Below are 57,671 nucleotides of genomic sequence, written 5' to 3' on the forward strand. Positions count from 1 at the left end.
TGCAAACAGGGCGAAATTTATGCCACTTTCATCGATTGTTGCCCCGAGAGGAAAAGGGCTTCCCGGAAATACCTTGATATCTAGATCTTCTGCTGCTCGTACAAGTTCATTCTCTAAATGTTCATTCATGATCAGAGATGGTTAGCCGGTTAAGTTTGAATTATTCATAAGAAACCTGTGCCCGACGTAAATAGTGATAAAAGTGATATTAAGATACTGGAAATGAGGAAAGTTCGCCCATGACAAGTTTTGCCGCCAGATCGACAGTTTGAATCATAATTTCTTCTGCATTTCCATTAAATACTTGATGCGAGGAAATGTGGCGGTCCTGAAAACATATGTGAATAAACATGGTTCCCACAGGTTTTTCCGGTGTTTCGCTGCCTCCCGCAGTCGTTAGTCCGGTAACAGCTACATAAATATCTGCCGTCATTATTTTCTTTAATCCGATCGCAAGTGCTTTGGTAACCGGAGCGGATTCCGGTGTGTATTTGTCAACCAGATCTTTCGATACGCCCAGCAGATCTTCCTTGACACAGGCGTCGTAACAGGTTATTCCGCCGATGAGCACCTTGCCCGAATCGGGTACAAGAGAAAATTCGGAACACAGCCGTCCAGCAGTAGCACTTTCGGCAAATGCTATTGTCAGGTTTTGCTCAGCCATAACCCGGCTGCATGTGATAACAAATTGTGAGGGCATAATTTCTCATAGTAAGTGACATGGCATAATGTGCCAAAAAAGTTTGCCATTGGGTAATCCGCATTAAAAATATTCCCAGTTTTTAGTGGTATGGATTTTGTTTGGGCAAGCGTTGATTTTTGTTCAATTGTAAGCATGCAGTGGCTGAAGCATATTCTGTCCGACATATTTACAAATTGAGTAGAAGAAATTGTAAAATAACCCAGGCTTTATGCAGATCCGTTTTATCGGATTTTTAAAATGAAAAAAGAAGACATTCATCTTTGGGATATCCAGAGAATACTTTTCGGAGAAGCGCCAGTAGAATTTCTAATTGAGATATTCTTCAGAACAATCGTTATTTACCTGATCCTGTTTATTACAGTCCGTTTAATGGGAAAGCGCATGAGCGGCCAGCTGACCATATCAGAAATGTCTGTAATGTTAACGCTGGGAGCAATTGTTTCTCCCGCGATGCAGGTTCCAAATGTAGGCCTGGCTCAGGGTACATTGATTTTATCGCTGGCTTTTATGTTTCAGAGAGGATTCAATTTGCTGGAATTTAAGAATTATAAACTGGAGAAACTGAATCATGGAGAGATTGGAATGCTGGTCAAAGACGGGGTTATGCAGATCGAAGAACTGAATAAAAATAAGCTTTCACGGCAACAGCTGTTTGCAGTTTTACGGGCAGAGGGAATTTTCAATCTGGGTGAAATCGAACGTGTTTACCTTGAACCTTTCGGCATGTTTAGCATTTACAAACGAAAAAAAACAATGGCTGGACTTACAATCTTTCCTCCGGACGATAAAGAAATCAGAAGTTTTGTTAACAAAGACAAAAATCAACTTAGCGTCTGTACAAGTTGTGGCAACTTATCTGATCACTTTCACCCCCAATCCGGACCGTGTTCTGTTTGCTTTTCCTCGGAATGGTTAGAAGCAACGGTTGCTGTTCAAATTTAATATGAAGAAGGAAGATATACACCTGTTCGACTGGCATCGCATTTTTTTCGGCGAAGTCCCTGCCGGCTTTTTTATTGAAGTAACAATCAGGACGGCCATTATTTATGTTGTTCTTATGGTTTCAATGCGGTTAATGGGCAAACGCATGGCTTCTCAGCTGGGAAGAAACGAACTGATCGCCATGACATCGCTGGCTGCGGCTATTGGTGTTCCTATTCAGTCACCCGACAGGGGAATTCTTGCCGCCGTTGTGATTGCGGGTATTGTGGTTTTTATTCAACAGATAATCGCGAAAAAAGCAGCAGAGAACCAAAATTTTGAAGGGTTGACGCAGGATAATATCGGTACCCTTGTCGCTGATGGTAGACTTGATCTTAAGACGATGCTTAATACAAGGCTAACAAGAGAGCGTGTTTTTGGACAATTAAGAAATAAAGGGATCCATCATTTAGGAGAAGTAAAACGCCTTTACCTCGAAGCAAATGGGACATTTACATTAATAAAAAGCGATAATCCCGTCCCCGGACTCTGCATTTTGCCGGATTGGGATGCAGATTTCATCGAAAGTGTTTGCTCTCAGACTGATGAGATGGCATGCAATCACTGTGGCAAACTTAGAACTGAATTCTCTTCCAGATGCAGCAATTGTAGTATAGATAACTGGGTTCAGGCAGTTCGGTAGCTACTCAAGCGACTGCGTTTTGTATTATAAACTGCGATGCTGGCATTTTTGCAATCAACTGATTTTTCAGATTGAAATTGATATCATTAAGTTTTTCAAGATGCTCCGACAAGATTTCGCTCGCGTCATGCGTAAGATTTATGTTGGTAAGCAAACTTTTATAGAGACGAATCGTTTTGTTTTCCTGTTCAAGGATCATATCAGTGATCGAAGACTCATCCTCGGAAGAGAAAATGATGGTATGCAAACCTTGTTTCATTTTGCAGTTTTGTATGTCGCCATCGTCCAAAGTAGATTTCACCTGATCATAGATCCAGAGAATTTCCTTTTTAAACAGTATCGAGATCATATATCCCTGGCTGCATGATCTTCTGAGAGAGCCTAAATTTTCCAATGTCATGGCTTGTTTGTATAAACTTTCCCTATACTGGTGAAGACTCCAAAGTCTGACGATATCTGAAACGAACTGATGTAGATTTTCCATTGCGGCGGATACTATATGTGATTATTTTGCTATTAGTTTTATAAAAAGCATGCCGGAACCAAACAACAAAACCCGCTCAGGCATGAAATCTAAAATTGTACAAAACTTTTAATCAGGTCTGATCAGGATTTCTTCGTCGCCGCTTGGTGCAAGATGCCTGCCGGATAAATGCCTTCTCTTTCGTTTTCTGTATTTGCTCTGAACTTACCCATGTATTTTGTCTGTGGATTAAAATAATTTGGACAGTGGCTAAGGTTCAGCAGGATAAGAAATCTGTAGCCTTTCTTTTCATGCAGATATGCAAACATCTGTTTATTTGAATTAACCGAAGAATAACCTGCCACCCGGAGTGCCGGCTCCTGCCTCATAATCTTGAACACTCTTTGATGAAATGATAGTTTGGAATACGGATCATTTTTTCATTTCAACATCTACCCAAAGAAAATTATCCTGCAATTTCAGCCATGGGCACTGATCAGAAATACCTGTGTAAACGGAGTCGTCTCAATGCATAGGCGTACGCGCATGATCGTGCCTAAGATTTAATTATGGTGTATTAAGTCATTGTTTGTCAATAGTTTGATTGGTTGGTATTGGTTCTTCTTGCAATCTAATCTGATCATGTTAAAATAGCGCTAAAGCATCCCGGAGCAAAAGGTGTAGCTTGGCAGCAAGCTTTGCCTATGATATTCCCATGCGTCTTGAAATCCGGGGTATGTCACGATCTCAAAGTGCTAAGTTGGGTCGCACGTCTTCTGGTATGCACCTTTATATTGCTCCGCCGCTCGTGAGATTTTCAGCCACTGCCATGGTACGGTCAGAAGCTGAAAATTAAATGGAAGATGGACGCTCTTTCTTCATGCCCATAGTATGTAACCAGTGTATCAATTGGTAGATAAATTTCCCCAATCATCAGCTTCTTCTCATATCTTTCCTTAACCTATCGCATCATTCTTGCAAAGTCGTGAACATCCGGATGATCAGTAGAATAAAGCGGAGCATAATGATCAAAAAAAGGTCGTCTTCAATAAATTGTGAATCTGCAAAAACAGGATTATTCCGTAACTGGTAGTTTTTGATCATATTTCACATCAATTCTATCGGGAAACCCCTCAGCGTACTTGTCTGTTTAAAATCGCAATTCGTTCAGCATGGCCTTTTGAACTTCGGGATTTGTAAGTTCAGATCGGGTTATTCTTTAAGAAAAGCGTGAAACAATATTGGCTTGTTTGCTTGTTCCGTTCCCAGACATGACCTCCGAGCCTTAGCTATTGGGAATCTTGTATCGTATCAAAGAGTAGATGGATTCCGCGGAATTCAGAAATATGGTACCCAAAATCTGCCATCAGGTATATAAACACCGGCGATAATCAGACTTAGTCCGTGCGGAGCCCATTGTATGTAGTCAAGTTTTGATACAATACGCGGCAGATCTCCGATGCCGTCGTTACAACACAGGAGCACTAGCATTGGAAAATCTTTAAGTTTCTGGCGGATAAAAAAAGAGCAGGCGATCCAAACGATTTTTCGTTGAAAAGCAAAGTATTCCTTGCTTCCCTAACATGGCACAGTTTTTAACGAAGATAGGCCTTATGATGTATAAAGAGTAGCAATCCAAGGCTGCTCATCTACCAGATCTGGGTATTGGTAAACGGCTGGGAAGAGATTTATTCTCACTGAAAAGGATCTGATTATTTCTACGTTGGTAAAAGCTCCGGAATTGGGTGGGGGGATTTTGACGCACAATAGCTGGATGATTTTCATCATGCTTTATACGTCTTGAAATAATGGTCTGCTTTCTAATATCAGTTCGAACGAGAAAAAGAGTGTGCTGGTTTAAGCGGACAATAAAATGGGATGAACGAAAATTATTGATTCCAATAAAGATGAGAGAATTTCACCGCCATTTTTTAACGGAACTGATCCAAAAAAAATCCCGGCTTTAACAGTCATAGTCTTTGGATCGATAGGGCATTACTACCTAAAAAGAGTTTTCCAATAAAGTGTATAAAAGAATCATCAACTCTGAAAAACTATATTAATGAAAAACTTCGTCTATAAAGCTTCGCTATTTTTTCTATTGATTCCTTATCTGGCCTTTTCACAGGATAAAGTTGCGGAAGTAAAAGTTAAAGAAAATTTCTGGTACAAAAACAGTGTGATCTATAATCTCGAAGTAGGCGTTTTCAAGGATAGTGACGGAGATGGACGGGGTGATTTTGATGGATTAATTGAAAAACTTGACTACATAAAAGCATTAGGAGTTGACGCCATATGGCTCGCACCATTTCAGCCGTCGCCAGGCCAGGACGACGGGTATGATGTTGCAGATTTTTATGGCGTAGACGAAAAGTTGGGTACGAGCGGGGATTTTGCTGAATTTGTGCATCAGGCTGAAAAACGTGGAATTCGGGTTATTATCGACCTGGTGATCAATCATACTTCCGACCAGCATCCCTGGTTCAAAAATTCACGAGAAAACAAAACCTCCAGGTACCGCGACTGGTATATCTGGTCAAAAGATCGCCCAAAAGACGCAGACAAGGGAATGGTATTTCCAGGAGTGCAAAAGGAGGTCTGGACGTTGGATAAAAAAACGAATGAATATTATTATCATAGGTTTTACGATTTTCAGCCAGATTTAAACTTCGCTAATCCCGAAGTTATGCAGGAAAGTCAGCGTATTATCGGCTATTGGCTCAACCAGGGGATTTCGGGATTTCGGCTGGATGCGGTCCCATTTATTATTGAAGTTCCTAAAACCGGCAGTGAGAAACCAAAACTGGATTTTAATTTTTTACGGGACATGCGGCAGTTTGCACAATCCCGAAAAGCAGATGTTGCAATTTTGGGAGAGGCGAATGTCATGCCGGAAGAAAACCAGAATTATTTTGGACAGAATGGAGATGGTATTCACATGATGTTTAATTTCTATGCAAACCAGTATTTATTTTATGCACTGGCTACGGGAGATCTGAAACCGTTTTTAAAAGCAATTCAGGATACAAAAAAAATTCCGGCGGCTTCGCAATGGGCTCATTTTCTGCGAAACCACGATGAAATTGATCTCGGCCGGCTGACAGATAAGCAGCGTAATGAAGTATATGCAAAATTTGGCCCCGACACTTCCATGCAACTATACAAGCGCGGAATCCGCAGACGTCTGGCACCCATGTTAGGCAACAACCGAAAACATATCGAACTTGCATACAGTCTTCTGTTTTCCCTTCCAGGAGCGCCTGTCCTACGGTACGGAGAAGAATTAGGAATGGGGGATGATTTAACTTTAAAGGAAAGGTTGTCCGTACGTACCCCGATGCAGTGGAATGATGAAAAAAATGCTGGTTTCACTACCGCAGAAAAAGCTTTTCGCCCGGTGATTTCAAAGGGGGCATACGGTTTTGAAAACTTGAATGCAGCTAAACAATTTAGGGATCCGAACTCACTTCTACGGTGGACAACCGATATTATTCAATTAAGAAAATCCTGCCCGGAAATCGGTTTAGGTGAGTACACATTGCTGGAATCCGGATCACCTGATATCCTGGCAATTCGTTATGATTATCTTGGGAAATCCATTATTGTGCTACATAATTTCAATGAAAAACAACGCCAAGCTGCAATCAGCTCAGGAACATCAAAAATACTTTATGATCTGCGCGCTCAAAATCTTGATATAAAATCGGAAAATGGGAAATTTTCTGTTTCTCTGGATGGTTATGGCTACAAATGGTACCGTGTTGACCATATTATGCCGTAATTTAACGTTCGATTAAAGTTAAAGGGCTTCCTCAATGGCACAATCCATTTGATAGAGGTCATAACCTGTGTCCCAATAGTCCTTAACTGTTTCGCGTAACACCAGTCCGAACTTTTCATAAAATTTAAAAGCGAGTTGCGAGGTTCTTACAGCTAATGTCTGGACGGTCGCAACTTCTTTTATCTGCCGGATTCTGAATCTTGTCAGCTCAGAGCCAACGCCTTTTCCCTGACTGTCAGGATGAATAATATCCCAAGATAAGCTACCTGTTTTTCTGTCTGCAGACAGATTAAAACCAGCCGCGCCAATTATTTTATCATCATCCTCGGCAACATAATAATGGTCGGCGTGATAGTCAAAATAATAGATCAGATCCTTCTCCTCACTCGGAGAAAAGTATTGCGGCGTATTCAATCTCAATAAATCGATAACATGTTCCCGGTCGGACTTCTGGAATTTTCTTATTTTCATAGATACCTGTATAGATTTAAAAAATGCTAATTACTTAAATTATGATCGTGGAAAAGTTTATCCTTTAAAATAGTTTTTCAACTCCTTTCCTTACAGAGCCTGCGCATCTTCGATACTTTTACAGATCCGTTTCTTAAAAAATGATTGATATCATTTCCATCTGATCCTGAAACGCTGATTTTTTGGCTGATAAAAAATGGAAATTGTTAAATACAGTCATATCATCCTCAAAACGGTTTTGTTCTTAAAGATAAGACGTTACAATGCAACGCAGTTTATACTTGTACTTATATCTAATTTGATCAGTACAATAAAAAACGGCGAGGTAGTAGAACATTTTGAAGTGAAAGTCTTAAAGCTCGAATATTACGAAATGAATCCTCATTCCTCTGAGAGAAGTTCTAAATTGTTTGAAACGGATAACTTCACCCCATGAAAATGCAGATTTTACAACTGTATTGTATATTATTGTAAAACGTATTTATTTTTTACCCCGACGATCTTGCATTTAAAAACTTCTTTTGGTTGTCTTATGCACGATTTTGATTTCATATTTACCTAGGTCCATGTCAAAAAATATAGCTCCGCCAGATAAATCGCGACCCGATGCGAATCCGATACCTGTTGTTGCTATCGGGGCGTCTGCCGGCGGACTTGAGGCGGTTTCCCAGATATTCGAAAATCTTTCGCCGAACACAGGTATGGCTTATGTTTATATACAGCATTTGTCTCCAACTTATGAAAGCCGATTATCTGAGATACTGAGCAGGGTGACGCAGATGCCTGTTTTTGAAGCAGAGCATCTGATGGAATTGAAAGCCAACAGTGTATATATTATTCCTCCGGACAAAGATATGGAGGTTGAGGGCAACAGGCTGGAACTAATTAACAGGCAGCCCAGGCCAATTATGCATATGCCAATAGATAAGTTTTTAATTTCTTTGGCGAAAAGAGAAAAAGAAGGGGCGATAGGAATTATCCTTTCTGGCATGGCGCATGATGGAACGCTGGGACTTAAAGCGATTAAAGTTGCCGGAGGAATAACCATTGCCCAGAACGAAACAGCGAAACATTTGAGTATGCCGCGTTCAGCCATCCAGGAAGGTGTCGTTGATATGGTGCTTTCGCCGATGGACATCGCGAAGGAACTTGAACGTCTGGGTAGTAAATCCGCTGTATTGAATCTAGCTGCTGTGAATGCGGACGAGGAGGATGCCGGGAAGGTAGATGAAGATTTAAAACAGATACTTCTTTTTTTGAAAAGGGCAGTAGGCGTAGATTTCGATCATTATAAAATGTCGACAATTCGCAGACGGATCTCGCGTCGGATGCTGCTTTATAAACTGGATACGCTCAGGGATTATGTGGTATATCTGCAGCAATATCCCTCCGAAGCGGAAAATCTGTATAATGATTTGTTGATCAATGTAACTAACTTTTTCAGGGATTCTGAGGTAATGGAATACCTGAAAAAGAAATTGTTTCCTCAGATTATCAAGACTAAATCTCCGGAAGATACGATCCGTATATGGATACCCGCATGCTCAACCGGGCAGGAAGCTTATTCTCTGGCGATGATCCTGGTTGAATTATTGGGCGAGAATTCCTCAACGACCATACAGATTTTCGCAAGCGATTTGAGCGAATTCGCCATTGCAAAGGCAAGGCAGGGACTGTACACGAAAAGCGAAGTTTCGGACGTGACACCTGTCCGGCTTCAAAGATTTTTCCTGAAAAGGGATGATAAATACGCGATAAAGAAATCAATTCGTGATCTCTGTGTTTTTGCACCGCATAATGTTCTCCGCGATCCGCCCTTTTCCAGGCTAGACATGATCAGCTGCCGTAATCTTCTGATCTATCTGGATACCGTCTTCCAGCAGAAAATTATGGCTACCTTTCATTACGCTCTAAATCCCGAAGGTTTACTTTTGCTCGGGAATTCGGAAGCTGTGGGAAGTTCGGTTTCTCTATTTTCCCAATTGGATAAAAAACAGAAAGTTTTCATGCGGAAAAGCCGGGAAACCGGCAAGGCAACGTTTGATATGAACATTCGCTGGAATGTGGAAACACGTCTGGGGAATGTTAAAAGCTCACCGGTTCAGCGACAAAGCAATCAACTGCCTGCGCCAGCGAGAGATCTGGATAAAGAAGTTGATTCTTTATTATTAAAAAAATATGTACCGGCCTGTATTGTTGTAGATCAGGACCTGGAAATCCTTCAATTTCGGGGATCTACCGGATTGTTTCTGGAACATGCGCCAGGAAAGGCAAGTTTTAATTTGCTCAAAATGGCCCGTCCCTCCCTTGTTTTCGAACTTCGGAATGCAATTCATAAAAGCCGGAAATCCGGCGAAACTGCCAAGAAAAGCGGCTTGGAAATGAAGGTGAATGACAGGCTTCATTATGTCAAAATTGAGGTCGTTCCGTTGAGAAGTTTTGAGGATCAGTTTTTGTTTCTCGTACTTTTCGAAGAAATAGCACACAGCATCTCAGCTGATGAGAACACGCCTAATTTCAGAGACGATCGAATTAAACAACTGGAAATGGAGCTGTCGTCACTTCGTAAAGACATGCATTCAATCATAGAGGAGCAGGAAACAAGTAATGAAGAGTTACAATCCGCTAATGAAGAAATTGTCAGCAGCAATGAGGAGTTGCAGAGTATTAACGAAGAATTAGAAACAAGTAAAGAAGAGATTGAGTCTACCAATGAAGAACTTTTGACAATCAATCAAGAGCTCCAGATAAGGAATGATCAATTAACTGAGGCCTATGGCTACTCAGAAGCCATATTCAGCACAATTGGAGAGGCAACTTTATTGCTTGATAGACAGTTGCAAGTAAAAAGTGCAAATAAGGCGTTTTACAAAATTTTCCATGTGCAGCAGGAGGATATCGAGGGTAAAATGTTTTACGAACTGCATAAAGGGCAATGGGATATAGCTCAGCTGCGCCAGTTGCTGGAAGAGGTAATTACCAACAATGTTCATATAAAAGCATATGAAGTTTGTTTGAATTTTGCCGGAATCGGCGAAAAGACGATGCTTCTTCATGCGCGGAAAGTTGTTCAGCATGAGCGCAAGGAGGTAATCCTTTTGGTCATCGAGGATGTTACCGAGCAAAGGCGTGTGCAGCATATGCTGGAAGAAAGACAGGCATGGTTCCATGATATGATCGACCATGCGCCCGCGTTGATCTGGGTTACCGGACCGGAAGGCAGAATCAATTTTTTGAATAAAGCATTTCTGGAATTTTCCGGACTTGAAAATCAGGACAACCCAGACCTGAGTTTTGCGGATTTAATTCATCCCGAAGACCGCTCGCATTACGACCGTACGTTCGCACGAAATTTTGAAGGTCAGAATATATTTAGTATTGAATATCGCTTACAGCGTAGAGACGGTGAGTACCGGTGGGTTCTGGAAACGGCAAAGCCTATGTTTTCTCCTGAAAAGAAATTTACGGGATACATTGGAAATGGTACGGATATTCATCTTCAAAAAACACTTTCCCAGCAGCTGAATTCTCATGTCAAAGAACGGACACAGCAGCTTAAAGAAACGAACGAAGAGCTGGAAATTTCTAACAGGGAGTTAAGAAAAACAGCAGACCGCCTTCAGAGTGTATTAAATGGCGTTCCTGCTGCAATTACTTTGATGGAAGCCTTAAAGCCAGATGGGGCAGAAACTGTTTCCGATTTTATCACCTCTGTTTATAACGAAAAAGCGCTGGAATTCAACGGACAAAGTTCTGATGATATCATTGGGAGGTCATGGATGGAATCTCATCCGGATCTGAAAGACACCGAGCTGTTCGATCTTTATCTTCATGTTTTAGAAACAGGCGAACCGGTTTACAAAGAGATTTCTGATCTGACGTCAGGCGGTGATAAGCATTATGCATTTTTTATAACCCGACAAATTGACGAGAATGGTGTTGTAGTTACAATTCTGGATATTTCTGAACGGAAAACTGCCGAAGTAAAATTGATCAGAATGATGGAGAATCTCCAGGCGGTATTAGATTGTTCACCAGGTTCGATCAGCTATCTCAAACCGATTTATGATCAGGCGGGTGATGTAAAAGATTTCCGGCTGGAAGTTTATAACCAGAATTTCGCGAAGGAATACAACAAGCCTTTAAGCGCACTTGCAGACAAAAGAGCGACTGAGTTGTTTTCAGAAGAAGATGTTAAAAAAATGAAGCGGGTGCTCAGCACTGGCGAACGGTCATATGAAGAAATTTATCAGGAGCAAGATGATAAATGGATAGGGATCTCTGTGGTCAGACACAAGAGTGGTGTCGTTATTGCGGGTCTAAATATCACATCTCTCAAAGAAGCGGAACGCCAGCAGAGTAAGTGGGTTCAACAACTTGAAGAATCTAATGAGATGATCCAGTCTCTTGAACAGATGCGGCAATATATCAGCCACCGAGGGGAATTCCTAAGGGCAACTTCTCATGATTTACGTGGTACTTTCGGGATAATCATGGGGGCAACCGCACTATTGAACCTTATGGATACCGAGGAGGATCGCAACAAATCTCTTGACATGCTGCAACGTAATCTGCGCCAGGTAACTTCTATGTTAAACCAGCTCCTGGATTATTCGCGACTGGAAGCGGGTAAAGAAAAGATTGAAGTGACATCTTTCGATCTATCTGAACTGCTGTCCGGGCTGTGCGAAAGTATGATTCAGATTTCGAGAGACAAAGGTCTGGAACTTAATGTCAGCGAGCATACTGCTTTGATAGTTCGGAATGATGCTGTCAAAATTAGAAGGATTGCACAAAACCTTATTCTAAATGCCTTAAAATATACTGATGATGGGTCTGTCTCTGTCAGATGGGGTTCAGTCAACACTGTCATGAATGAGATTAAATCAGACAAATGGTTTATCGAAATCGAAGATACGGGAAATGGACTCTCTCAAAACCTTGTCACAAAATTAACGCATCAGAATTGGGATAAAGATCAATTGACACCTTTTCAGAATGTGGGCTCGTCGACAGGGGAAGGTATCGGTTTGTTTATCGTGAAAAGATTATGTGAATTGCTGGCCGGTGAACTGACCATTGAAAGTAAAACTGGCGAAGGGACGTTGTTTCGGATTGTCTTTCCGCTGGAATATCAAGAGTCATCTAATAATAAAATTTAAAAGATAAACATTAATTTATGAATACTCGGGAGTTGATTATTGTAGACGACAATGCAGATCACCGTTATTTGATGCGTCAGATCATGAAAAATTACTTACCTCAATATAATGTAAATATATTGGATGGAGGGGAGCAGCTGTTCAAGGTTCTCGAGGAAAAAGTACGGTTGGATGCTAATGGAGATTTATCTGCCGCAATCATATTGGATTTTCATATGCCATTTTACGATGGCCTATCGATCTTAAAGATTTTAAAGAAGAATCCTGATCGCAATAAGGTGATTGCTAATATCCCGGTAATCATGATGTCGAACGGTGGAACAGAAAAGCAGGTTGCTGATTGTTATGAGGCTGGAGCGAGCGCTTTCATTAAAAAACCGATAGACTTTATCACGTTAAAGGACTTAATGGTTGTGACTTGTGACTTCTGGATTGGGGCCAATAGAATTCCAAAATCAGCACTGGCCGATTAAGGTGCATGGTAAATAGGACATAAATTTTGAGTTGGTTATTGAAAATTTTGCGCTTTAAATAGCTGAATTTTAAAGTTTATCCATAAGAAAGCATCGGGTGTTTCCCGCGGGACAGGATATTTAATTTTTCGGAAAGGTACTCGTTTTCAGCTTATTGTGTGATTCTTAGAAATTCTGATTTAAATGCTTGTCCCAAAAGTCAGTTATTCCATACTGCATCGGGATGAATAAGTCTGCGTAACTTACTTAATTGCCAGGAGCGAGGCTGCCGGAGACTTGTGGTTGGCCGCTATGAACCATGAGGGTTCATGCGCTCCAAAAATAAAGCGCGGCCTCTGACTTTTATTCCAAAAACGATATGTTCCAAATAAAATGCAGCTCCGGGCGGGTTTTCATGTTTTAAAATAAATTCAAAAGTTCTATAAGTGATCATTTTTGTACATCGCTTTGTGGGATAATTACATTGCCGATCCTCATCATCGGAAGTAGTTTTGTCTGACTAAATTATCAGTCGGTCTGTCACATAATAAGCAAAGAAATGGCAAATATCATTCTTACAGGGACAAGCAGCGGTTTTGGTTTACTGACTGCCAAAATTTTAGCAAAAAAAGGTCATAACGTTTTTGCAACGATGCGAAACGTGCAGACGAAAAATTCCGCAGCTGCGCAATCATTAAAAGATTGGGCAATCACAGAAGGCGTGAAAATTCAAATTATTGAAGCGGACGTCACTGATGACCATTCCGTAAAAGCTGCTTTGGAAAATATTACGTCGCAAACGTCTGATATTATTGATGTTCTGATCAATAATGCCGGAACGGGTTATATTGGTCTGAATGAAACACTTAGCGCGAAACAAGTTGATCAGATATTTCAAATCAATGTCATTGCCGCAGATCGGATGATCAAGGCAGTTTTGCCTTTTATGCACCGAAATAAAAGTGGCTTAATCATAAACATTTCAAGTGTTACTTCCAGGCAAAACATTCCCGTTATGGGCGTTTATTCTGCCAGCAAGGCTGCTATCGATGCATTGTCCGTGAGCTATTATTATGAGTTGAAATCTTCGGGTATTGACATTGCCATTATTCAGCCTGGGGCCTACCAGTCGACAGATATTGTCAGCAAGCAAATGATCCCGGATAATCCTGATGCGATAAAACAGTATGGAGAGGACATGATCAATTACACAAATGCAGTTTTCCAATATTTTGAACCCACTTCTTCTAGTCCGGATCCGGGCGAGGTGGCTCATTTAATCGCTGACATTATTGAAACTCCGAGTGAAAAAAGAGCCCTGACAAATGTAATTGGCGCTGGGCCACTTGGTGAAGTGATCACCAGTATTAACGACAGTATTCAAAATTTGGTTGAAACAATCCTTAATGCCCGAGGCGTTAAGGCGTAAATGTTCGCTGTTTATAACTGTTTTAAGGTGATGTGAGGACGTTATCAAATGTTTTGTATCTGGATCTTCACTGATGAATCAGGAAATTGGTGTGAAATCTACAAATCCGGGTCGCTGAATTTACTTCTGCTTAAAAAGATATGATCGGTATGTACCCAAAAAATAAAAGTTTGGTGCCTACCGATCATTATAACAATTCTCCCTTGCTGACTCAGAGTAAGAAAATGAGTTTTCGATAAATATCTTAAAGGATTTTGAAATTTTAAGGCTCAGATTCAAGATTACTCATATTCTGAGATCTGATAACTGAGATGACCCATAAAATCAAAATGCCTACTAACAGATAAAATACTTCTTCTTCTCTTTCAATGCGGAGTGTAGATGTGTTCATAATCGTTACTATTTAAGATTGACAATGCTTTAAACAGAAATCATTACAATACTTATTGACCAATACGCTTGCAGAAAATGACTTTAAAATTGATTTTTAATATTTAACGTACACCTTCAATTTACTTTGTTTCAGTTTTTTAACCAAATAGTAATTACCAAACGGTTGAAAAATCGGCACTCATATTCTGGCCCGTACTTTTGAAAAAATATACAGAATTAAAACCGCAATCAGTACAATAAAAACCCCTTCTTCACGGTCTGCACGTAACATGGATGGATGCATAAAAATTTTTGTTGCTATGTAAATGATATAGTCTTGGACGATGAGAATAGTGGAAAGTCACTATTACGAAAGAGCTCCTGATGATTAGGGAATCAGCACGATCTAAAATGCGTCATTTTGCCTGACTTTTATTAACCCTTACCATTGTCCGAATTAAAGTCGCCAGCTAAGTTCGCCATTTAGCCAGATATGCTCATGAGCTTCGTCGTTTTCTTCTGTTGATATTTGATCTGTGATAGCGAAGCTTTTTGATCGTGAAGAATCCGGAATTAAAGATTGGCTTTCTACCGGAATATTAAAGTCATACATAGACATAATTAGTCCAACAGGGAGAGATGTTTCAAAGTTATAGTTCATGGCTTATGATATAATATAGACTGATCTTCAATTAGTTGAAATCTGCTTAAAGCAGATAACCGGACAAAACTAAAGCAAAATGCAATCGCGTTCGTTACCGTTTACATAAAATGGTACCGTTTAAAAATCTCAGTTATCAAAAGGCAGGTGCCGGTTGTAGTTCCTTCAACGAATCCATCGAAATCTCCACTTTTAAGCTTTTCTCTGCGGGGGGATTTTTGTGGAAAATGTTTGTATAAGACTCCTGTTTTAATATCGAATTTTTTTAAAGAAATTTGGGAAGACAATAGTTAATATGCGAACTACCGGTTTACTGAAATCTTCTCTATTAGTTATTTTGCTTAGTGTAAACTTTGGGCAGGCTCGCGCGCAAAGACATGAGGGCAGGATCATGGTCAATCCAAACATCATTTTTGGCATTTTGAACCGGCAAACTCAACAGGCAATTTTAGGAAGAGGTCAAAGAAATAGTGAAAGAGAAGAAACAGTGCGACCCAATATCATTTTTATCCTTACGGATGATCATCGTTGGGACGCCTTAGGTATCATGGGCAATAAAATCATTAAGACACCAAATCTTGATGCGCTTGCCAGAAAAGGAACGCTATTTAAAAAAGCGTATGTAACTACATCGATTTGCTGTGTCAGCAGAGCCAGTATTTTGACAGGGCAATATGCTTCGCGGCATAAAATCAATAATTTTTCTACTTGCTTTGATAAGAAAGCTTTGGGTAAGACTTATCCTGCGTTACTCAAAAATGCCGGATACAAGCTCGGATTTATTGGCAAATTCGGTATCGATGAAAAACGACAGCCGGATTCACTTTTTGACTATTGGGCGAGTGCCAAAGAAGAGCAGCCAGTTTACGAAATGGTTGATAAAAGTGGAAAAATCATCCACCACACGGATAGCGTAGGCAAAGATATTAAACAGTTTTTAAGCGAGTTCGCAGATCAGGGGCCTTTTTGTTTGTCAGTTAGTTTCAAAGCCCCACACGAACTGGATGGCCGTCCACCCACATTTCCTGTACAGGAACGTTATAAAGGATACTACCAAAATGTAGTGATGCCGGAACCCGTTACTGCTGATCCCAGGTATTGGAATAGTTTTCCTGAATGGTTCAAATCTGACAAAAACATTGCCCGTGAACGGTGGAAGCCACTTTTGTCTACCCCGGAGCTTAGACAGGAAACTACCAGGAATTATTATCGTTTGATCAGTGGAGTTGATGAGGTCGTCGGAGACATGATGGTACAATTGAAACAGCTTAAACTTGAAAAAAATACCGTCATTATCTTTATGGGTGACAACGGATTTTCTTTGGGTGAGCATGGTTTAGAGGGAAAATGGTTTGGTTATGAGGAATCTATCCGGGTGCCGTTGATTATTTCCGGAGGTCCATTGCCGCGTAAGATGAAACGGGAGAAAACTAATCGAATTGCTTTAAATATCGACATCGCACCCACAATATTATCACTTGCAGGTATCCCGATTCCGGGTACAATCCAGGGAAAAGACCTCATTGGCGTTATGACAAATAAGGTTGGGACCCGAAAGGATTTTTTCTACGAACATACTTATTTGGGAAGTCCCTGGATACCAAAAGTCGAAGGAGTTGTTTCCGAAAACATGAAGTATATGAAATTTATTGAACACAATTACGAAGAATTCTACAATACTAAAAAAGACCCCCGGGAAACTGCGAATTTAATTAAAGTAAAAAAGAACAAGATGGACGTGGATAAGATGCGGAATCGGTATGCTGCATTACGAAAAGCTGCCAGGTGAACTTCCTGAATCAATTTAAACGCTATTTCAATCAGCCGGATGATCTCTTTCATCCGGCTGATTTGATATTTGTCATAGCTGCTTTGATTTTTGTTACCTCCATCGAGGTTGCTCACACGACCTTTGCATTGTTCATTAGATGAGCGAAAGGCTTATGCCGAAATTCTCATTTATTCTTTTGTAACATGTTTGGTATTTTTAAATACGTGAAATAGATTATGACTTTAATCAAAACAAAATTTGGCTTTCACTCCACTGCCGATGAGGTGGCCGGGGATATAGACCTGACAGGGAAACGAGTGATAATAACGGGTGCTTCTTCGGGCATTGGTATCGAAACTGCCAGAAGTCTGGCGCGATCAGGTGCAGATGTTACACTTGCAGTCAGAAATGCGGAAGCAGGAAAAATAGCCGCTCAGGATGTTATTTCGACAACTGGGAACGAAAATATTCATGTCGCACAACTGGATCTGGAAGATCTTGGTTCCATTAATGCATTCGTTTCAAGCTGGGATGGTAAGCTGGACATTTTAATAAACAACGCCGGAGTTATGGCCGGACCTGATTTTCAAAAAACGGACGCCGGGATTGAATTGCAATTTGCAACCAACCATCTTGGCCCTTTCGCGTTGACTATCGGCCTTTACCCGGCACTAAGAAGTGCGCATTCCGCAAGGGTGATCAACGTAAGTTCAAGTGCAAATTTATTCTCTCCGATCGTTTTCGACGACATAAATTACAATTTCCGACCTTATGATCCTTACACATCTTACGGCCAATCAAAAACTGCCGGAATATTGTTTTCAGTAGGAATCACGGAGCAATGGAGGAAAGATGGGATTACTTCCAATGCCTTGAACCCCGGCGCTATTTTGACCAATCTCCAAAGGAACGTTGGCGGCAAACTGGCCTCCGCGCCGGAACTTCACAAGAATGCCCAACAAGGCGCATCAACAACGGTATTGCTGGCAACTTCTCCGTTGCTGGATGGTATTGGTGGAAAATATTTTGAGAATTGTAATGAAGCGGCAACCCTTAAAGAACGTCCAAAAAACTATGAAGGCGTAGCGGCATATGCCCTTGACAAAGAAAATGCTGAACGGTTATGGCAGGTTTCACTCGGCTTGATTTCTAATCACCGATGAAGACCGTTATCGGCTGATTACGTTCAAGATTCTAATGATTTAAACAACTTTTATACGAAATTAATATGTAGGTGAACGGCTTATTTCTAAGTAGTGTTATCCCGGAAATAATCCGGGATAAGATTTTTGGCCCGGTATCGCTGCCGGGCCGAAATACTACGTAAAAACGAAATGGAAGAAATTGATAATTTGGTTGCGCTTTCAAAGTATATTGGGCTTCCCATCCCACCAGATGAAGATTTTGTCGTAAAACGCATCGAAGATTACTACAACAATTTCGACGAAAAACCTGTTGAGCCATTCCGTCATAAATTATATTCTGTCAGTCTTTACGAGCAGCTCAATATTGACGTAAAAGTAGGTTTCTGGAAGATGAATCCCAAAGCTCCGTTCCTGATGTTTAAATCTCCTTATCAGATTATGGCGTGGACGGTCCATCCGGGAGATTTGAAAGGGGTATCTATTATTTTTTCGGAAAAGTTTCTTTACAAATACAAGCAACTGGCCAATATTATTCAGGAATTTCCCTTTTTGCAGCTCGATAAGTCGATCCCTTTTGAGATAGATAAATCGGAAAGGGTATGGCTGGAAATGACGTATCAGAAAATTTTAGAAGAATATGATGCCGATAATCCGGATCGATTTGAGCTGATCGCTTCCTATCTTCAGACATTGCTTTTACAAGTGAAACGTCTGTACAACCGTCAGGTACTTTCCGAATATCCGCTCGCAGAAGCTACCCGACAAAATGATCTTGAATTGATTCGTAAATACAAAACTTTGATTGCGAAAAGCCTGGCAGACGTAAACGCAGATGAAAGCCGCTCGGTTGGATTTTATGCCGAGCAGTTGGCTGTGCATCCTAATCATTTGAATGCACTCGCGAAACGAGTGACCGGAAGTAATGCTTTGCATATTATTCATGAGCAAATAATTAACACAGCCAAAACTTTGCTATTGCAGAGTCATCTGACTGTCAAGGAGCTTTCGTATCAATTGGCTTTTAAGGAACCGACGCATTTTGCTTCATTTTTTAAAAAATATACGGGAATGACTCCAATGCAATTTCGCGAAGGATAGCGAGTACGCACTTCATGAATATATTGAGGGTGCCAATAATTTTAATAAATGGTTGAATACGAATATTCTAAATTCGATTAGATATGTTCGGCAAGAATCGGATAAAAAGTGGCCGCTCAAAAGTCAAAAGTGATACTGATCTCCCGCGTCAAATTTGGCATCTGACATCGTGCGGGGCGATTGTTATGAGCGTTTAATTAAGTTCAAGGACACTGGAGAAAATATTCCAAATTCAATATGCCTTTGTTGAAATTACAGCCATATCTTTAGTAAATTCCTTCAAAGATTCACTGACAATTCATCAGAATATAAACACAAGTTTTCTTTATGAGTTGTCAGGTTTTTGAATTGGACTTAGCGATTGATTCGATCAGACCCCGCATATATCCGATTGCAAACAGAGCGCCGATGTTGCTATAACCTGCGTGTTCGTTGCTATCCCCGGACATTGTTGGAACATGATCTGGCCGCATAGGGCCGCGAAATCCAGTATCATAATATGATTTCATTGCCTTGTACATATCCGTTTTTCCGTCATCATGAAATGTTTCCTCGAAATGGTTTTTATCACCGCGTACGTCACGGAAATGGACAAAATGAATTTTTTTACGTTTCCCAAAATAATTAATTATAGAGGGGATATCTTCACCCATAGTGGCAAAAGTTCCCTGGCACAATGTAATGCCATTGCTTTGGCTGGGTATAATTTCAATTAATCTCTTAAACGCGTCGGCAGATGTCATTATACGTGAAATTCCCCGGATTTCGTCAACCGGCGGATCGTCTGGGTGAAGCGCAAGTTTCATGCCGACTTTTTCAGCCTCAGGTATAACGGCTCGAAGGAAATACTCCAGATTTTTCCACATGTCTTCCTTTGAGAACCGCCCGTATTCAGTAATGGATTGATCCTGTATTTTGTCCATATCAAAAGCGCTGACCAGCGCACCTCCACGACTTTGCCTGTCGAGCTGCGTACGAGCCCAGCTGATAACCGGCATCCAGTTATAACATATTGTATCAATCCCTGCAATTGAAAGATTTTTCATCAATGTGATGAAGTGATCGATTTCTTCATCTCTTCCTGCCAGTGCCAGTTTCGTTTTTTCAGATAAAGTTGGCGGCCCCTCAAGTACACGCAGTGTCAAACCTTCTTTTTTCCATGCGGCCAGTACAGCGAGAACAGCTTCTTTCTCCCAGGGTTTAATGTTTTTAAGCCCCACAGCTCCCGGGTTTATCCCACCGACAGCGCCGAGAACCCGCATTTGTTTTGAAAGCTCTATGCGCTGTTTGTTCATGCCAAAAAAATGCGCAAGGCAAAATTTCAACCCTCCGTCTTGAATGTAATCGGGTCTACTTTTCAAATTTACCGTTACAGGCAATTGATCTACTAATGAAAGCGATGCGAGAGATGCCGTATTTCTGATAAAAGCGCGACGCGAGTTTCGCATAGTTAATTGTTCTGGTGAGTACTTATTAAGGACAAAACAAAATCTTTCTATCTGTTTTAGTTGATCTTTTTTGAAGCGATTTGTAGAGTTTTTAATTTTCTCAGCACCTTGATCAACTTAAAATTTGACGAATATCATAGAACAGTGGCATGCAGATCAGTTTTAAAGGAGCGATTACCGTGGGAAATATTTCCTGATTTAAAAGATCAATAAAAAAGCCCGCCCCGAAAAGGGCGGACAGGCAAGCAATTAACGGTCTGAGGTAGTCTAATTATGGAACCAGTTTATATAACGCACCTTTATTGCTGTCCAGCAGAACGGTAAGGACATAAAGCTCCCCGGAAAGATCTTCTCCAAAACTGTATACATGCCAATAGCCTGCATCTTTTCCGATCGACAATTTTTCCCGTGTCCACTTATCATTTGCGCCGGGAGTCAGTGACCAGATTGGTCCCATCATATCTCCGAAAATGTATTTTCCTGCCAATGACGGAATTGCTTTTCCCCGATATACAAATCCTCCGGTTATGCTTAAACCTTCCGGATGCGGGTATTCTGCAATTGTCGCAATCGGGTTAACGGGTTTTGGATCATCCGATCTGAAATCATGCAGCCCTTCGATCGGTCTCCATCCGTAATTTCCTCCCTTCGTTATTACGTCAACTTCCTCATATTTGTTTTGTCCAACGTCGCCGGCGAAAAGCTGCTTCGTATTGCGGTCAAAACTAAACCGCCATGGATTACGCAACCCATAAGCATAAATTTCTCCTTTTGCGTCCTGCGTTTTTACGAAAGGATTGTCAGCAGGAATAGAGTATGGCGTATTATTTACATCGATGCGTAATATTTTTCCTAAAAGATTTGACAGATTCTGGGCGTTTCCATATTGGCCATGTTTGTCATCCGCACCGCCACCGTCGCCTGCGGAAATGTACAAAAAGCCGTCAGTTCCAAATTTCAAATCGCCTCCGTTGTGGTTAGATTCCGGCTGATCAAAAACCAGAACTTTGCGCATGGAGCTTTTGTTCGCAGTCAGCGGATTGCCCTTATCAACAATATATTCACGAACCTCACTCCGATGATTTACACCTTTTTCATCCGGCACTGCCGCCACGCTCATATAAACGTAAAACTTCCCGTTCGTTGCATAATCAGGATGAAAGGCAAGCCCTAAAAGACCGCGCTCATCGTATCCGTCTTTTTTCAGTACTTCTTTGGTAATATCCAGAAACGGAGTTGCTGCTAACTTGCCGTTTTGAATAATGCGGATTTTTCCTTCCTGTTCACACACAAAAAGCAGCTCCGGAGATTTCGTCGTGACAGCAAAGGCGGTCGGATGGGAGAGCTGATCGGTTACGAGCTGCAATTTTACTTTGCTGGTTGAGGTGGCTATTTGTCCAAAGGCGGCGGATGAGAACAGTGCCGTGTAAAATATCGGAACTATTAATTTTTTAAACATGCGTTGAATTTAAGATAAATGAATGTCAGGATAAGATACCTGATTACAAATTAACGTAATCGTTTACGGAAAATGATACAAAATGTAAAAGTTAATAATCAAATATTATAACTGGTTGATTATTAGTAATTAAATTGTATTTTAATCATTTACTTGAAGATGCCCCCGCGCATAGTAGATTCCCGAAAAACAGGCTTCGGCTCAATAACCTGCCGCACCGAATTTGCCTTATCCGATATGCCGTTTTTTACCATATCAAATAGTAATTTGAAAGCTTCCTGCCCCATTAAAACGGTTTGCTGATCCATTGTTGATAGGGAAGGGGTGGTATGTTCGCTGAACATGTCGTTACAAAAACCGAAAACACCGAACTGCTGCGGCACTTGAATCTTACTCGACTTCAACTCTTTCAAGGCTCCAAGTGCAGTGAAATCCTCTGCAGCAAAAATTGCATCTGGCGGATTTTGAAGTTGTAAAAGATGCCGCGTTCCTTCCATACCCGAATCAATTGAAATATTTCCGGTATAGATAATTTCAGCGTCTGTCTGAATATGGTTAGCCCTCAGAGCCGCAAGGTATCCTTGATAGCGGTCGTTGAACGTTTTGATGTAAGTAGGACCGGAAATATGTGCAATTCGCTTGTAGCCCTGGTCAATCAAATGCTGCGTTGCAAGAAATGCTCCGTTATAACCATCAATAACAACCGAAGGAATATCTATTTCATCCGGTACGCGGTCAAAAAACACAAGTGGAATATTCCTGCGCTTGACTTCCAGAAAGTGTTCATAATTCAAAGTGTTTCTGGAAAGCGAGACGATGATACCGTCAACCCTGGCTCCGATAAAAGTCTGAATTCCTTTGACTTCGAGCTCATAAAGTTCGTCGCACTCGTGGATCAGGACAGAGTAACCATTTTTGCTGGCCAGATTGGTTATGCCATGAATAACCGATCCGAAAAATGCGTTTTCGGCTGTCGGGATCAAAACGCCGATGACGTTGGTTTTACCTGAACGAAGTGAGGAGGCTATTCTGTTCGAGTTATAATTAAGCTTCTGTGCAGCCTCCTGAACAATTTTTTTCGTTTTTTGACTTATTTCGGGATGGTCACTTAAGGCACGCGACACCGTTGCCGCGGTCATTTTAAGTTCCCTTGCGATATCATTCAGTGTGACGCTTTTTTTCAATTTGACTCTTTTTTGTAAATGTAAGAAAGATTTGAAGTCAGGCAAAAATTTGAATTTTTGAGCGTAAGTCAATGAATCGAATAGGAAAGGCTTTCAGGAACTGATTTCTTTTAGTATAATTGATTGTACTAAACACATAACAAATGAAATTATTCCTTCTGCTTACGATACTTCTCATACCTGGTTTTAAGAGCTTCGCCCAGGAAAAGGTTCCGGTGGTCCGGACGAAAATGAATAGTTTGATCATGTATATTGATAAGGAGCGCGGTAATTTTAATAATATAAACGATATTCCCAATCCCTTCACTTATGATCTGGGACTGGAAAACGAAAACTCAACCCTTGGCATAGTTTCGGAAAAAGATTCCATTTCCATGCCATTGCGTTATGGGGAAAAATCCACTTTCATGATCATCCGGGAACAGAAGGGCGATACATTAATGGCAACTTTTACGTCGCACAGGCAGATTAAGGCTGCCTTATTCAATGACGGGTATAAAAAACGTTTTAACGGAAAAGTGATAACGGAGATTCCGGAGGTTTATGAATTGATAAATATCGTTTTCGCATTGACCGACTATGGAAAAACCGAGGCAATATATAAGGGGACTGATTACTACAAATCAGTTAACATGCACTTTCAGCCGTTCTCTGACGATTCAGTAGTCAAAACAATCGATTCTGTATTGAAAGTATCCTCCGATATGTACGCTCCGTTAAAAATGGATAGTTATGCATATCAATTCGATAATGGCAGGATTGTAAAACATGCTGTTTTCGACAGGGCGAGCTGGGGCGAAGTAAACGAATTAACGCCTTATATCCCCGCGCTGGAACGTTTCGCTAAAAAGTCTGGATTCAGAAGTTTCTATAAGGAAAATGTCAATTATTATGCAGGTTTGATAGCGGATTTTGAAAAAAATGTGGACGTCGGAATGATGAAAAGCTGGCTGGAAAAACAGTTCCCAAAAACGAAATACTCTGCGATCCGTGTGATTTTTTCTCCTCTGGTTGGCTGGAACCAGTCGGCAAACAATTTTGAGGATAATGGCTTTAAAGAAGCGCATGCGCACATTAACTTCCCGTTTGTCCTGAAAAATAACAGCGTAACAAAAGAGGATCCGGATTTTAGGAAAGGACAGCGGATGATGATTGCTTTTACCGAAATTAACCACAGTTATCTCAATCCGGAAGCCGAAATTTATGTTAAGGAGATTTCAAAATCATTTGGTGATTTAACGCGCTGGATCACACCCGGCAAACCGTCCGGCGGTTATAATAACGTTCTTTCGTGTTTTGAAGAATATATGAATTACGGTCTTGTGACTCTCTTGTATTCAGATGTTTTTGACCAGGCTACATTTTCTGAATTGAAGGCAGGTATGGAAAATAATATGGTCAATGGGCGGGGATTTCTAAGGTTTAAGGAGTTTAACGAAGAATTGCTGAGGCTTTATCAATCAAAAAAGACAGGTGAGACTGTTGCTGATTTGTACCCGGCAGTTATAAAGTGGGCGGGGCAGTAATTGCTGAGATAAAATTTACGTGTATCTTGGTGAAAAATTACCTCCCTTAATCAGTGTTTTATATTTAATGTACGCTCACGTTGAACCTCATCTCTAAATTAGTCAAAAAACTTTACCTGTTATTTTCATTCACTACAATAGTTTGCTTTGAAGTTTTGGCCGCTTCGGTCGGCGTGTCACCTGCTCCATCCTGGGTTGTGCCGGTTATTCCAGCGGGAAAGTCGCCTTCTGTCAAGGATTTTGCAGACGGTTATTATTTCTCTTTTTCGGATATGCAGGTTAATCTGGAAAAGAAGACAACGTATTACAGATCCATTAAAAATATTGTCACGGAAAGCGGTATTCAAAACGGGTCCGAAATCTCGGTCATTTTTGATCCTTCTTATGAAAAAGTAAATTTTCATACCATCACGATCTGGCGGGAGGGAAAGTCAGTTAACCAGCTGAAAATTTCGGATTTCAAAGTAATGCCCCAGGAGACTGACAGGCAACGTTTCATTTATAATGGAAATTATTCAGCGTCGCTGGTCCTGAAAGATATCCGTAAAGGAGACCGGATAGAATTTTCTTACTCGGTATCCGGATGGAATTCAGTGTTCCAGAATAAGTACTCCGGAATATTTAGTTTCAGCACGTATGATTACATATCACATGTCCATTACGCTATTATTTCAGAAAATGGCAGATTTCTGAATTTTAAAGATTTCAACAAACCGCCCGTAAAAACGCTCAAAAAATCAGCAAAGAGCTCCATCTATGAGTGGGATATAAAAAATCTGAAAAATATACCCTTCGAAGAACATACCCCCTCCTGGTTTTACAATTATCCCTATGTTCAGGTAACCGAGTTTCGGAGCTGGAAAGAGGTCGTGGATTGGGGGCTGCAACTCTACCAGATACCGGAAATATCGGGCGAATTAAAAGCAAAAGTAGATCTTTGAAAAAAAACATCCGGGGAGAGTGATTACGAATTTATTGAAAAAGCAGTTCGCTTTGTTCAGGATGAAATTCGATATCTGGGTGTGGAAACAGGCGAGAATTCCCATCGTCCGCATAAACCTGAAGATGTTTTCAAACAGCGTTATGGTGATTGTAAGGATAAGGTCTCGCTTCTATGTGCACTGTTGCGCGCCAATAAAATCGAATGTGATCCTGTGCTGGTGGATACTTATTATCGGTCTCATGTGCTGGACTACCTTCCAACTCCCTCAGATTTTAATCATGTGGTCGCTCGTTTTGCAGTGGGAGACAAGCAAAAAACGTTTCATTTCGTGGATGCAACTTCTGTGCTTCAAGGAGGCGCGGCGACTCAGATTTCTTTTCCTGATTATGGTGCCGGACTTCCCCTGAGACCCGGCCAAAAAGATCTTATCCCCATTGCAGGTGCAATTAGCGGAAGCGTTTCAGTGACGGAGGATATCCGGATTCCAGACAAATTTGACTCGTCAGGTGTCGGATCGTTATTTGTGAAAACAGTTTACTTTGACCAGGAAGCGAACAATATCCGGTCCATTCTTCAAGGAGGAAGTTTTTCTGAAACTGAAAAAATTATCTGAATTATTATCGTGACACGTATAAACATGCCGAATTTGAAATATTGGATTCTTTAGAGTTTTATGATCAGAGGCAGGCCAACAACATTTCGCTGGTCGAGCGGTATAGTATGAAAAATGGCTGGCAGTATGACAGCACCAGGCATAAATATACTTTTTTAATTCTGGGAAAAATCCTTTACGACCAACTTATCAATTTGCCAAATCGTCCTCGAAAAAATCCGGTATCTCTGCGTTATCCTTACCGTTTGGATTACAGGATCCGACTGGCTCTGCCCACGTCACAAAGTGTTATTCAGGATCAATGGGAAATAAAACGGGAAGCTTATGAAATTAAGTTTTCTTCAAAATTCATTTCTGCTGAAAATATCTGGGAGCTTCATTACGATTATGCGGTGTTAAAAGATCATATTCTCCCGGAACAGGTTTCGCAGTTCAGGAAAGATATGGACAAACTCTATGACTACCTGGAATACGAATTAAATGATTCTGACGGACCGGCTGCAAATGGAGAAAACCTGAATATCGGAATGGTTTTGTTCGGAATTTTAGTTTTTGGGGGCAGCTTATGGGTTTGCTTGAAGTTATATAAATATTCTCCTGGAACTGTCCCGGCAGATATTTCGGGATTAAAAATAGACGGCTGGTTAATCTTATTGGCGATTGGATTGCTTATGCGGTTGCTCCTGATTTTATCTACAACTTTGACAGGGTCTTTTGGAGTCTATTTTACGAATTCAGGATGGGATTCTGTTTTGGGGCAATCCGGTCTGAAGTTATTTACATTTCATTTTATGTTTCTGGTGGAATTGGCGGTCATCCTTTTCGGAGCTTGTTTCACAGGCCTACTTCTGGTTTTATTTTTTAAAAAACGAGACTCATTTCCAGTACTTTATTCTGTTTTTATGGCAGGAACACTCGCGTATCTGATTGTCGATGCTGCTGTGATAAATCTGTTTTTTAATCTGAGTGTGAGCGGCGAATCCGTTAGTCAGATCATCAGACAAATCATCGCAGTGGCAATATGGATTCCGTATCTAAATATGTCGGAGCGGGTTAGGGAAACTTTTGTAAATAAATACGGAAAAAGAACACTGGTCGATGTAGATTCTGATTTAGCCTGATTATTAGGTTCTTCAATACAAAAAATGGCCATCGAACGATGGCCATTTTTTGTATTGAAATATGTGATTATCAGGCGGGAACTTTGCTTTTTAATTCCCTTTCCCAGAAGCGATGCTGCGCCACCGCATTTATGAATTCTTTCTCTTTATTGCCGCCTTCGCCATCGCGGAAGATCAAAATAATTCCTTCCGCAGTTTGCTGGTCCATTTCCAGTGGTGTTACTGCGAAATCTTTTCCCAGATATGAGGCTTTTAATACGTCGATACCTTCGCCTTCTGCACCGATCGCCTTGCAATGTCTGTATGCTTCATTAATAAAATGAATCGCATCGGGTTCATTGATCAGAGCCTTTGCACTTTCCGGCCCGCTTGGTACATAAACCGCATCGAATACAACCGAAGTCGCAGTCAAAAATGCCATATCCACTTTGATCTTCGCTCCCTTTGTCCCTTTAATATAGCCTAGTTTTGGCGAAATAATCTTTGCAACAGCACCTTCTGCCAGCAACGCTTTTGTCATTTCATTAAGTGCTGCCTCTTCAACGCCGTCTGCTGCAAGAATAGCAATCTGTCTTGACTTGATCGTGTTTTTAACCGTATTGGCCATGCTTAGAGCGGTGGATTTTTCAAGTTTCTGATCCACTTTCGTAGGCTGATAGTCTTCCGGATTTGCGTCAGCAGGTACCGAATGATTCATTGGCTTTTCTGGTTCAGCCGGTACTTCAATTCCAAGATTATCTGCAACTTTTGCTGCCAGCGTACTATCTACCTGCGTTAGTATACCAACCATACGCACCCGGATTTCTTCCCGGTCAACTTTACCCAATTCAAAGGATAGCGCGTCGACAATGTGATTTTTTTCCGCTTCAGACTGACTATTAAAAAACAAGGTTGCCTGACTAAAATGATCTGTAAAACTCTTGCTTCTTGCTCTGACTTTTCTAGCATCTATGCGCTCGGCATAAGTAGAAAAGCCTCCTTCCGCAACGGTAGCCTGTTTTGGGAAATTTCCGCCAATACTGTTAGGCTCATAACTGGTTTGGTTTGTATTAATCAGCTGGCGCATATGTCCATCACGCTGATTATTGTGAACCGTTGGAATTGATCTGTTGATCGGAATCTCATGGAAGTTAGGGCTTCCTAGCCTCGATAACTGTGTATCGGTGTATGAAAATAATCTTCCCTGAAGCAAAGGATCGTTGGTGAAATCAATTCCGGGAACAAGATGGCCTGGGTGAAACGCCACCTGTTCTGTTTCAGCAAAAAAGTTTGCAGGATTCTGATGCAGTGTCAGTTTTCCAACACGCTGGACAGGCACAAGCTCCTCAGGTATTATCTTAGTCGGGTCTAACAGATCGAACGGGAAGTTGTGTTCATCTTTTTCCTCAACAACCTGTATCCCTAGTTCCCACTCTGGATAGGCTCCCGATTCGATAGCTTCCCACAGATCCCGGCGGTGAAAATCAGGATCCTTACCTGAAATTTTAGTTGCTTCGTCCCAGGCAACTGAGTGCACGCCCAGGATAGGTTTCCAATGAAATTTCACAAAGACAGCTTCTCCGCTTTCGTTTATGAGACGGAATGTATGAACGCCGAATCCTTCCATCATTCTTAAACTGCGGGGCAGCGCGCGGTCACTCATCGCCCACATGATCATGTGGGTACTTTCCGGCATCAGTGAAATGAAATCCCAGAAGGTATCATGTGCGGAAGCAGCTTGCGGAATCTCGTTGTGCGGTTCCGGCTTGACTGCATGGATAAGATCAGGAAATTTAATTGCATCCTGAATAAAAAACACCGGCATGTTATTTCCCACAAGATCATAATTCCCTTCCTGGGTATAAAATTTCACTGAGAATCCTCGAACATCGCGTGCCAGGTCACTTGATCCGCGAGATCCTGCAACAGTTGAAAATCTAACGAAAACCGGGGTTTTGATAGAAGGATCGTTCAGGAATTTTGCCTTTGTGTACTTTGAGAGCGATTCGTAAACCTGAAAATATCCGTGAGCTCCCGTACCTCTCGCGTGTACAATACGTTCTGGAATACGCTCATGGTCGAAATGAGTTATTTTTTCTCTTAAAATAAAATCTTCGAGTAGGGTCGCGCCACGTTCTCCAGCCTTCAAAGAATTCTGGTTATCATTGACTTTCAGTCCCTGATTTGTCGTCAAAAATTCGTTTGTGCCGTTTTCCTTGAAAGCATCCAAATCTTCCAGTTTTTGATTTGAACCTTTCGGTTCGTCATTTTGAGCCATTTTAAAAAGTTTTAGAATGTTATGGTGAAGTATAACCGATCATTTGCTTGCCGTGTGTCTAACAAGAATTATACCAACGCAGACAGTTCAAGCACATCGTTACAAAGCAGACTTTGTTTAACCACCAATTCTTTCTCTGGCATATTTTTTTAACAGCGGCGGTCAAATCAACTCATCAACAACATGGAATTTAGCATAGATACCAAAGGACAGACGCAAAAGAAGCAACCCGGAATTGAGGGAATCATGAATCCGGAACCGGTTGTTATTCGTGAAAATTATCGGGGAAGCGGAAAGCTCGACGGCAAAGTTGCATTGATCACTGGCGGGGATAGTGGTATTGGGAGGTCAGTTGCCGTTCATTTTGCACGGGAAGGTGCCGATGTTGCCATTGTTTATTTGTGCGAAGATCAGGATGCAGCTGAAACCCGGCGAATGGTTGAGGCTGAGGGCAAGCGATGTTTGTTGATCCCGGGAGATGTCAGGCAGCAGGAATTTTGCCAGGAAGCCGTAGGTACAGTCATACGCGAATTTGGAAAACTTAATATTCTGGTCAACAATGCAGCAGAACAACATCCGAAAGAAAATATTGAAGAAATTTCTTCTGCTCAGCTAACAAATACATTTAGTACCAATATTTTTTCGTTTTTCTATTTTACGCAGGCCGCGCTTTCGCATTTGCAGGAAGGTGACTCTATCATCAATTCCACATCTATCACGGCATATCATGGAAGTCCTGGATTGCTGGATTATTCGTCCACAAAGGGAGCTATCACTTCGTTCACCCGTTCGCTATCTGTCAATCTTGTCGATAAGGGAATCCGGGTCAACGCCGTAGCGCCCGGCCCGATCTGGACGCCGCTGATTCCGGCGACTTTTGACGAAGAGCACGTTGCTGAATTTGGAAAAGATACGCCGTTTAAAAGACCCGGTCAACCCTGTGAAGTGGCTCCGTGTTATGTATTTCTGGCAAGCGAGGATTCGTCGTATATCAGCGGACAGGTATTACATCCGAATGGTGGGCAGGTTGTGAATGGATAGTTTAAAAAACTGCCTTAAAAAAAAAGCGGTGATCAGGATTTCCTGATCACCGCTTTTAGTATCATTTCTAATTATAATCCAAAACCTAACGCAAGTCCTTTAACAGATCCTGGATAAGTAAACTTCATAGAAACTGCACCTGTAGCAAGATCCACAGAATAGAAATTGGTAACCCCTCCAACTGTGAATATTCCATAACCAACTCCTGAGGCATTTCCGATATCGAATCCGATATTAGAATCAACGTCAAGGTTAAGGTTTTTAGGTTGAGCCAGAGACCCGTCATTTGGCGGTGCCTGGGTATACAACAGATTCGACTGGCTATCTATATCAAATAACGTGGTAGCCGAAGCGCCTGGATAACTGTTCGTATAAGCTCCCGCTGTCACAAATGGCGATAGGGCGGAGCCAGTAATATTCAATTGACCGTCAACGACTGTAACGCCATTCATTTCCCCCGGTGCAACGTTGATACGTAAATTTTGTCCTGTTTCACTTACTACACGAAGTCTGTCGGCAACTGGATTAAAGTCTACACCGAAGATCGTTCCGTTAAGCATCACCGGGGTTCCATTTGCTAATTTCAAAGTTGCAGCTTCTGATGCCATTCCTGAACCTAGGTCGATGCTATATATTTTGCTGTTCATTCCCAAGGCATATAAGCGTCCGTTTACTGGTCTGATATCAATACCAGCTAATAAAACGCCCGTTGGAATTCCCATAATAGCCTTGCTGCCATAACTTGCGCCCGTAGTTGGGTTGAAAATGCGCAAGCCATTTACACCGTCCAAAGCATAAGCAACTGGTAACGAAGGAATCGCAATTCCTATCACGTTTACACCAGCCGGGAAATCTCCAAGTTTTTGAAGTTTACCTGTTGTAAGATTCACATGATCCAATTCCCATTTACCCTGATATTTTACAGAGGCAATTGGATAAACATCAGATGCGTTTACGTCTGGGGAAATATCAAAACCACCAACGTCTTCTATGTCAATATCAAAGCGACTGCCGACAGCAACAAGCCCTCCGTCGTTTGGAGGTGTCTGAAGGTATAGCTGATCCGTTGTCGGGTCAATATCATACAGCGCAGTACCAACGCCCGGAGCAGCAGTTACGCCTGCGCGGCTGTTCGTGTAAGCAACTGCGCCAATTTGTGGATTTGAATATCCTTTTAAAACTAAATCGGTAGCAACGATCACGCCCGTTTCCGGATGAACGCGTAGATTTTGTGTGCTGCTAGTCGTTACGCGAATTTTATCAACCGTAGGGTTGAAGTCAAATCCGATGTTAGCGCCTGATAATGCAGTTGCCAGTGGAGCGTCGCCAATGCGGGTAGCTCTTCCTTCGGTTGCGCCAGCTATAAGGCTTATTTGATAAAGATTACCTTGTTTACTGATAGCGTAAAGCTGTCCGGTTGCCGGGCGGAAATCGATTCCTGCCAACATATCCCCGGCTACAAGACCCGTTACCGTAAGTGATTTTAGAGGTGTAGTAGTGTTTTTAACATTGATTTGGTGAATTTTATTGTCATCTGACAATGCCCAGAACATTCTGTCGGGAAGTGATTGCTCCGTTGGAGACATGCGGTGATCTTCGCACGATACCAGAACCATCGATGAGGTGAGCGCGGTTGCGAATAACGCTTGTTTGGCCAGACTGCTAAAAAATTTCATAAGCATCTTAAGTGAAGTGAGATAATGTTTACAAATCACATACGATCAGGGATGCTCTTCAGATTAAAAATTTAGCATTAAATTTTAATTTACTTTTAATTGTATTTTAATTCAGGCCATAATGGTGCCTGGAATCTAAAATATTATTCACTTAATACGCTCACAATCAAGGATATATTTTTGCTAGCTTCACTCGTTGGCTTTTGTCACCATATTTTGTCTTACGGGCTAATCTGCGATATATGACAACCGGATATTGCGATATTCAGGCTTTTGTAACTGAATTTTTAACATTCTGAATGTTTCCAGTGGCCCTTGTGAGGCGACCAGGTTTACGAGCCAGGCAGGAATAGATCCAGCCGGATCGACCGCCAGCGAGTACTCAATTTTGACCTGTCTTTTCGGCATCGGGGTGATGATCCATTTGCCTGTCGACTGAACAATTCTGACGATTCCTGGTTTTTCCGCTACAAATCCCGGAACGCAGGGAGCGTCGATTGTAACTACTTTGGTAGATGGATTTTGAGAAACCATTATGTGTGCTACGAAATCCCTGTTTTGTGCCGGCCATGGAAGTACAACTTCGGAATAATAATACAGATCAGACGGGGAGACTTTTTTTACGACGACACAAGACTTCGTATTATAGACCCATTCTTTTTCCCTGTCGATATCCAGCAAAACATTAACTAACTCAGAGGCTGTGGCATTTAAAAAAGTCTCGATTTTGAGTGCCTTGACTTTTGATGTTAAAATGGATTTTGTGAACACTTTAACGCCCTCTTTTTCGGTATGTAACTTCCATGTTTCCTGAGAATAAGCGCACAGGCAGGAACCAAGTAAGAGAATTAGGAAGGCTGATTTTTTCAACATTGTAAATAAAACTTAACCGGCAGCGCATTATTACGTCACCTTTCACTTGGTTCCTAACAGCATTTTGCAAAAAATAATTACCAGTGAAAAATTGATAATGGTTCAAGCCGGATTTTCCCGTTTTCATTTACAGTATTAAAATGATTTGTCATTCATGTTTAAAATTTCACCGGCATAGGAGAAAAAGGACTGATTTTTTGAAGTTGACGTACTTAAATCTGTATGATAAATTAAAAAAATAAAGAACCCGGGAAGTCCTGAGTCCTTTACAAAATATCGTAACCTTTAATTGATATAGATTATACATCAACTACTTACAATATTAATAAATAAACAGTTTAGCTGAAAGTTTGCACAAGGCAAAATTTGCGATCCGGCTGATGTTCTTGGTATTATAGAAATTTTTTTAGATTTCTTCTTATGCATGCGCTTCTGAATGTTGGCTTTAAATCCTGAGTATGAGCTTTGTTTTAATAAGCTGAGCTTTACTTTATTAGAATAATTAGAAAGAATTTAAACTTTTAAAGAAGTTATCAAACGGGGGTACCCGGTTTTTTGATTTTTTTGTCTTATGGGTAATCGTGCAAATTTTATATTGACTTTTTGTATAAGTTCAAAATAAATAATTGCCTATGTATTGTTATATGAAATCCAATACGGGGCGATATGCAACGAGTTTAGGTAATGGCAGTCCGAATAATTATTAACCCATAATGATAACGATCATGAATAAACTCCTACCCAAGAAAGCCGTCGCGCTCTGGATTATTCTGCTAACAGGCAGCATAGGTTATCCGGCCAGATCTGGCGAAAAAATCATTATTAATGAGTTTTCTCATTCCGATGCTGTGATTAAGGTAAAGGGAAAAGTTACCTCGGAGGAAGATGGATCAGGTGTTCCCGGTGTGAACGTAATCATCAAAGGGACCATGAATGGAACCTCAACGGACGCCGAGGGAAACTACACGATTGACGTTCCGGGAGAAAGCGATGTGCTGGTTTTCTCCTTTCTGGGCTTTTTATCTAAGGAAGTACCAGTAGGAAGCTCTTCAACAATTAATGTCTCGCTTGCTACGGATTCAAAACAGTTGAGCGAAGTGGTTGTTACGGCCCTGGGTTTTCGTGAAAACAAAGACAGAATGGGTTCTACATCTTCTACGATCAAGGCAGATGATATTCGCCGTTCTGGTGAAACAGGTGTTATAAATGGTCTGGCGGGTAAAGCGGCCGGCGTACAGATTTCCCGCTCCTCAGGCGATCCCGGCGCAGGTTCAAATATTCAGATACGTGGACAAAATACGATCACGGGCTCTAACCAGCCTTTGGTGATTATTGATGGTATTCCGATGAGCAACAGCACAACTGGTGACGCGAGAGGCGGCGTAGCGCAGCAGTCTCGCTTAAACGATATCAATCCCGAAGACATCGCCAGCATGCAAGTACTCAAAGGAGCTTCTGCTGCCGGTCTCTGGGGATCGCGCGCTGCTAACGGTGTAATTGTTATAACTACGAAAAGAGGTGCGGATGATAAAAAAATGAATATCAGCTATACATCTACTGCGTCATTTGATAAAGTAAATGTATTGCATCCGTTGCAGTCTGCTTTCGGTCAAGGAACGGCTGGGGCCTACAACCCGACCACTCAGTATTCCTGGGGAGATAAAATATCGACAAGATCAGGAGGCGCCGACGAGGTTAATATGAACGGAGCCAGATTTGAGTCATATAACGGCCCCACTTTCTATCCGATCATAAAAAAGAATTCGCAGGAAGTGTATAACCAGGCGAGAGAAGATGCTGTTTTCCGTACCGGAACCTATTTTGACAATAACCTGGCCATCAGTGGTGGGAATGATAAAGGGAACTTCTATTTAAGTCTTGGTAATTTATCTCAAAAAGGTATTTTTGCGGGACAAAGCGATTACAAAAGAAGCTCCGTTCGTTTCAACAGCACGCGCCAATTTAATGATATTGTCCGTGTCTCCACAAATGCGACCTATGTAAAAACGACTTCCAACAGAATCCAGAAAGGAGATAATACCAGCGGTTTATATTTAGGTATGCTTCGCTCCGCACCGGATTTTGACAGCCGTTACTGGAAAGGTTCGTATTATTCTTCTCCAACGGCTTCTCCGGTTTTGAACCGCCAGCGTTCCTACCGCAATTATCTTGGTGCATCGTCCAATCCAAGTTATAACGATCCTTTGTGGACGATCAATGAACTTACCAACTTATCCGAAGTCGACAGGTTTATCATGAGCACCGAAGCGGTAATCAGTCCGACGAACTGGTTCAATATTACTGCAAGAGGAGGACTCGATACGTATACCGACAGACGTGTGACAAACGATCCGGTTAATTCCGTTGTCAACTCTGGTGCCGGCCGTTATGAGCAGCAGATGATCAAAGAGACCGAATTGAACATGGATATCATCGGCCGCGCTACACATAACATTACCAAAGATATTACCGGGACATTGATTGTTGGTTTTAATGTGAACGACCGAAAATACAACAGCCTGGGCGGGATCATGAATAATTTTATTCTGGAAGACGCCCCTTCAAACTTCACAAACTCTACGTTTGCTAATAATAATCCTTATAACAGCGAAACGCATCGACGTATGGCGCGTTTATATTCCACCGTTAACCTTGGGTTTTATGATCAGGTCTATCTGAATGTTTCCGCAGCTGGTGAGGCAGGGTCTACCTTTGGAAGTCAATCGAAGTCGACTTTTTATTATCCTTCTTCTGATATAGCATGGCAGTTTACACAACTTCCTGCACTGGCGAATAATGAAATATTATCTTTCGGTAAAGTTCGCGCTTCTTACGGTATCGTAGGTATTCAGCCTGAGGCATACAAGAATACCACATCTTACGTCAATGCTGCATTCGGTAGCTGGGCGACAGATTTGAGCGGCGCTGGTTACGGTGGAGCTTATGTTCAAAGTTACACACAAGGCGATCCTGAATTGAAACCTGAACGTAAAACGGAATGGGAACTGGGAACGGATCTGCGTTTCTTTAAAAACAAGCTTTCTGCTGGTTTCACCTATTACCAAAATGAGATCAAAGATCTTCTTTTACAGGTTTCTGCTGCTGGTTCAACTGGTTTTACCCAGAAATATACGAACGCCGGGAAAATGGAAAACAAAGGTCTGGAACTTGATTTAAGCTATAATTTACTTCAAAAGACAGACTGGAACGTTAATGTTTTCGCGAATTGGAGCAAGAATAATAATAAAGTTACTGACCTTGGAGGTACAGAAATAATTACGTTTACCGGCGGAGCACTGAGCACGGTAGCGAGTGTCGGACATGCGCTGTCATCATTTTACGGTGGAGTTTACCGACGCAAAGAAGACGGCTCAATGGATTTGACAGCGAATGGTTTCCCTCAATTAGGAACGACATTGGGTATTATTGGGAATCCAAATCCGAAATGGAGAGGTGGATTCGGTACCAATGTTTCCTACAAAAATTTCTCTATGAATGTTTTATTTGAAACATCTCAGGGTTCCGATTTTTATGAAGGTACAAAAGCTGTATTGGTAAATTTTGGTACTTACGCAGACGTAGGGCATGAGGTTACCCTGGCCCAGGATACCTACAATTATGCAGGCAAAATGACGCCTGCGGGAACAACCGTGAGAGGAAATATCGCAAATTACGGTGGCGGTCCTGTGCTGCTTGATCAGTCGTTCTATACTTCAATCGGTGGTCACTCCGGACAACTTGCAGAGCAGTTTGTAAGAGATGGAAGCTGGACTCGTATTCGTGAAATATCACTGGGCTACAGCTTGAAATCCCAGGCCTTCCGCAAGAAGACGAAACTACAATCGATTGATTTTACTGTGACGGGACGAAATCCGGTTTTGTGGACAAAAATCGTCGGAGTCGATCCTGAGACGAACGTATCAGGAGTTGGAAATGCCCGTGGCGTGGATTACTTCAACAATCCAAACACGAAATCACTTGTTTTCAGCTTAAAAGTCAATTATTAATTTCCAAAATTGATAACTCATGAAAAGGATATATAAATCTGTTTTTGCCCTGATGATCGGCCTCGGTTTCACTTCATGCGAGTCCATCGTTGACGATTTGAATAAAGATCCCAATAATGCTACGGATGCACCGGCAAGATATGTGTTTACAGGAACACAGATTGCTAACATGGCTGCTCAGGAAGGGCTTGCAAGCCGACTGGGAATTGTTTGGTCGGGTTATGGAAAGGGGACTTTCCAGCAATTAGGTACCTGGTATTTATATCAGATCACAGCGAACAACTTTGACGACGACTGGAATCTATTCTTCTCAGGTGTCAACAAAAATGCGCTGATTGCTATTGAAAAAGCGGAGACGTTAGGAAACCGGAAGATGGCCGGAATAACCAAAATTATTCAGGTAAATGGCATGGCGACGGCGACTGAACTTTGGGGTGATATTCCGTTCACTGAATCAGGAAATACGGAGCTTTATCCCAATCCGAAATTTGAAACACAGGCAGAGTTATATCCAAAACTGATTGCGCGTCTGGATGAAGCGATTGCCGATCTGGAATCAGGAATTGGAACGGTTAGTGCGGAAGATATTCATCTGTCAGGCGATGCGACGAAATGGAAACAAATTGCATATAGCTTAAAAGCGCGCTTACTGGTGGATACAAAACAATATGAAGCAGCTCTTACGGCCGCCACGTCTGGCGTAAGTGCCTATGCAAATTCTTTATATTCTTTACACGGAACAACAGCCAGCGTTAACGAGAATGCTAATTATAGTTTTCTAACAAATATTCGGGCAGGCAGTATCACAGGTGAAGATTCATATCTGACATTTTTGTTAAATCCTGCCAACGCAAAATACCGGGGAAATGCAAAAACAAACGAAACTGCCAGATTTAAGTTTTATTATCTCGAAGCGGGTGTGAATGCGCCGGGAGTTATTGAGCCCAATACATTAACAACAACAGCAGCGCGTGGCTTCTTTGCAAGAGATGCTAGTTTTCCATTAATCACCTATCAGGAAAATATCTTGACGCTTGCAGAATCTGCTTTGCGCTCGGGAAAAGGTTTCGACGTTGCGCTGGGTCATTTAAATGCTTACCGGGCATTCCTGAATTCGGGTGGATATCTGCACGCGACTTATAAAGTTGCTGGAACTTACAAGTACGAACCTTATGTTGCGGCAGACTTCGCCGCTGGCGGAATGGAGAACAAGGATAACATCACAGCAGACAACGCGCTGCTGCGTGAAATTCTGGAAGAAAGATATGTGACTTTCTACGGAACACATCTGGGCTGGAACGACGAACGTCGTACACGTACAGAATCCGTAGGAATTAAGCTTACTCCTAATAACGGAGCTCAGCTTCCGGGAAGGTTCATTTATTCTCAAAATGAGTTGAACTCAAATTCCAACAGCCCGAAACCAGCGCCAGGTTTGTTTGATCTTGTTCCCATTTACAAATAGATACCATGAAAAGACGAATCATTCTGCTGGGGTTGCTTTGTTATTTGTCCGGGCACGTAATGGGTCAGAAAAAATCGGAGAAGGAGCAAATTGCTTCTTCTCTCGATAAATTAACACCCGATTATGCTGCGGATGCAAAAAAAATCTGGGAGTATGCAGAGCCCGGTTATCAGGAAGAAAAAAGCTCCGCATTACTTCAGCAACGGTTGAAATCTGCAGGATTTGAAGTGACCGCAGGCGTTGCAGGAATTCCTACGGCATTCGTTGCAACCTATGGAACTGATGGGCCCAATATCGGGATCCTTGCCGAATTTGACGCGCTACCCGGATTGTCACAGACTGACGAGCCGGTCCAAAAAGAAATAAAAGAAGGTGCAGCAGGCCATGGTTGTGGCCACAATCTTTTCGGGGTCGGTTCTGTTGCTGCCGGAATCGCAGTAAAGGACTGGCTGAAAAGCAGTGGTACAAAGGGGACGATCACGGTTTTTGGAACACCTGCGGAAGAAGGCGGCTCAGGAAAGGTGTTCATGGTGAGGGAAGGTTTGTTCAAAAATATTGACGCCGTTTTACATTGGCATCCAGGCGACAGAAATCTGGCAAACGCCACCTCTTCACTGGCCAATATGTCTGCAAAATTCCGTTTTCGTGGCATTTCTGCTCATGCTGCCGCTGCTCCTGACCGGGGCCGTTCGGCATTAGATGGTGTTGAGGCGATGAATGATATGGTCAATATGATGCGCGAACATATCCCTTCGGAAACACGTATCCATTACGTGATTACCAAAGGCGGGGAAGCTCCAAATGTTGTTCCTGATTTTGCCGAAGTATACTATTACGTCCGGCATCCTGAAATGCAGGTCGTAAAGGATATTTTTGCCCGTGTTGTAAAAGCGGCGCAGGGATCTGCTTTGGGTACGGAGACCAAAATGGAGTATGAAGTCATCGGCGGAGTCTATAATTTGCTTCCCAATGAAACGCTGGCGAAGATTATGTATGAAAATCTGAACACGACCGGCGGGGTTAAGTATACCGACGAGGAGAAGGCTTTTGCAGAGAAGATTCAGACCTCTTTTATTGGTAAGGCTCCTTCACTGGATGTAGCCAATGTCATTCAGCCATATAAACTTGAAAAGATCCGCGAGGGCGGAGCAGGTTCTACTGATGTGGGAGACGTAAGCTGGGCAGTTCCTACGGCTGGTGTTCGCATAGCAACTTTTGTGCCCGGAACGCCTGGTCACAGTTGGCAGGCAGTTGCTTGTGGCGGGACTTCAATAGGGACGAAAGGCATGATGGTTGCCGCAAAGTCCATGGCACTTTCGGCTTATGATATTTTTAAAGATCCTACGGTATTGAAATCTGCCAAGGCTGAGCTGGATGAAAGAAGAGGATCGGAATTCAGGTATGAAGCGCTGCTGGGCGAAAGGAAACCGGCGCTTGATTACAGAAAGTAAAGAAGACAACTTGCTAATGCAGATTTCATGAATTCGAAAATAATTTTACTTACGATTATTTCCGCAGTGAATTTTTTACCCGAAGTTTCGTTCGGGCAAAAACTGACGAAGCAGGAAACTGCTATTTTGAAGAATGTAGAAATGAATCATGCAGAAGCGGTGAAGTTTCTCGAAACTACGGTAAACATAAACAGCGGTACCAATAACACGGGCGGTGTAAAAAAAGTCGGAGCGATTTACCGAAAAATGCTTGATGATATGGGGTTCACCACAACCTGGGTTGATATGCCTGCCTCTATGAAAAGAGGTGGGCATCTGGTTGCTGAAATCAAAGGAGACAAAGGCAAAAAATTGCTTCTTAATTCTCACATGGACACGGTTTTTGATCTGAATAGTCCATTTCAGAAATGGTCGGTGAGAGATTCAATTGCTTCAGGACCTGGTGCCAATGATACCAAGGGAGGTATTATGATTATGCTGTATGCGTTGAAAGCCTTGCACGAGACGGGTCAGCTGAAAGACAGGCAGATCGTCATTGTGATTCATGGCGACGAAGAAAGTGCTGGTTCACCGATTGAAATCAGTCGGAAAGACCTTGTAGATGCGGCAAAACGAAGTGATTATGCACTTTGTTTTGAATCGGGAAAAGAGTTTAATTCGGCTTCGATTGCCAGACGTGGTGGCAGCGGCTGGACTTTAAAAGTTACAGCCAGACAGTCGCATTCCGGTCAGATTTTTTCTGAAAAAGCGGGCCCCGGGGCGATTTACGAAACTGCCCGGATTTTGAGCCGCTTTAAAGAAGAATTACAAGAAAAATACCTGACATTCAGTCCAGGTATTATGGTTGCCGGGGCAGAGGCTGATCTTGATTCTACGGGACTGCGGGGGACTGCATTCGGTAAGTCAAACATCGTAGCGACAACCAGTATTGTCAAGGGCGATCTTCGGTATATTTCCATCGGACAAATGGAAAAAGCACGAGCCAAAATGCAGGCTATCGTGAATGAAGGATTCATGCATACCGAGGCTGAAATTACATTCACAGGTGGCTCTGGTGCTATGCCTCCGACGCCGGGAAATGAAAAATTATTAAACATTTTAAGTCAGGTGAGCCAGGATCTTGGTCAGGGAAAAGTGACCGCTTTTGATCCTGCCCTGCGTGGCGGCGGCGATATGACGCAGATCGCTCAATATATTGATGTGATCGACGGCCTGGGAACGGTAGGAGGGAATGCCCATGCGCCGGATGAATATATTAATCTGAACTATGTGGAGGGAATTATTAAGCGGATGGCGATATTCATACACCGCCTTTCGACTAATTAACCCTCTTTTTTATTATCCTTAATTATTTAGATATGAATTATAAATTTTATACCGCCTGTGTTGTTGGGTTGATGGGATCATTCCAATCTGCAACTTTTGCGCAGAAATTATCCAAAGAAGAAATTCTTGTTAGCAGGAATGTGGAGAAAAACCACAAGGAATCCATTCAGTTTCTGGAGCAGACTGTCAACATCAACAGCGGTTCGCAAAATCCTGCCGGAGTAAAAAAAGTCGGCGCATTATATAAAAAATTGCTTGAAGATATAGGGTTCACAACGACCTGGATTGATATGCCCGAATCGATGAATCGCGGGGGTCATTTGATTGCAGAGATTAAAGGTACAAAAGGGAAAAAGCTCATGCTGATCGGGCATATGGATACGGTTTTCGAAGCCGATAGTCCTTTCCAGAAATGGGAACAAAAAGATTCTATTGCTGTCGGGCCTGGAACTTGTGATATGAAAGGTGGAAATATGGTGATGATTTATGCATTGAGAGCGATGAAGGAAGCAAATCTGTTGAAAGACAGACAAATTGTTGTAGTTATTCATGGTGATGAGGAAAGCGCCGGATCACCGATCGAGATAAGCCGGAAGGATATTATTGACATTGCCAAAAGAAGCGATATCGCTCTGGGTTTTGAAAATGGAACTGGTTTTAATTATGCAACGGTGGCGCGTCGCGGTGCCAGTGGCTGGTCGTTGAAAGTTTCAGGAAAGCAAGCTCATTCATCCGGGATTTTTTCGCAGGGCGCCGGTGCGGGGGCAGTCTACGAAACGGCCAGAATTTTAAATTCTTTCTATGAACAATTGCAGGAACCAAATCTGACATTCAATCCCGGACTGATCATGGGTGGAACGGCAACGGATATGACGGCGACTTCCATAGAGGGAACCGCGTCGGGAAAGACCAATCTGATTGCTAATACAACGGTGGTTAATGGAGACCTGCGTTTTCTTACCAATGAACAACTGCAAAATGCCCGTGCGAAAATGAAAACAATTGTTGAAAAGAATTTACCTCTGACGAAAGCTGAAATCACTTTTAAAGATGGCTATCCTTCAATGCCGCCAACGGAGGGGAATATGTCTGTTTTGAATGTTTTGAACAAAGTGAGCCTGGATTTGGGGCAGGGCGAAGTGAAAGCTTTTGATCCGGGAAAACGCGGCGCGGGGGATATTTCTTTTGTGGCTGAATATGTGGACGGTCTTGATGGTCTCGGTGTGCAGGGTGGAAATGCGCATGCGCCGGGTGAATATGTAAATCTGAATTCGATTGAAGCCATCGTGAAGCGGACAGCAATCCTGATGATGCGCCTGACTGATAAATAAATAGTAAAAGCAATAAATTTTAAAGGCATTCAAATGAAAAAAATATCAATTCTCGCGTTTTTGGCTCTGTCATTTGGCGCTCAGGCTCAGTTTTCTCCGAAGGAAATTAAGGCGCTGAAAAAGGAAGGAAAAGCAATAACCATCACAAAAGATATCTACGGAGTGCCGCACGTATATGCTAAAACGGATGGACAAGCCGTCTTTGGTATGAGTTATGTGCAATGCGAAGAATTTTTTGATAAACTGGAAGGATCTCTTATAAGCAGGCTCGGCAGGCAGTCAGAAGTTGACGGCGAATCGGCAGTTTATAAGGATCTCTGGTCGCGCATTTACACGGACTCAACCAGAGCAAAGGCGCTTTATAAAGAATCTCCAAAGTGGCTTCAAAAGCTTTGCGACGGTTTTGCAGGCGGTGTTAACTTATATTTGATTACACACCCTCAGGTTAAACCAAAACTTATCAAACGCGTCGAACCGTGGATGTGCCTGATGAACAATATCCCGGCGCTTGGCGGAAGCAATCTTGATGAGGCTGATTTTGTGGCGCTTTATTCAAAAAAGGCGCCAAGGTTTACGTCTTATGCTCCAATGGATGAGGCCAGAGAATTTCAGGAACCTGCCGGATCGAACGGCTGGGCGATTGCTCCATCGAGAACGAAAAATAAAAACGCAATGCTTTTGATAAATCCGCATTCCGAATTTTACGGCAGGATCGAAATTCAGGTTGTGAGTGAGGAAGGTTTGAACTCTTATGGAGCGCCATTTATCGGACAATTTAGTTTGTTTCAGGGTTTCAATGAATATCTTGGCTGGATGCACCCGGTCTCGTTGTCGGACGGGAAAGATCTTTACGCAGAAACAGTTGAACAAAAAGACGGTAAATATTTCTATAAGTATAACGGTGAATCACGGGCTGTGGACAGCACCGAAATTACAGTTCCTTACAAACAGGGAGATAAATTGTTAACCAAAAAGTTTACGGTATACCGTACGCATCACGGGCCGGTTGTTTCAATTCTGAATAAAAAATGGGTTACGCTTAAAACGGTCGACGGAAGTATTGACTTGCTTGCCATGCACTGGGAAAAAATGAAGGCGAAAAATTTCGATCAATTCAAGGCTTCTATGGATAAACGCGTGATGACAGGAAGCAACGTAGTTTATGCTGATCGTGATGGAAATATTGCTTACTGGCATGGCAACTTTGTGCCCAAAAAAGATCCCGCGCTAAACTGGAAACGTCCGGTTGACGGGAGTACGGATGCAACTGAGTGGAAGGGTATTTATTCTCTTGATGAGATTCCTAATTACAAAAATCCGGCAAACGGCTGGCTTCAAAACTGTAATTCTACGGTCTTATATGCCACCGGCCCTTTTGATTCTCTGATGAGCCAAAAACCCTCTTACATGTTTCCGGATGGGCAAACGCCCCGTGCAATGAACGCTGTCCGTGTTCTTGAAAAAATTAAAGATGCGACGATTGACGACATTGTTGCAGCCGCGCATGATACATATCTCCCCAACGCAGCGCGTTTCATTCCAAACCTTGTTTGCGCATATGAAGGTATGGAAACACGTTCGCCTGAACTCGCTGGCCCGATTGAGGCGCTCAAATCATGGAACTTTCATACAGATACGAGTTCAATAGCAACCACGCTTGCTGTGATGTGGATTGAAAAAGTAATCGAACTGGACGTAGCCAAACTAGAGAAACCTTATACGAATGAAGAAAGATATTCTGTTACCAATGGCGCTGCTGTTTCTACGGAAAATCTTACGGCGCGACAGTTGGTTGACGCCTTTAAAACTGTCGTAATTGACCTGACTAAAGATTTTGGTACCTGGAAAGTATCGTGGGGATCCATCAACCGTTATCAGCGAAATGGAGAAAATGAATTGGCAAGCGACAGTAAAAAGAGCTGGGCAGTTCCTGCTACGCCGGGATATTTAGGATCATTAAATGCCTACGTCAGTAGGAAAGGACCTAAAACGAAAAATCGTTATGGCGCGACCGGAAACACGTTTGTCGCAGTAGTAGAGTTCGGCAAAGAGCTTAAAGCCAAAACAATTCTAACCGGAGGTTCTAGCTCTGACCCTAAGTCGCCTCATTTTACTGACCAGGTTGACGGATACATAAATAACAAATACAAGGATATTTACTTCTACAAAAAAGATGTCCTTGCAAATGCCGAGAAGACCTATCATCCCGGAGAATAATTTTAGTGTCCGCCTGTCGAAAGCAGGCGGATTTTCTGGGTGAAAACCTATCGGTCTATTACCCTTAACAGTTAAAAATAATTCATTTTAGAAAACGCGGTTTCTTATGAATAGAAGAAAATTTGTTCAATTATCCGGCATGGGAGCTGCTTTGTTTTCATCGGGATTGGTTCAGGGGAAAATCATTTCGGCCGAAGATTTACTGGCGCCGGGTATGGATGTAGCGGTGAAAAAAAAGCTTGCGGATGTGGCCTTGAATGCCGCAAAGAGTAAGGGCGCAACGTATGCAGATGTACGGATCGGGCGGTATTTACGTCAGTATTTTTTCACAAAGGAAATGCGGGTCGAAAATATTGTTAATTCCGAGTCTTATGGTTTAGGCATTCGCGTAATATCGAATGGTACCTGGGGTTTTTGCGCAACAAACGATCTCTCGGTCGATAGTATCGCCAAATGCGCAGCAACGGCAGTTGCCATTGCAAAAGCTAATTCCGAAATGCAGGAGGAGCCGGTTATTCTTGCGCCGCAAAAAGGAGTCGGGATTCAAAGTTGGAAAACGCCTATCACGAAAAATGCCTTTACAATTCCGGTTAAAGAAAAGATTGATCTGCTTATGAAGGTAAATGGCGAGGCGATCAAAAATGGCGCCACATTCGTCAACTCTAATCTGTTTTTTATTAATGAACAAAAATATTTTGCATCGACCGACGGCTCTTACATTGATCAGGATGTGCACCGTATGTGGCCAACATTTACTGTTACGGCGGTCGATAAAAAAGCCGGGAAATTCAAAACCCGTGACGCACTAAGTGCGCCGATCGGTATGGGTTATGAGTATCTTGACGGACTGTCTTCGGAGAAAAAATCGATTTTAGGAAAGCCGACGGTTTACAGGTTTTCTTATGATATGGTGGAAGACGCTATTCTGGCAGCACAACAGGCTCAGGAAAAATTGTCTGCCAAATCAGTCGTTGCCGGAAAGTATGATATGATCCTGGATCCTTCAAATCTCGGACTGACGATTCATGAGTCTGTCGGACATCCGTTGGAACTTGACCGGGTTCTTGGCTACGAAGCTAACCTGGCCGGAACAAGCTTTGCGACAATGGAAAAATGGGAATCTAAAAATTTTCAGTACGGCAGCAAGATTGTCAATTTTATCGCGGATAAAACACAGCCCAACAGTATGGCGGCAGTCGGTTATGACGACGAAGGTGTTCCCTGCAAAAACTGGAACTTGATTAAAGACGGTATTCTTGTAAATTATCAGGCTACGCGTGATCAGGTGCATATTCTGGGTGAAAAAGAATCTCAGGGCTGCAGCTTCGCTGACAGCTGGGATTCAATCCAGTTTCAGCGTATGCCAAATGTTTCGCTTCAATCCGGGACTGAAAAATACAGTGTTGCAGATATGATCAAAGATACAGAAAAAGGTATTTATATATTGGGAAGAGGCTCTTCATCGATCGATCAGCAGCGTTACAACTTTCAGTTCAGCGGGCAGTTATTTTACGAGGTAAAAAACGGAGAAATCGTCGGAATGCTGGACAATGCCGCATATCAGTCCAACTCTCAGGAATTCTGGAACTCGTGCACCAAGATTTGCGATAAGGACGATTATCGTCTGTTCGGAACTTTGTTTGATGGAAAAGGACAGCCCGGACAGTCGAGTGCTGTTTCCCATGGCTGCTCAACTTCACGATTCAATGGTGTGAACGTGATTAATACAGGCCGTAAGATTTGATTTATCGGAAAAGACACAGTTTTTGAAAAGTGCTTTTTGAACATATTAAATGGATAATCCCATATGGAGATTTTAACCAAAGAAGAAGCAAAAAAAATAATTGATAAGGTTTTGGGCTATTCCAAAGCTGACGAAATGAGTGTTGAGCTGACGGGAAAACGTACTGGAAATATTCGGTTTGCGGGTAATTCTGTATCGACAAGTGGAGAAACTTATAATCTTTCATTGTCAATTACCTCTGTTTATGGTAAAAAACTTGGAACCTCGACGGTGAACGAGTTTGATGACGCTTCTCTCGAAAAAGCCGTGAGAAGATCGGAAGAAGTCGCAAAACTCGCACCGGAAAATGAAGAATATCTTCCGATGCCCGGTCCGCAAAAATATCTGGAAAGTAAAGGATTTCTAGATACTACTGCTAAACTTGACCCCGTCCAAAGAGCCAAATTTGCGAAAGACAGCATTTTGCCCTGCCGCGAGAATAAGCTGACCGGAGCTGGTTTTATGGAAGATTCCGCTGGTTTTGAGGCACTTGGAAACAGTAAAGGTCTATTTGCATATAACAAAAGTACATCTGTAGATTTTTCTATAACAGTTCGGACAGCGGATGGGATGGGCTCCGGTTATGGATCTGGTGATTTTAACGACAGTTCCTTACTTGACACAAAGATTTCGACCAACATTGCCATTCAAAAAGCCATTTCATCACGCGGCGCCAAAGCTTTTGAACCGGGGAAATACACCGTTATTCTGGAACCCACCGCTGCCGGGGAGCTGATCTCATTCATGATCCGGGCAATGGACGCGCGGACTGCCGATGAAGGTAGAAGTTTCCTGAGCAAAAAGGGCGGCGGAACCAGAATAGGAGAGAAGCTGCTTGATGAGCGCGTCACGATTTACTCCGATCCTTCTGATAAAGACATTCCCGCCAAACCGTTTTCAGTAGAAGGGTTGCCTCTGGAAAAGGTGGTTTGGTTTGACAAAGGCGTGGTGAAAAATATGTCCTATTCCCGGTATTGGGCGCAAAGCAAAGGTGTTGCGCCGATCCTCCAGCCAGATGGATTTATTATGGAAGGCGGCTCAGAATCGGTTGCTGATCTTATTAAAGAAACGGAGAAAGGAATTTTGGTAACACGTTTCTGGTATACCCGCTGGCTTGATCCTCAGACTTTACTTTACACAGGATTAACGAGAGATGGTACTTTCTATATTGAAAACGGTCAGATAAAACATCCCGTAAAAAACTTCCGGTTTAATGAAAGCCCCGTGATTATGCTGAACAATCTCGAAGCGATCGGGAAGCCGGTACGAAGCCGCGGAAATATGGTACCGCCTTTGAAAATCAGGGATTTTACTTTTTCAAGTTTGTCCGATGCAGTTTGATTTTTTTGTCAAATATCTTTGTTAAAACATTCCTAATCAGCTTAAATCGTAACATTAACATGATGAATATAAAGAAAAAAGCGCTTATTTTTCTTTGTTCCCTGATCAGTCAAACCAGTTTTTCGCAGGAGAAATCGAAAGCTTCACTGGAAGATCAGGTAAGTAGGATGGCCAGACAAATCGAGGCAATGCAGCATGATTTTGATCAGGTGACAAAAGGGATAGACGACCTGAGCTGGTATAACAAATTGTCGGATGTAGCTTTTGTAGATAAAGTAATTATTACCGGCCCGCCACCGGCGGTGATCAAAAATCCCACGGGTCAGGGCGCGAAAAATCCTGTTCGTTTTTCTGCCTATGTTTTTATTCCATCCAATATTGACGTTAACAAGAAATATCCGTTGCTGGTACTTCCGCATGGTGGTGTTCATAGCAATTTCACCAGCACCTATGCGCATATTATCCGCGAACTTATTGCTCAGGAATACGTTGTCGTTGCGGCAGATTATCGTGGTAGTACGGGTTATGGTGCCGGTTTTTACAGACAGATAGATTATGGCGGACTGGAAGTTGAGGATGTAAACAGCAGCCGGGATTATATGATAAAAAATTACGATTTTCTTGATAAAAACCGCGTGGGGATTTTAGGATGGAGCCACGGCGGCATGATCACTTTGCTGAATATTTTTGAACATCCGTCCGACTATGCCGTGGCTTATGCGGGCGTGCCTGTAAGTGATTTAGTAGCAAGAATGGGTTATAAATCTCAGAGTTACCGCGACGCTTATTCTGCCGACTATCACCTTGGAAAATCAGCAGACGAAAATGTTGCGGAGTATCGTAAAAGATCTCCCGCCTGGAACACTGAAAAATTAAAAACGCCGCTTCTTGTGCATACCAATACCAACGACGAGGACGTGAATGTGCTTGAAGTTGAACACTTGATCAAGTCCTTGAAAGCGGATGGGAAAAAATTTGAATATGAAGTTTATAAGGATATTCCGGGTGGGCATACCTTTGACCGTATTGACAACTACGGTGCTAAAGAAATCCGTTTCAAGGTTTACAATTTTCTTGCAGGTTATCTGAAACCAAATAAGAAATTCAAGGATGTGAAAGAACTTATTCAGTCGAGTTATTTTCCTAAAAAAGGTTGAGCGTTTGGCTATTTTTTATACAGTATTTGTCGATATGAAGTATTTGAGAAAAACGATTTACGCGTTTGCAATTTCCTTGCTGACCGTCAGTGCGCCGGTTCTTACCTATGCACAGCCAGCGAGATTTGGCCAGGAAGTTTCCGAGAACAAATATATTCTTAATTATCTTCAGCGTGTGGCTGACGAAAGTGGAGCTCCCGGAGTTTCAGCAACTGTTTCCGTAAATGGGAGAATAGTTTTTTCGGGCGGTGTGGGCTTCTCCGATCTGGATAACAGGGTGCCGCAAACTGGAAAGACTGTTCATAATATTGGTTCTGTTTCAAAGGCTGTCGCGGTGATTGCAATCATGCAGCTCGAGGAGAGAGGCTTGCTCAGTTTAGATGACGAGATTCAAAAATATCTTCCGTATTTCCCGAAAAAACAAAAGCCGGTTACAATCAAACATATCCTTACGCATACTTCCGGAATTAGGCATTATGCGGCGAAGGATAACGATAATTTCGGTCTGAAACGGATGCGCCACTACGACGATTTTGAGGAAGCAACCCGAATTTTTCGTGACGATTCGCTTCTTTTCGATCCCGGGACCCACTTTTCATATTCTTCCTATGCCAGTAATCTGATGCATGGGATCGTTGAAAAAGTGACCGGTCTGAATTTTGAAGAGTATATGAAGCGGAATATCTGGCAGCCTGCCGGCATGCTGGCGACCTGGTTCGATGTACCTTCGAGAGTTATTCCAAATCGTGGAAAGGGCTACGTTCGTGATAAAAACGGAATTATCATAAATCCGGATTATGAAGATACAAGTTACAAATATGCCGGAGGAGGAATTATAGCCAGTTCGGAAGATATGGTGAAACTTGCGCTGGCACTAAACGACGGGCTTCTCTTGAAACCGGAAACGATTGCAAAAATGTATACTCCTTATTTTGAGAAAAACGAAAAGTCAGTACGCCCGGTTAAATCTGCCACAGTTATTCCGCAATGGCAAGGTCTGATTTGGTTTGTCGGAAAAGACGGAGCTGGAAGAAACTGGTATGGCCATAGCGGTACAGTGAAAGGTACGCGTTGTTTTATTATGAATTATCCGAAGGAAAATCTGATCATAGCCATACAGGCCAATATCGGGTCTATTAAAATTGATGAATATGCACAATTACTGGCTCAGATGTACCTGAGCGAAGACAAGTCGGCAAAAAAGAAATAATTATGTTTTAGGTTTATTAAGTTTTAAAGAAGCCGGCAATTTAAAGCCGGCTTCTTTTTTGTAACCGTATAAAATAACTCAGGAACACCTTATGTGAAATAACGATCACGAAGTTGAAAGTTTTTAATATTCTTTGCAATTACTGTATTCCATTTGTAAATTGTTTTGTAAAAATACTTAGTGGCAATATTATAGTTTGCTATAATAGATATATTGATTATAATATTTTTCAGATTGATAGTTTTTGTTATCCAGTTCCAATAACCCAGATCTTCTTAATGTCTTATCTGAACGAGTCAAAAATTTTGCAGCAAATTTCGGAAGGAGATGAAAAAGCATTTTCCGAACTATATTTCAAATTCAAACCTGACCTCTATCGTCTTGTAAACAGCATCCTGAAATCTCAGGATCTTACAAATGATACCTGTCAGGAGGTATTTATCAAAATATGGGAAGACAGGCACAGGCTCTGTGAAATTCATTCTTTCAAAAGCTATTTACTTGCAACCGGCAAAAATCATAGTCTGAATATTCTGCGAAAGATATCGTTCGATGAACGGCGCATGTCAGTATTTGTAAGTAACTATAATGAGTCTTGTAACGGAATTGAAGAAAGGATGCAGACGGATGAGTATTACAAATTTTTGCAATCCGTTTTATCTACACTGACACCTCAAACCAGGCGTGTTTTCCAGCTCTGCCGTCAGCAGGGAATGTCCTATGACGAGGCAGGGGAGGCGATGGGGGTTTCTAAAAGCCTGATCAAAAAACATATGATAAGGTCCATGAAAATTTTGCGCTCGGCGGTAGAACGAGATCTTGGCATCGCGCTCAGCATACTCATGTCATCGCTGACGGATGTTTAAAGAATCTGGTTTGGAAGTCTCAGTAAAATATGTCTTTCTTTTATGAACGTTTACTGGTGCAGGTAATAATAAAAACAGCCTTCATCTTTTTTGAACCCAAACTTTTCGTAAAGTGCCTGTGCCTTCACATTTTCAGTCCCTGTTTTTAAATTGACCCATTGCGCATCTGTTTCAGCTCCGAAGGCTTTCACGGTTTCAAGCAGACGTGTAGCCACACCGAACTTACGATACTTGTCAGTAATATACATATCATTCAATGTCCAGGTTGATTTGAGTTTAAGTGAAGAATACATAGGGTACAGCAAAGTGAAACCCATAATATCTGTGGAATCTTCATCAATCGCTGCGAAAACAACAGCCTGATTATTTCCGATTCTCTCTTTCAAAAAATTCGTCGATGCTTCCAGGTTGGATTCTTGTTCAAAATGGACGCGGTATTCGTCAAATACAAGGGATAGTTTCGATATGTGTTCTAAACTGCAATGTTCAATAAGCATATAAAAGACGCGTTTTTTGTTCCTTTCAATATAATAAACAAAGGTAGCACCGACGGGCGTTTAGTTGTATAAAAGATGCTAATTTTGATGGTTTCAACGTAAAAAAAACCTGCCGAAAACTCGACAGGTTTTAACTAATCTCAACCGGGATTTATGAATATCAATATTTTGGCTTTAAACTTCAAAATCTGACTAAGATGTATTTAAAGACAAAATGAAATATTTTATAATAAGGTAACGCGATGAAACTGAAATGAATATCCGGCAAGTAATGATTTAACCGAATTTTAATTTGCAGATTTCTTTTTCTGGTTCTAAATCTTTTTTTGGTTAGCACACAAGCTCAGGACGCATTAAATATCGTTGGCCAGAAATCCATATAATTTTGATGCAGGGGTAAACTAATCAAGGGGAGGAATCGCTCAGTAAATGCTTTATTTGATTGTATTATTTAGGTTGTAAGTGGCTGTAATATAATAATCAACGAATTTTTGTATACTCAGGAACTTTCTAAAAACATATCTTTGTTTCGCTAGGGATCAGTAACTTTTTGTGCGTAATTTTCTATAATAATTAGTCGAAACAGATTATAACTGAAATTACAAAGTTTTCGCGTTGAAGCTCGCTCAACTGAACTGATCTTCAATATGATTTTGTACCTTTTAGCAATAACAGAGCGTAAGAGAAGAATTTCCATAAGTGCTATATGATAAACCGTTATCTTGGATTTGTTGCATGTTCCCTGACATTGCTCAACAGTTATTGCTTCGCGCAGGACTTACAACCGGGCTTACCGGGAATGGGGCCGTCAAAATGGATCACGATCGAACACACGCAGGCGCCGGGTGCGAGATATCGTTCAGCAAATTCTGAAACACAGCGGTATACTCAGGAGGACATTTATGTGCGAGCGTGGGTCCCCGTTCTTCACAAGCCAAAGTATGCGGTTATTTTAGGCCCGCATTACAGAACGGAGCAGCTGGAAATCAATTCCAGCGGAGAAAATCCGATGCATCAGATGTCTAACTGGAAGCTTCGCTCGATGGGTGTTGACATGAAATCTTTTTTTACGCTTAATCCAAGTTCTTTCCTTATTCTGGCTTCCCGGCTTAACAAAAGTGGGAGCCTGGCCAATATACCACTCCGGGATGTTCCTTTGAATTATAGCTTTACAGCAGTCTATTTAAAGAAAAAATCAATCGACAAGGAAATAGGTTTTGGTTTGATGGCAAGCAAAAATCAAAATTTTAATGTTTTGCCGGTATTTGTTTTCAATTATAATTTTTCTCCGAAAGCCGGGATTGAGATCAGCCTGCCCCGAAGAATTTCTTATCGTTACAACCTTTCGTCAAAGGACATTTTATCGTTCCGAAGTGAGGCTGTCAGCAGAAGTTATTATATCGCCGAAAACAATAACGAAACAGGTCAGTTCCGAAAAATTGATATGGATACCGGCGTGATGTACAACCGCCAGATCAATAAACTTATTGGTGTTGAATTGTTTGCAGGATATCGTACCAATATCAGTAATACCCTTCCCGCAGGTGTAGTTCCAATTAAAACGTCCGGTTTTACGGCCTCAGTGGAGCTATATATCCGTCCTCCGTTTGGACTTTCAAAAAAATCCAAGTAAGAAACATTTTGACCAGCTATGTTTGCCCATTGCGAATAATGGCAGTGATTAAAGGCCTGTCTACCTGAAAATTTATTATTTAAAGATGACACAAAGAAAAAAGCCTCGGTATAACCAAGGCTCTTTTGTTCATTATTTAACCCAGCACTCTACATTATTAGGTAACTGATGTAAAAGTAGAACGAATTATTTGCATAAACAATAACTTTGTAGAATATATTATTTCATTTTTAGTAATTGTTATATAAAATACTGTGTAAATGTAGAAATTATTCTATTTACTCTGTCGCAAAGCTTCATAAAGAAAGAATCCCGGCAACTGTCGGGATTCTTTACTAAATATTTCTCACCTCAAGATGAGCGAACTCACCTCGATTATTACGTATATAGCAAATATCGTGCTAGCTTTACGGTTTAAATCAATACGTAAAATAGTAAGTATTTGATAATCAATATTTACACTGGAAAACATCTTTAAATAATTACATTACACTACATTATTATATTATTATATTTTTTGGGATTAATCCCTGAAAGGCATTTGTGTGGAAATTGGAACCGGATTAATCAATAAGTACCGGACCATTATGCGTTGAATGCCAGAGGTGAAGATTGGTGAATATTTTCAAGGTATGGTACTGAAACAATAATTCCAGGGCCGCCTACAAACAAAAAAATCCCGGCATATGCCAAGATCATTTGTGCACTACAACACACACTATAGGCCACTTGCGTGGCGCTGTACAAAATTATAGATTTCTTTCTATAAATGAAATATATAATTTCGACAATTTTGAGATAAAAGATAAATTATCACTTAAATCTCTCTTCCTGGAACAAAAATTGCGGTAAATTGAAGAAAGTGGACATAAATACTCAGTCTCATGTCCTATATTTAAACAAATGCATCTGAAAGTAACATGCATTGAAACATATGAAGAATTTAAAAAATAAAGAAAAATCAGGAAGATTAATCATTGTTGCCTATCGACTACCTTTCAAGATTATCAGCGAAAATGACCAGGTCCAGCTCTTTCAAAATTCTGGTGGATTAGTGTCAGCAGTACTTTCTCTCGTGCATGAGCAAGAAGGTTCTCCGTTCAACTCGGAAGAAAAAATCCAGTGGGTTGGTTTCAGTGAAAATACACCTGAGGAACTTGAAGGTCAGTCTCTTGCTAACGACAGCTTCCAGGCTCACCCGGTTTTCATACCGACAGAGGTGAATGAAAATTATTATGAGGGTTTTTGCAACAACCTAATTTGGCCATTATGTCACTACTTTCCTTCGCTAGCCAAGTTTGATGATGCTTATTTTGAAAGCTATCAGATTGCCAATAAATTGTTTTTCGATAAAGTTGCCGAGATCATTCAACCTGACGATGTGGTCTGGGTTCAGGATTATCAGCTGATGCTTTTACCGGATATGATCCGGCAGCAATTTCCCCAAAACAAAATAGGGTTCTTTTTCCACATCCCTTTCCCGTCATTCGAATTGTTCAGAATGTTGCCGGTAAAATGGCGTAAGGCAATAATTGATGGAATTTTGGGTGCTGACGTGGTTGGGTTTCATACCAATGACTATGTGGAATATTTCCTAAAAGCGGCGCGAATGGTATCGGGCTACGGCAATAAGCTTCATTATATAAACATGAGTAACCGGATCGTGAAAGTAGATTCTTTTCCGATCAGTATAGATTATAAGAAATTCAACTCTGCCTTTGATGAGCCGGCGGTCAAGAAAGAGCGGGAGCAGGTAAGAGCGTCGTTGAAAGAAAAAATAATTTTTTCAGTAGACCGGCTTGATTATTCCAAAGGTATACTGCACCGCTTGCATGGTTTTCAAAGATTTCTGGAGGTGTATCCGGATTGGCATGAGAAAGTTTCATTCGTCATGGTCGTCGTTCCTTCAAGAGACAGTATCGAACAGTATCAGCAAATGAAGTCTGATATTGATCAGACCGTTGGAAGAATTAACGCCAACTTCGGCAATATAAACTGGCAGCCGATCATTTATCAATATCGGTCGATGCCCTACGATGAACTTCTTGGAATGTATACCGCCAGCGATGTCGCACTGATTACGCCGGTAAGGGATGGAATGAATCTCGTTTGCAAAGAGTATGTAGCGAGTCGCAAAGATAAAAAAGGTGTATTGATTCTTAGTGAAATGGCTGGTGCAGCTGCCGAACTGGGAGAGGCTCTGATCATTAATCCGCTTGATGATCAGGATATTGCGGATGCAATAAAACGAGCTTTTGAAATGCCGGAAGAAGAACAGACCAAACGCATGAATGCCATGCAGACCAGGATCAGAGAATATGATGTCTTTGCCTGGACAAATGACTTTTTTACCCAAATGATTATGCTTGAACAAGAACATGAAAGACTGCGTCAGGTTTTTCTCACAAATAAAGGAATTGACGATATTCGGAAAGCCTATGCCGCATCGTCCAATAGAATTTTATTCTTCGACTACGATGGAACGTTAGCACCTATTGTGCCGGATCCTGCCAAGGCAATCGTCTCTGTTGATACAAAAAAACTGATTATGGACCTGGCAAAACGCGATACGGTCATCATCATCAGCGGCCGCGACAGGTATTTTCTTCATGAACTTTTTAAAGACCTTCCCGTTCATATCATTGCCGAGCATGGCGCTTTGATCAAGACAAAGGACAGCGACGAGTGGACTTTAAATGACAGCTATGAGGAAAACTGGAAGGAAAGTATCAGGCCAATTCTGGATATTTATGCAAAACGTTGCCCGGGTGCGTTTGTTGAAGAAAAAGAAACATCGCTTGCCTGGCATTACCGTACTGCAGAAGATCAGGAATATGCTGTACGCAGGGCTCAGGAGTTGATTTGGCAATTGAAAAGTTTTGTTCAGCCGGAACTCAATCTTCAGATTATCGACGGCAACAAAGTGGTTGAAGTCAAAAAAACAGCATTTAATAAAGGAACGGCCGCCAGGACATTTGTTGAAAATGGAGATTATGATTTCGTTCTGGCCATGGGAGACGATACTACGGACGAAGATATGTTCGAGGCATTACCGTCAACTTCATATACAATTAAAATTGGCGATGACCTTTCTGCTGCAAGAAATCATATCCGTAACCAGCAGGAAGTTTTCCACTTCCTAAAATTTATGATCTCTTCACCGGAAGAATAACATATCCTCAAACAAAAAAACAGCAAGCCGATTTCGACTTGCTGTTTTTTTATTGCTAAAAGGCTAAGCCGCCAACATTTCGTCTGAGCCTTTCATGTTTTCCATTTTTATAAAATCACATTTGAAACCTGCCGAACGAAGCTCCGACTGAATTTTTCTGAAATCTTCAAGTTCTGATCTTAGACTTAGTAGAAATTCTTTAAAATCGTATGCCCAATGTTTGACATTCAGCTTTTTAAGACAGTCGTGCAACTTCTGGAAAGATAAAACGTCAGGTAATTTGGTACGAAAAGATATTTGATATATTGGCTTCATTGCTGATAGATTAATAATTGCTGAAAGTGATTTGCTAAATTTTTAATTCGGTCGCACTTGTAAAATCCGTCACACGCTACATAGCAAAGATCGATATAATTTATAATTATTCCAAATAAGAATTGCTATTCTTTATTTGTTCAAATATAGCATTGTAAATATAAAATATTAAAGATAATTTGTGATGAAATTGTTAAATATTAATGAAAATCTAATCAAACAACTAAGGAAATAGTTATTCTTGCTTATCAATTTGTAACTGTGATGGAACAGGATAGATGTGAAAGTATTTCGAGTGAAGCTATTTGTCGCCGGAGATTATGTAACCGCGACCTTTGACCGTCTTTATTAATTTAGAAGCAGCGTCGTTATCAATTTTATTTCGCAGATACGAGATATAAACATCCACAACATTTGTGAATGTGTCCAGATTTGTATTCCAAACTGCGCTTAGAATTTGCGAACGGGTAACAGTTTTGTTTTTGTTTTCAAGAAGGAACACAAGAAGTTTAAATTCTTTTGCCGATAACTGGATTTGTTTGTTGCCACGTTTTACTGCGTGAGTATCAAGATTGACTGACAGATCGTCGCATTGAAGTGTCTGATCTTTGGAGTAGTGCAGTTCAT

42 protein-coding genes and 1 pseudogene (2 of these 43 cut by a window edge) are annotated in these 57,671 nt (G+C 41.6%); 28 read left to right on the forward strand and 15 right to left on the reverse strand.

From position 1 onward, the window contains the following. Together glgX and BMY70_RS12825 are read right to left on the reverse strand one after the other, a co-directional pair. A protein-coding gene (gene glgX / locus BMY70_RS12820; RefSeq protein WP_090335602.1) for a glycogen debranching protein GlgX crosses the window boundary here: on the reverse strand, positions 1-129 show its 5' portion. The gene continues 2,043 nt to the left of window position 1, outside the view; 129 of the gene's 2,172 nt are visible here — the first part of the coding sequence; its start codon is at positions 127-129; its stop codon lies beyond the left edge, outside the window. 79 nt (positions 130-208) lie between these two features. Next, the gene (locus BMY70_RS12825) at positions 209-700 is read right to left on the reverse strand and encodes a CinA family protein (protein ID WP_090335603.1); all 492 of its coding nucleotides are present in this window, start codon (positions 698-700) and stop codon (positions 209-211) included. 240 nt (positions 701-940) lie between these two features. Here BMY70_RS12825 and BMY70_RS12830 point away from each other — a divergent pair, with 240 nt between their 5' ends. Together BMY70_RS12830 and BMY70_RS12835 are read left to right on the forward strand one after the other, a co-directional pair. Further along, positions 941-1,645 carry a DUF421 domain-containing protein gene (locus BMY70_RS12830; RefSeq protein WP_090335604.1) on the forward strand — a complete coding sequence of 235 codons (705 nt, stop codon included), beginning with the start codon at positions 941-943 and terminating at the stop codon, positions 1,643-1,645. A 1-nt stretch (position 1,646) separates the two neighbouring features. After that, entirely contained in the window at positions 1,647-2,327 is a 681-nt protein-coding gene (locus BMY70_RS12835; RefSeq protein WP_090335605.1) for a DUF421 domain-containing protein, read from the forward strand. Between the two features lie 4 nt (positions 2,328-2,331). Here the strand turns inward: BMY70_RS12835 and BMY70_RS12840 are convergent, their stop codons facing one another. Further along, entirely contained in the window at positions 2,332-2,811 is a 480-nt protein-coding gene (locus BMY70_RS12840; protein WP_090335606.1) for a hypothetical protein, read from the reverse strand. 2,041 nt (positions 2,812-4,852) lie between these two features. Here BMY70_RS12840 and BMY70_RS12850 point away from each other — a divergent pair. Further along, on the forward strand, positions 4,853-6,571 hold the full coding sequence (locus BMY70_RS12850; RefSeq protein ID WP_090335608.1) for an alpha-amylase family protein: 1,719 nt from the start codon (positions 4,853-4,855) through the stop codon (positions 6,569-6,571). An 18-nt stretch (positions 6,572-6,589) separates the two neighbouring features. Here the strand turns inward: BMY70_RS12850 and BMY70_RS12855 are convergent, their stop codons facing one another. Then, positions 6,590-7,042, reverse strand: coding sequence for a GNAT family N-acetyltransferase (locus tag BMY70_RS12855; RefSeq protein ID WP_090335609.1), 453 nt, complete (start codon positions 7,040-7,042; stop codon positions 6,590-6,592). A gap of 196 nt (positions 7,043-7,238) precedes the next feature. Between BMY70_RS12855 and BMY70_RS12860 the strand changes: the two genes are divergently transcribed. The 4 genes from BMY70_RS12860 to BMY70_RS12875 all read left to right on the forward strand — a co-directional run bounded on the left by BMY70_RS12860 (position 7,239) and on the right by BMY70_RS12875 (position 14,085). Then, a complete protein-coding gene (locus BMY70_RS12860) occupies positions 7,239-7,478 on the forward strand; it encodes a hypothetical protein (protein ID WP_090335610.1) in 240 nt (79 codons plus the stop codon). A gap of 130 nt (positions 7,479-7,608) precedes the next feature. Next, the gene (locus BMY70_RS12865; RefSeq protein WP_090335611.1) at positions 7,609-12,204 is read left to right on the forward strand and encodes a CheR family methyltransferase; all 4,596 of its coding nucleotides are present in this window, start codon (positions 7,609-7,611) and stop codon (positions 12,202-12,204) included. A 17-nt stretch (positions 12,205-12,221) separates the two neighbouring features. Further along, positions 12,222-12,677: a response regulator gene (locus BMY70_RS12870; RefSeq protein ID WP_090335612.1), complete on the forward strand. Its 456-nt coding sequence runs from the start codon at positions 12,222-12,224 to the stop codon at positions 12,675-12,677. A 538-nt stretch (positions 12,678-13,215) separates the two neighbouring features. Next, positions 13,216-14,085, forward strand: coding sequence for an SDR family NAD(P)-dependent oxidoreductase (locus BMY70_RS12875; RefSeq protein ID WP_090335613.1), 870 nt, complete (start codon positions 13,216-13,218; stop codon positions 14,083-14,085). A 262-nt stretch (positions 14,086-14,347) separates the two neighbouring features. Here the strand turns inward: BMY70_RS12875 and BMY70_RS31470 are convergent, their stop codons facing one another. Then, entirely contained in the window at positions 14,348-14,476 is a 129-nt protein-coding gene (locus tag BMY70_RS31470) for a hypothetical protein (protein WP_262485744.1), read from the reverse strand. A 438-nt stretch (positions 14,477-14,914) separates the two neighbouring features. Next, a complete protein-coding gene (locus BMY70_RS30665) occupies positions 14,915-15,118 on the reverse strand; it encodes a hypothetical protein (protein ID WP_143072091.1) in 204 nt (67 codons plus the stop codon). Between the two features lie 295 nt (positions 15,119-15,413). Here BMY70_RS30665 and BMY70_RS12880 point away from each other — a divergent pair, with 295 nt between their 5' ends. The 3 genes from BMY70_RS12880 (at position 15,414) to BMY70_RS12890 (ending at position 19,132) form a co-directional block, all read left to right on the forward strand. After that, on the forward strand, positions 15,414-16,907 hold the full coding sequence (locus BMY70_RS12880) for a sulfatase family protein (RefSeq protein WP_090335614.1): 1,494 nt from the start codon (positions 15,414-15,416) through the stop codon (positions 16,905-16,907). A 218-nt stretch (positions 16,908-17,125) separates the two neighbouring features. Then, complete coding sequence (locus BMY70_RS12885) at positions 17,126-18,052, forward strand: SDR family NAD(P)-dependent oxidoreductase (RefSeq protein WP_090335615.1); 927 nt, start codon at positions 17,126-17,128, stop codon at positions 18,050-18,052. A 171-nt stretch (positions 18,053-18,223) separates the two neighbouring features. Beyond that, entirely contained in the window at positions 18,224-19,132 is a 909-nt protein-coding gene (locus tag BMY70_RS12890) for a helix-turn-helix domain-containing protein (RefSeq protein WP_090335616.1), read from the forward strand. A 335-nt stretch (positions 19,133-19,467) separates the two neighbouring features. Here BMY70_RS12890 and BMY70_RS12895 read toward each other — a convergent pair whose 3' ends face one another. The 3 genes from BMY70_RS12895 to BMY70_RS12905 all read right to left on the reverse strand — a co-directional run bounded on the left by BMY70_RS12895 (position 19,468) and on the right by BMY70_RS12905 (position 23,223). Further along, a complete protein-coding gene (locus BMY70_RS12895; protein ID WP_090335617.1) occupies positions 19,468-20,580 on the reverse strand; it encodes a mannonate dehydratase in 1,113 nt (370 codons plus the stop codon). A 271-nt stretch (positions 20,581-20,851) separates the two neighbouring features. Continuing rightward, positions 20,852-22,039 carry a PQQ-dependent sugar dehydrogenase gene (locus BMY70_RS12900; RefSeq protein WP_090335618.1) on the reverse strand — a complete coding sequence of 396 codons (1,188 nt, stop codon included), beginning with the start codon at positions 22,037-22,039 and terminating at the stop codon, positions 20,852-20,854. Positions 22,040-22,188: 149 nt separating this feature from the next. After that, positions 22,189-23,223 carry a LacI family DNA-binding transcriptional regulator gene (locus BMY70_RS12905; RefSeq protein ID WP_090336453.1) on the reverse strand — a complete coding sequence of 345 codons (1,035 nt, stop codon included), beginning with the start codon at positions 23,221-23,223 and terminating at the stop codon, positions 22,189-22,191. Positions 23,224-23,366: 143 nt separating this feature from the next. On the opposite strand from BMY70_RS12905, the gene BMY70_RS12910 reads away from it, so the two are divergent. The 4 genes and pseudogenes from BMY70_RS12910 (at position 23,367) to BMY70_RS12925 (ending at position 27,426) form a co-directional block, all read left to right on the forward strand. Next, the gene (locus BMY70_RS12910) at positions 23,367-24,749 is read left to right on the forward strand and encodes a DUF4932 domain-containing protein (RefSeq protein WP_229209597.1); all 1,383 of its coding nucleotides are present in this window, start codon (positions 23,367-23,369) and stop codon (positions 24,747-24,749) included. Positions 24,750-24,829: 80 nt separating this feature from the next. Beyond that, complete coding sequence (locus BMY70_RS12915) at positions 24,830-25,690, forward strand: DUF3857 domain-containing protein (protein WP_090335619.1); 861 nt, start codon at positions 24,830-24,832, stop codon at positions 25,688-25,690. Positions 25,691-25,714: 24 nt separating this feature from the next. Continuing rightward, a pseudogene (locus BMY70_RS12920) lies at positions 25,715-26,305 on the forward strand (transglutaminase-like domain-containing protein); the annotation flags it as partial. Positions 26,306-26,346: 41 nt separating this feature from the next. Further along, positions 26,347-27,426 carry a DUF2569 domain-containing protein gene (locus BMY70_RS12925; RefSeq protein ID WP_090335621.1) on the forward strand — a complete coding sequence of 360 codons (1,080 nt, stop codon included), beginning with the start codon at positions 26,347-26,349 and terminating at the stop codon, positions 27,424-27,426. A gap of 70 nt (positions 27,427-27,496) precedes the next feature. Here the strand turns inward: BMY70_RS12925 and BMY70_RS12930 are convergent, their stop codons facing one another. Continuing rightward, the gene (locus BMY70_RS12930; RefSeq protein ID WP_090335622.1) at positions 27,497-29,683 is read right to left on the reverse strand and encodes a catalase; all 2,187 of its coding nucleotides are present in this window, start codon (positions 29,681-29,683) and stop codon (positions 27,497-27,499) included. 183 nt (positions 29,684-29,866) lie between these two features. On the opposite strand from BMY70_RS12930, the gene BMY70_RS12935 reads away from it, so the two are divergent. After that, positions 29,867-30,724 (forward strand): SDR family oxidoreductase, encoded by an 858-nt coding sequence (locus BMY70_RS12935; RefSeq protein WP_090335623.1) that lies wholly within the window; start codon positions 29,867-29,869, stop codon positions 30,722-30,724. A 71-nt stretch (positions 30,725-30,795) separates the two neighbouring features. Here BMY70_RS12935 and BMY70_RS12940 read toward each other — a convergent pair whose 3' ends face one another. Further along, positions 30,796-32,400, reverse strand: a complete 1,605-nt coding sequence (locus BMY70_RS12940; protein ID WP_090336458.1) for a DUF4394 domain-containing protein — start codon at positions 32,398-32,400, stop codon at positions 30,796-30,798. 228 nt (positions 32,401-32,628) lie between these two features. Beyond that, entirely contained in the window at positions 32,629-33,273 is a 645-nt protein-coding gene (locus tag BMY70_RS12945) for an START domain-containing protein (protein ID WP_090335624.1), read from the reverse strand. Between the two features lie 725 nt (positions 33,274-33,998). Here BMY70_RS12945 and BMY70_RS12950 point away from each other — a divergent pair. The 11 genes from BMY70_RS12950 to BMY70_RS13000 all read left to right on the forward strand — a co-directional run bounded on the left by BMY70_RS12950 (position 33,999) and on the right by BMY70_RS13000 (position 51,427). Continuing rightward, positions 33,999-37,280: a SusC/RagA family TonB-linked outer membrane protein gene (locus BMY70_RS12950; protein WP_090335625.1), complete on the forward strand. Its 3,282-nt coding sequence runs from the start codon at positions 33,999-34,001 to the stop codon at positions 37,278-37,280. Positions 37,281-37,299: 19 nt separating this feature from the next. Continuing rightward, positions 37,300-38,745 (forward strand): SusD/RagB family nutrient-binding outer membrane lipoprotein, encoded by a 1,446-nt coding sequence (locus BMY70_RS12955; RefSeq protein WP_090335626.1) that lies wholly within the window; start codon positions 37,300-37,302, stop codon positions 38,743-38,745. 5 nt (positions 38,746-38,750) lie between these two features. Further along, entirely contained in the window at positions 38,751-40,196 is a 1,446-nt protein-coding gene (locus BMY70_RS12960; protein WP_090335627.1) for an amidohydrolase, read from the forward strand. Between the two features lie 27 nt (positions 40,197-40,223). Then, on the forward strand, positions 40,224-41,522 hold the full coding sequence (locus BMY70_RS12965; protein WP_090335628.1) for a M20/M25/M40 family metallo-hydrolase: 1,299 nt from the start codon (positions 40,224-40,226) through the stop codon (positions 41,520-41,522). Positions 41,523-41,554: 32 nt separating this feature from the next. After that, complete coding sequence (locus BMY70_RS12970) at positions 41,555-42,853, forward strand: M20/M25/M40 family metallo-hydrolase (protein ID WP_090335629.1); 1,299 nt, start codon at positions 41,555-41,557, stop codon at positions 42,851-42,853. A gap of 33 nt (positions 42,854-42,886) precedes the next feature. Beyond that, positions 42,887-45,070, forward strand: a complete 2,184-nt coding sequence (locus BMY70_RS12975; protein WP_090335630.1) for a penicillin acylase family protein — start codon at positions 42,887-42,889, stop codon at positions 45,068-45,070. Positions 45,071-45,176: 106 nt separating this feature from the next. Then, entirely contained in the window at positions 45,177-46,814 is a 1,638-nt protein-coding gene (locus tag BMY70_RS12980) for a TldD/PmbA family protein (protein WP_090335631.1), read from the forward strand. 63 nt (positions 46,815-46,877) lie between these two features. After that, complete coding sequence (locus tag BMY70_RS12985) at positions 46,878-48,194, forward strand: TldD/PmbA family protein (protein ID WP_090335632.1); 1,317 nt, start codon at positions 46,878-46,880, stop codon at positions 48,192-48,194. 59 nt (positions 48,195-48,253) lie between these two features. Continuing rightward, entirely contained in the window at positions 48,254-49,351 is a 1,098-nt protein-coding gene (locus tag BMY70_RS12990; RefSeq protein ID WP_090335633.1) for an alpha/beta hydrolase family protein, read from the forward strand. Between the two features lie 34 nt (positions 49,352-49,385). Beyond that, positions 49,386-50,561, forward strand: a complete 1,176-nt coding sequence (locus BMY70_RS12995) for a serine hydrolase domain-containing protein (RefSeq protein ID WP_143072092.1) — start codon at positions 49,386-49,388, stop codon at positions 50,559-50,561. Positions 50,562-50,839: 278 nt separating this feature from the next. Next, positions 50,840-51,427, forward strand: a complete 588-nt coding sequence (locus tag BMY70_RS13000; protein ID WP_090335635.1) for an RNA polymerase sigma factor — start codon at positions 50,840-50,842, stop codon at positions 51,425-51,427. 50 nt (positions 51,428-51,477) lie between these two features. On the opposite strand, the gene BMY70_RS13005 is transcribed toward BMY70_RS13000, so the two are convergent. Beyond that, entirely contained in the window at positions 51,478-51,924 is a 447-nt protein-coding gene (locus tag BMY70_RS13005) for a GNAT family N-acetyltransferase (RefSeq protein ID WP_090335636.1), read from the reverse strand. Positions 51,925-52,630: 706 nt separating this feature from the next. Between BMY70_RS13005 and BMY70_RS13010 the strand changes: the two genes are divergently transcribed. Both BMY70_RS13010 and BMY70_RS13015 read left to right on the forward strand, forming a co-directional pair. After that, positions 52,631-53,557: a DUF6268 family outer membrane beta-barrel protein gene (locus tag BMY70_RS13010; RefSeq protein ID WP_090335637.1), complete on the forward strand. Its 927-nt coding sequence runs from the start codon at positions 52,631-52,633 to the stop codon at positions 53,555-53,557. A gap of 934 nt (positions 53,558-54,491) precedes the next feature. Next, on the forward strand, positions 54,492-56,729 hold the full coding sequence (locus tag BMY70_RS13015) for a bifunctional alpha,alpha-trehalose-phosphate synthase (UDP-forming)/trehalose-phosphatase (RefSeq protein ID WP_090335638.1): 2,238 nt from the start codon (positions 54,492-54,494) through the stop codon (positions 56,727-56,729). A 63-nt stretch (positions 56,730-56,792) separates the two neighbouring features. Here BMY70_RS13015 and BMY70_RS13020 read toward each other — a convergent pair whose 3' ends face one another. Further along, entirely contained in the window at positions 56,793-57,044 is a 252-nt protein-coding gene (locus tag BMY70_RS13020; protein ID WP_090335639.1) for a hypothetical protein, read from the reverse strand. Positions 57,045-57,345: 301 nt separating this feature from the next. Next, positions 57,346-57,671, reverse strand: partial view of a response regulator transcription factor gene (locus BMY70_RS13025; RefSeq protein WP_090335640.1) — the 3' end only. 355 nt of this gene lie beyond the right edge of the window; only the last 326 of its 681 coding nucleotides appear in the window; its start codon lies beyond the right edge, outside the window; its stop codon occupies positions 57,346-57,348.

It is taken from the genome of Dyadobacter koreensis (assembly GCF_900108855.1).
Lineage (GTDB): Bacteria > Bacteroidota > Bacteroidia > Cytophagales > Spirosomataceae > Dyadobacter > Dyadobacter koreensis.

Coding starts and splice junctions, on each gene's coding strand:
- BMY70_RS12885 (WP_090335615.1), top strand. CDS start 17,126: ATGACTTTAATCAAAACAAAATTTGGCTTTCACTCCACTGCCGATGAG.
- BMY70_RS12850 (WP_090335608.1), top strand. CDS start 4,853: ATGAAAAACTTCGTCTATAAAGCTTCGCTATTTTTTCTATTGATTCCT.
- BMY70_RS12895 (WP_090335617.1), bottom strand. CDS start 20,580: ATGCGAAACTCGCGTCGCGCTTTTATCAGAAATACGGCATCTCTCGCA.
- BMY70_RS13015 (WP_090335638.1), top strand. CDS start 54,492: ATGAAGAATTTAAAAAATAAAGAAAAATCAGGAAGATTAATCATTGTT.
- BMY70_RS13010 (WP_090335637.1), top strand. CDS start 52,631: ATGATAAACCGTTATCTTGGATTTGTTGCATGTTCCCTGACATTGCTC.
- BMY70_RS12830 (WP_090335604.1), top strand. CDS start 941: ATGAAAAAAGAAGACATTCATCTTTGGGATATCCAGAGAATACTTTTC.
- BMY70_RS12945 (WP_090335624.1), bottom strand. CDS start 33,273: ATGTTGAAAAAATCAGCCTTCCTAATTCTCTTACTTGGTTCCTGCCTG.
- BMY70_RS12880 (WP_090335614.1), top strand. CDS start 15,414: ATGCGAACTACCGGTTTACTGAAATCTTCTCTATTAGTTATTTTGCTT.
- BMY70_RS12950 (WP_090335625.1), top strand. CDS start 33,999: ATGAATAAACTCCTACCCAAGAAAGCCGTCGCGCTCTGGATTATTCTG.
- BMY70_RS13005 (WP_090335636.1), bottom strand. CDS start 51,924: ATGCTTATTGAACATTGCAGTTTAGAACACATATCGAAACTATCCCTT.
- BMY70_RS12985 (WP_090335632.1), top strand. CDS start 46,878: ATGGAGATTTTAACCAAAGAAGAAGCAAAAAAAATAATTGATAAGGTT.
- BMY70_RS12965 (WP_090335628.1), top strand. CDS start 40,224: ATGAATTCGAAAATAATTTTACTTACGATTATTTCCGCAGTGAATTTT.
- BMY70_RS31470 (WP_262485744.1), bottom strand. CDS start 14,476: ATGAACACATCTACACTCCGCATTGAAAGAGAAGAAGAAGTATTTTAT.
- BMY70_RS12900 (WP_090335618.1), bottom strand. CDS start 22,039: ATGTTTAAAAAATTAATAGTTCCGATATTTTACACGGCACTGTTCTCA.
- BMY70_RS12990 (WP_090335633.1), top strand. CDS start 48,254: ATGATGAATATAAAGAAAAAAGCGCTTATTTTTCTTTGTTCCCTGATC.
- BMY70_RS12995 (WP_143072092.1), top strand. CDS start 49,386: ATGAAGTATTTGAGAAAAACGATTTACGCGTTTGCAATTTCCTTGCTG.
- BMY70_RS12975 (WP_090335630.1), top strand. CDS start 42,887: ATGAAAAAAATATCAATTCTCGCGTTTTTGGCTCTGTCATTTGGCGCT.
- BMY70_RS12855 (WP_090335609.1), bottom strand. CDS start 7,042: ATGAAAATAAGAAAATTCCAGAAGTCCGACCGGGAACATGTTATCGAT.
- BMY70_RS12865 (WP_090335611.1), top strand. CDS start 7,609: ATGTCAAAAAATATAGCTCCGCCAGATAAATCGCGACCCGATGCGAAT.
- BMY70_RS12960 (WP_090335627.1), top strand. CDS start 38,751: ATGAAAAGACGAATCATTCTGCTGGGGTTGCTTTGTTATTTGTCCGGG.
- BMY70_RS12825 (WP_090335603.1), bottom strand. CDS start 700: ATGCCCTCACAATTTGTTATCACATGCAGCCGGGTTATGGCTGAGCAA.
- BMY70_RS12970 (WP_090335629.1), top strand. CDS start 41,555: ATGAATTATAAATTTTATACCGCCTGTGTTGTTGGGTTGATGGGATCA.
- BMY70_RS13020 (WP_090335639.1), bottom strand. CDS start 57,044: ATGAAGCCAATATATCAAATATCTTTTCGTACCAAATTACCTGACGTT.
- BMY70_RS12940 (WP_090336458.1), bottom strand. CDS start 32,400: ATGAAATTTTTTAGCAGTCTGGCCAAACAAGCGTTATTCGCAACCGCG.
- BMY70_RS30665 (WP_143072091.1), bottom strand. CDS start 15,118: ATGAACTATAACTTTGAAACATCTCTCCCTGTTGGACTAATTATGTCT.
- BMY70_RS12875 (WP_090335613.1), top strand. CDS start 13,216: ATGGCAAATATCATTCTTACAGGGACAAGCAGCGGTTTTGGTTTACTG.
- BMY70_RS12980 (WP_090335631.1), top strand. CDS start 45,177: ATGAATAGAAGAAAATTTGTTCAATTATCCGGCATGGGAGCTGCTTTG.
- BMY70_RS12860 (WP_090335610.1), top strand. CDS start 7,239: ATGGAAATTGTTAAATACAGTCATATCATCCTCAAAACGGTTTTGTTC.
- BMY70_RS13000 (WP_090335635.1), top strand. CDS start 50,840: ATGTCTTATCTGAACGAGTCAAAAATTTTGCAGCAAATTTCGGAAGGA.
- BMY70_RS12955 (WP_090335626.1), top strand. CDS start 37,300: ATGAAAAGGATATATAAATCTGTTTTTGCCCTGATGATCGGCCTCGGT.
- BMY70_RS12930 (WP_090335622.1), bottom strand. CDS start 29,683: ATGGCTCAAAATGACGAACCGAAAGGTTCAAATCAAAAACTGGAAGAT.
- BMY70_RS12890 (WP_090335616.1), top strand. CDS start 18,224: ATGGAAGAAATTGATAATTTGGTTGCGCTTTCAAAGTATATTGGGCTT.
- BMY70_RS12835 (WP_090335605.1), top strand. CDS start 1,647: ATGAAGAAGGAAGATATACACCTGTTCGACTGGCATCGCATTTTTTTC.
- BMY70_RS12935 (WP_090335623.1), top strand. CDS start 29,867: ATGGAATTTAGCATAGATACCAAAGGACAGACGCAAAAGAAGCAACCC.
- BMY70_RS12910 (WP_229209597.1), top strand. CDS start 23,367: ATGAAATTATTCCTTCTGCTTACGATACTTCTCATACCTGGTTTTAAG.
- BMY70_RS12870 (WP_090335612.1), top strand. CDS start 12,222: ATGAATACTCGGGAGTTGATTATTGTAGACGACAATGCAGATCACCGT.
- BMY70_RS12840 (WP_090335606.1), bottom strand. CDS start 2,811: ATGGAAAATCTACATCAGTTCGTTTCAGATATCGTCAGACTTTGGAGT.